Origin of the sequence: Sphingobium sp. B8D3B, assembly GCF_025961875.1 — a bacterium.
Lineage (GTDB): Bacteria > Pseudomonadota > Alphaproteobacteria > Sphingomonadales > Sphingomonadaceae > Sphingobium.
In genome coordinates, this window is sequence record NZ_JAOQON010000001.1 from 3,487,959 (window position 1) to 3,542,926 (window position 54,968).

At 65.3% G+C, this 54,968-nt stretch carries 56 protein-coding genes (2 of these 56 cut by a window edge); 25 read left to right on the forward strand and 31 right to left on the reverse strand.

The window, feature by feature from the left end:
• Both M2343_RS16335 and M2343_RS16340 read right to left on the reverse strand, forming a co-directional pair.
• Positions 1-849, reverse strand: the 5' portion of a protein-coding gene (locus tag M2343_RS16335; RefSeq protein ID WP_264577443.1) for an MFS transporter. It extends 480 nt beyond the left edge of the window; only the first 849 of its 1,329 coding nucleotides appear in the window; its start codon is at positions 847-849; the stop codon falls past the left edge of the window.
• A 191-nt stretch (positions 850-1,040) separates the two neighbouring features.
• On the reverse strand, positions 1,041-1,994 hold the full coding sequence (locus M2343_RS16340) for a hypothetical protein (RefSeq protein WP_264577444.1): 954 nt from the start codon (positions 1,992-1,994) through the stop codon (positions 1,041-1,043).
• A 143-nt stretch (positions 1,995-2,137) separates the two neighbouring features.
• On the opposite strand from M2343_RS16340, the gene M2343_RS16345 reads away from it, so the two are divergent.
• Positions 2,138-3,403, forward strand: a complete 1,266-nt coding sequence (locus M2343_RS16345; protein WP_264577445.1) for a glutamate-5-semialdehyde dehydrogenase — start codon at positions 2,138-2,140, stop codon at positions 3,401-3,403.
• A gap of 194 nt (positions 3,404-3,597) precedes the next feature.
• Positions 3,598-3,969 (forward strand): hypothetical protein, encoded by a 372-nt coding sequence (locus M2343_RS16350; protein WP_264577446.1) that lies wholly within the window; start codon positions 3,598-3,600, stop codon positions 3,967-3,969.
• Between the two features lie 432 nt (positions 3,970-4,401).
• On the opposite strand, the gene M2343_RS16355 is transcribed toward M2343_RS16350, so the two are convergent.
• Genes M2343_RS16355 through M2343_RS16365 form a run of 3 tightly spaced genes read right to left on the reverse strand, consistent with a single transcriptional unit; the run spans position 4,402 to position 6,733 of the window.
• Positions 4,402-4,971, reverse strand: coding sequence for a GNAT family N-acetyltransferase (locus M2343_RS16355; protein ID WP_264577447.1), 570 nt, complete (start codon positions 4,969-4,971; stop codon positions 4,402-4,404).
• A gap of 5 nt (positions 4,972-4,976) precedes the next feature.
• The gene (locus M2343_RS16360; RefSeq protein WP_181560524.1) at positions 4,977-5,522 is read right to left on the reverse strand and encodes a DUF2721 domain-containing protein; all 546 of its coding nucleotides are present in this window, start codon (positions 5,520-5,522) and stop codon (positions 4,977-4,979) included.
• On the reverse strand, positions 5,522-6,733 hold the full coding sequence (locus tag M2343_RS16365) for an LL-diaminopimelate aminotransferase (RefSeq protein WP_264577448.1): 1,212 nt from the start codon (positions 6,731-6,733) through the stop codon (positions 5,522-5,524). The genes M2343_RS16360 and M2343_RS16365 overlap by 1 nt, the downstream gene beginning before the upstream one ends.
• A 163-nt stretch (positions 6,734-6,896) precedes the next feature.
• Here M2343_RS16365 and M2343_RS16370 point away from each other — a divergent pair, with 163 nt between their 5' ends.
• The 4 genes from M2343_RS16370 to ppc all read left to right on the forward strand — a co-directional run bounded on the left by M2343_RS16370 (position 6,897) and on the right by ppc (position 12,892).
• Positions 6,897-8,648 (forward strand): PHA/PHB synthase family protein, encoded by a 1,752-nt coding sequence (locus tag M2343_RS16370; protein ID WP_264577449.1) that lies wholly within the window; start codon positions 6,897-6,899, stop codon positions 8,646-8,648.
• 85 nt (positions 8,649-8,733) lie between these two features.
• Complete coding sequence (locus tag M2343_RS16375; RefSeq protein ID WP_264577450.1) at positions 8,734-9,639, forward strand: phasin family protein; 906 nt, start codon at positions 8,734-8,736, stop codon at positions 9,637-9,639.
• Positions 9,640-9,775: 136 nt separating this feature from the next.
• Positions 9,776-10,120, forward strand: coding sequence for an ATP-dependent Clp protease adapter ClpS (gene clpS / locus M2343_RS16380; RefSeq protein WP_264571201.1), 345 nt, complete (start codon positions 9,776-9,778; stop codon positions 10,118-10,120).
• A gap of 84 nt (positions 10,121-10,204) precedes the next feature.
• Positions 10,205-12,892 (forward strand): phosphoenolpyruvate carboxylase, encoded by a 2,688-nt coding sequence (ppc, locus tag M2343_RS16385; protein WP_413716032.1) that lies wholly within the window; start codon positions 10,205-10,207, stop codon positions 12,890-12,892.
• Between the two features lie 171 nt (positions 12,893-13,063).
• Here the strand turns inward: ppc and M2343_RS16390 are convergent, their stop codons facing one another.
• On the reverse strand, positions 13,064-13,615 hold the full coding sequence (locus tag M2343_RS16390) for an outer membrane beta-barrel protein (protein WP_181560520.1): 552 nt from the start codon (positions 13,613-13,615) through the stop codon (positions 13,064-13,066).
• Positions 13,616-13,853: 238 nt separating this feature from the next.
• Positions 13,854-14,309: a peptidylprolyl isomerase gene (locus M2343_RS16395; protein ID WP_181560519.1), complete on the reverse strand. Its 456-nt coding sequence runs from the start codon at positions 14,307-14,309 to the stop codon at positions 13,854-13,856.
• A 202-nt stretch (positions 14,310-14,511) separates the two neighbouring features.
• Here M2343_RS16395 and mgtE point away from each other — a divergent pair, with 202 nt between their 5' ends.
• The 3 genes from mgtE to map all read left to right on the forward strand — a co-directional run bounded on the left by mgtE (position 14,512) and on the right by map (position 16,985).
• Positions 14,512-15,942 carry a magnesium transporter gene (mgtE, locus tag M2343_RS16400; protein WP_181560518.1) on the forward strand — a complete coding sequence of 477 codons (1,431 nt, stop codon included), beginning with the start codon at positions 14,512-14,514 and terminating at the stop codon, positions 15,940-15,942.
• A 70-nt stretch (positions 15,943-16,012) separates the two neighbouring features.
• The gene (locus tag M2343_RS16405; RefSeq protein ID WP_181560517.1) at positions 16,013-16,213 is read left to right on the forward strand and encodes a ParD-like family protein; all 201 of its coding nucleotides are present in this window, start codon (positions 16,013-16,015) and stop codon (positions 16,211-16,213) included.
• 1 nt (position 16,214) lies between these two features.
• Complete coding sequence (gene map, locus M2343_RS16410) at positions 16,215-16,985, forward strand: type I methionyl aminopeptidase (RefSeq protein WP_264575070.1); 771 nt, start codon at positions 16,215-16,217, stop codon at positions 16,983-16,985.
• Positions 16,986-17,375: 390 nt separating this feature from the next.
• On the opposite strand, the gene M2343_RS16415 is transcribed toward map, so the two are convergent.
• Positions 17,376-18,839: a succinylglutamate-semialdehyde dehydrogenase gene (locus M2343_RS16415; protein ID WP_264575071.1), complete on the reverse strand. Its 1,464-nt coding sequence runs from the start codon at positions 18,837-18,839 to the stop codon at positions 17,376-17,378.
• A 67-nt stretch (positions 18,840-18,906) separates the two neighbouring features.
• On the reverse strand, positions 18,907-20,334 hold the full coding sequence (locus M2343_RS16420; protein ID WP_264575072.1) for a protein adenylyltransferase SelO family protein: 1,428 nt from the start codon (positions 20,332-20,334) through the stop codon (positions 18,907-18,909).
• Between the two features lie 37 nt (positions 20,335-20,371).
• Between M2343_RS16420 and M2343_RS16425 the strand changes: the two genes are divergently transcribed.
• From M2343_RS16425 to M2343_RS16440, 4 genes are all read left to right on the forward strand, one after another.
• On the forward strand, positions 20,372-21,238 hold the full coding sequence (locus M2343_RS16425; protein ID WP_264575073.1) for an alpha/beta fold hydrolase: 867 nt from the start codon (positions 20,372-20,374) through the stop codon (positions 21,236-21,238).
• Complete coding sequence (locus M2343_RS16430) at positions 21,235-22,398, forward strand: glycosyltransferase family 4 protein (protein ID WP_264575074.1); 1,164 nt, start codon at positions 21,235-21,237, stop codon at positions 22,396-22,398. Before M2343_RS16425 ends, M2343_RS16430 begins: the two co-directional genes overlap by 4 nt.
• A gap of 98 nt (positions 22,399-22,496) precedes the next feature.
• Positions 22,497-23,900: an NAD(P)H-dependent flavin oxidoreductase gene (locus tag M2343_RS16435; protein ID WP_264575075.1), complete on the forward strand. Its 1,404-nt coding sequence runs from the start codon at positions 22,497-22,499 to the stop codon at positions 23,898-23,900.
• Complete coding sequence (locus M2343_RS16440; RefSeq protein ID WP_264571193.1) at positions 23,900-24,106, forward strand: DUF2093 domain-containing protein; 207 nt, start codon at positions 23,900-23,902, stop codon at positions 24,104-24,106. Before M2343_RS16435 ends, M2343_RS16440 begins: the two co-directional genes overlap by 1 nt.
• Positions 24,107-24,244: 138 nt before the next feature.
• On the opposite strand, the gene M2343_RS16445 is transcribed toward M2343_RS16440, so the two are convergent.
• On the reverse strand, positions 24,245-25,243 hold the full coding sequence (locus M2343_RS16445; protein WP_264575076.1) for a 2-hydroxyacid dehydrogenase: 999 nt from the start codon (positions 25,241-25,243) through the stop codon (positions 24,245-24,247).
• 132 nt (positions 25,244-25,375) lie between these two features.
• On the opposite strand from M2343_RS16445, the gene M2343_RS16450 reads away from it, so the two are divergent.
• The gene (locus M2343_RS16450) at positions 25,376-25,843 is read left to right on the forward strand and encodes an SH3 domain-containing protein (protein WP_413716033.1); all 468 of its coding nucleotides are present in this window, start codon (positions 25,376-25,378) and stop codon (positions 25,841-25,843) included.
• Between the two features lie 54 nt (positions 25,844-25,897).
• Here the strand turns inward: M2343_RS16450 and eda are convergent, their stop codons facing one another.
• From eda to zwf, 4 genes are read right to left on the reverse strand one after another with little or no spacing between them, the layout of a single operon-like run.
• Positions 25,898-26,515 (reverse strand): bifunctional 4-hydroxy-2-oxoglutarate aldolase/2-dehydro-3-deoxy-phosphogluconate aldolase, encoded by a 618-nt coding sequence (eda, locus tag M2343_RS16455; RefSeq protein ID WP_264575077.1) that lies wholly within the window; start codon positions 26,513-26,515, stop codon positions 25,898-25,900.
• Entirely contained in the window at positions 26,512-27,483 is a 972-nt protein-coding gene (locus M2343_RS16460) for a glucokinase (RefSeq protein WP_264575078.1), read from the reverse strand. The genes eda and M2343_RS16460 overlap by 4 nt, the downstream gene beginning before the upstream one ends.
• Complete coding sequence (gene edd, locus M2343_RS16465; protein WP_264575079.1) at positions 27,480-29,309, reverse strand: phosphogluconate dehydratase; 1,830 nt, start codon at positions 29,307-29,309, stop codon at positions 27,480-27,482. Before edd ends, M2343_RS16460 begins: the two co-directional genes overlap by 4 nt.
• Entirely contained in the window at positions 29,302-30,768 is a 1,467-nt protein-coding gene (gene zwf / locus M2343_RS16470) for a glucose-6-phosphate dehydrogenase (protein ID WP_264575080.1), read from the reverse strand. The genes edd and zwf overlap by 8 nt, the downstream gene beginning before the upstream one ends.
• A 342-nt stretch (positions 30,769-31,110) precedes the next feature.
• On the opposite strand from zwf, the gene M2343_RS16475 reads away from it, so the two are divergent.
• Positions 31,111-32,430 carry an MFS transporter gene (locus M2343_RS16475; RefSeq protein ID WP_264575081.1) on the forward strand — a complete coding sequence of 440 codons (1,320 nt, stop codon included), beginning with the start codon at positions 31,111-31,113 and terminating at the stop codon, positions 32,428-32,430.
• Positions 32,431-32,525: 95 nt separating this feature from the next.
• Here the strand turns inward: M2343_RS16475 and M2343_RS16480 are convergent, their stop codons facing one another.
• Complete coding sequence (locus M2343_RS16480; protein ID WP_181560501.1) at positions 32,526-32,909, reverse strand: winged helix-turn-helix transcriptional regulator; 384 nt, start codon at positions 32,907-32,909, stop codon at positions 32,526-32,528.
• Positions 32,910-33,028: 119 nt separating this feature from the next.
• On the opposite strand from M2343_RS16480, the gene M2343_RS16485 reads away from it, so the two are divergent.
• Positions 33,029-33,604 (forward strand): FMN-dependent NADH-azoreductase, encoded by a 576-nt coding sequence (locus tag M2343_RS16485; protein ID WP_264575082.1) that lies wholly within the window; start codon positions 33,029-33,031, stop codon positions 33,602-33,604.
• Positions 33,605-33,619: 15 nt separating this feature from the next.
• Here the strand turns inward: M2343_RS16485 and gpmA are convergent, their stop codons facing one another.
• Both gpmA and M2343_RS16495 read right to left on the reverse strand, forming a co-directional pair.
• A complete protein-coding gene (gene gpmA, locus M2343_RS16490) occupies positions 33,620-34,306 on the reverse strand; it encodes a 2,3-diphosphoglycerate-dependent phosphoglycerate mutase (protein ID WP_264573500.1) in 687 nt (228 codons plus the stop codon).
• 109 nt (positions 34,307-34,415) lie between these two features.
• Positions 34,416-34,595 (reverse strand): hypothetical protein, encoded by a 180-nt coding sequence (locus M2343_RS16495; RefSeq protein WP_264575083.1) that lies wholly within the window; start codon positions 34,593-34,595, stop codon positions 34,416-34,418.
• A 204-nt stretch (positions 34,596-34,799) separates the two neighbouring features.
• Here M2343_RS16495 and M2343_RS16500 point away from each other — a divergent pair, with 204 nt between their 5' ends.
• Complete coding sequence (locus M2343_RS16500) at positions 34,800-35,516, forward strand: dienelactone hydrolase family protein (RefSeq protein ID WP_264575084.1); 717 nt, start codon at positions 34,800-34,802, stop codon at positions 35,514-35,516.
• A gap of 178 nt (positions 35,517-35,694) precedes the next feature.
• Here M2343_RS16500 and M2343_RS16505 read toward each other — a convergent pair whose 3' ends face one another.
• Positions 35,695-36,852 carry a M14-type cytosolic carboxypeptidase gene (locus M2343_RS16505; protein WP_264575085.1) on the reverse strand — a complete coding sequence of 386 codons (1,158 nt, stop codon included), beginning with the start codon at positions 36,850-36,852 and terminating at the stop codon, positions 35,695-35,697.
• Complete coding sequence (locus M2343_RS16510) at positions 36,849-37,526, reverse strand: hypothetical protein (RefSeq protein ID WP_264575086.1); 678 nt, start codon at positions 37,524-37,526, stop codon at positions 36,849-36,851. The genes M2343_RS16505 and M2343_RS16510 overlap by 4 nt, the downstream gene beginning before the upstream one ends.
• A 225-nt stretch (positions 37,527-37,751) precedes the next feature.
• On the opposite strand from M2343_RS16510, the gene ykgO reads away from it, so the two are divergent.
• Complete coding sequence (gene ykgO, locus M2343_RS16515; protein ID WP_008069451.1) at positions 37,752-37,877, forward strand: type B 50S ribosomal protein L36; 126 nt, start codon at positions 37,752-37,754, stop codon at positions 37,875-37,877.
• Positions 37,878-37,959: 82 nt separating this feature from the next.
• On the opposite strand, the gene M2343_RS16520 is transcribed toward ykgO, so the two are convergent.
• The gene (locus M2343_RS16520) at positions 37,960-38,502 is read right to left on the reverse strand and encodes a TetR family transcriptional regulator (protein WP_264575087.1); all 543 of its coding nucleotides are present in this window, start codon (positions 38,500-38,502) and stop codon (positions 37,960-37,962) included.
• Between the two features lie 75 nt (positions 38,503-38,577).
• Between M2343_RS16520 and M2343_RS16525 the strand changes: the two genes are divergently transcribed.
• Positions 38,578-39,624, forward strand: a complete 1,047-nt coding sequence (locus M2343_RS16525) for an aromatic ring-hydroxylating dioxygenase subunit alpha (protein WP_264575088.1) — start codon at positions 38,578-38,580, stop codon at positions 39,622-39,624.
• 22 nt (positions 39,625-39,646) lie between these two features.
• On the opposite strand, the gene M2343_RS16530 is transcribed toward M2343_RS16525, so the two are convergent.
• Both M2343_RS16530 and M2343_RS16535 read right to left on the reverse strand, forming a co-directional pair.
• A complete protein-coding gene (locus tag M2343_RS16530; RefSeq protein WP_264575089.1) occupies positions 39,647-39,925 on the reverse strand; it encodes a GNAT family N-acetyltransferase in 279 nt (92 codons plus the stop codon).
• Between the two features lie 10 nt (positions 39,926-39,935).
• Positions 39,936-40,556: a GGDEF domain-containing protein gene (locus tag M2343_RS16535; RefSeq protein WP_264571176.1), complete on the reverse strand. Its 621-nt coding sequence runs from the start codon at positions 40,554-40,556 to the stop codon at positions 39,936-39,938.
• Positions 40,557-40,781: 225 nt separating this feature from the next.
• Here M2343_RS16535 and purE point away from each other — a divergent pair, with 225 nt between their 5' ends.
• From purE to M2343_RS16560, 5 genes are all read left to right on the forward strand, one after another.
• Complete coding sequence (gene purE, locus M2343_RS16540) at positions 40,782-41,258, forward strand: 5-(carboxyamino)imidazole ribonucleotide mutase (RefSeq protein ID WP_181560491.1); 477 nt, start codon at positions 40,782-40,784, stop codon at positions 41,256-41,258.
• A gap of 8 nt (positions 41,259-41,266) precedes the next feature.
• A complete protein-coding gene (locus M2343_RS16545; RefSeq protein ID WP_264575090.1) occupies positions 41,267-42,355 on the forward strand; it encodes a 5-(carboxyamino)imidazole ribonucleotide synthase in 1,089 nt (362 codons plus the stop codon).
• 2 nt (positions 42,356-42,357) lie between these two features.
• Positions 42,358-42,855, forward strand: a complete 498-nt coding sequence (locus M2343_RS16550; protein ID WP_264577453.1) for a dihydrofolate reductase — start codon at positions 42,358-42,360, stop codon at positions 42,853-42,855.
• 68 nt (positions 42,856-42,923) lie between these two features.
• A complete protein-coding gene (locus M2343_RS16555) occupies positions 42,924-43,850 on the forward strand; it encodes a bifunctional riboflavin kinase/FAD synthetase (RefSeq protein WP_264575091.1) in 927 nt (308 codons plus the stop codon).
• Between the two features lie 60 nt (positions 43,851-43,910).
• Positions 43,911-44,507, forward strand: a complete 597-nt coding sequence (locus tag M2343_RS16560; protein ID WP_264575092.1) for a GNAT family N-acetyltransferase — start codon at positions 43,911-43,913, stop codon at positions 44,505-44,507.
• Positions 44,508-44,522: 15 nt separating this feature from the next.
• On the opposite strand, the gene M2343_RS16565 is transcribed toward M2343_RS16560, so the two are convergent.
• The 6 genes from M2343_RS16565 to M2343_RS16590 all read right to left on the reverse strand — a co-directional run bounded on the left by M2343_RS16565 (position 44,523) and on the right by M2343_RS16590 (position 51,354).
• The gene (locus tag M2343_RS16565; protein ID WP_264575093.1) at positions 44,523-45,338 is read right to left on the reverse strand and encodes a MipA/OmpV family protein; all 816 of its coding nucleotides are present in this window, start codon (positions 45,336-45,338) and stop codon (positions 44,523-44,525) included.
• Positions 45,339-45,465: 127 nt separating this feature from the next.
• Positions 45,466-46,656, reverse strand: coding sequence for an MFS transporter (locus M2343_RS16570; protein ID WP_264575094.1), 1,191 nt, complete (start codon positions 46,654-46,656; stop codon positions 45,466-45,468).
• Positions 46,653-47,942 carry a spinster family MFS transporter gene (locus M2343_RS16575; RefSeq protein ID WP_264575095.1) on the reverse strand — a complete coding sequence of 430 codons (1,290 nt, stop codon included), beginning with the start codon at positions 47,940-47,942 and terminating at the stop codon, positions 46,653-46,655. Before M2343_RS16575 ends, M2343_RS16570 begins: the two co-directional genes overlap by 4 nt.
• A gap of 88 nt (positions 47,943-48,030) precedes the next feature.
• Entirely contained in the window at positions 48,031-49,086 is a 1,056-nt protein-coding gene (locus M2343_RS16580) for an amidohydrolase family protein (RefSeq protein WP_264575096.1), read from the reverse strand.
• Positions 49,083-50,375: a fumarylacetoacetate hydrolase family protein gene (locus M2343_RS16585; RefSeq protein WP_264575097.1), complete on the reverse strand. Its 1,293-nt coding sequence runs from the start codon at positions 50,373-50,375 to the stop codon at positions 49,083-49,085. Before M2343_RS16585 ends, M2343_RS16580 begins: the two co-directional genes overlap by 4 nt.
• Positions 50,365-51,354, reverse strand: a complete 990-nt coding sequence (locus M2343_RS16590) for an MBL fold metallo-hydrolase (protein WP_264575098.1) — start codon at positions 51,352-51,354, stop codon at positions 50,365-50,367. Before M2343_RS16590 ends, M2343_RS16585 begins: the two co-directional genes overlap by 11 nt.
• Positions 51,355-51,451: 97 nt before the next feature.
• Between M2343_RS16590 and M2343_RS16595 the strand changes: the two genes are divergently transcribed.
• Positions 51,452-52,087: a TetR/AcrR family transcriptional regulator gene (locus M2343_RS16595; protein ID WP_181560480.1), complete on the forward strand. Its 636-nt coding sequence runs from the start codon at positions 51,452-51,454 to the stop codon at positions 52,085-52,087.
• Here the strand turns inward: M2343_RS16595 and M2343_RS16600 are convergent.
• The 3 genes in view from M2343_RS16600 to M2343_RS16610 are tightly spaced (at most 16 nt apart) and all read right to left on the reverse strand, a layout consistent with a single transcriptional unit that may run on beyond the window.
• Positions 52,084-53,037, reverse strand: a complete 954-nt coding sequence (locus M2343_RS16600; protein WP_264575099.1) for a fumarylacetoacetate hydrolase family protein — start codon at positions 53,035-53,037, stop codon at positions 52,084-52,086. The genes M2343_RS16595 and M2343_RS16600 overlap by 4 nt on opposite strands.
• Positions 53,037-54,152, reverse strand: a complete 1,116-nt coding sequence (locus M2343_RS16605) for an FAD-dependent oxidoreductase (protein WP_264575100.1) — start codon at positions 54,150-54,152, stop codon at positions 53,037-53,039. Before M2343_RS16605 ends, M2343_RS16600 begins: the two co-directional genes overlap by 1 nt.
• Before the next feature lie 16 nt (positions 54,153-54,168).
• A protein-coding gene (locus tag M2343_RS16610; protein ID WP_181560477.1) for a VOC family protein crosses the window boundary here: on the reverse strand, positions 54,169-54,968 show its 3' portion. Its footprint extends 106 nt past the window's final position; 800 of the gene's 906 nt are visible here — the last part of the coding sequence; its start codon lies beyond the right edge, outside the window — the gene reads right to left on this strand; it ends in the stop codon at positions 54,169-54,171.

The window sequence follows — 54,968 nt, forward strand, 5'->3', positions numbered from 1 at the left end:
CCCGGTCTCGATGATCGAGAGGCCACGCTCCTGCACGAGATAGACCGGGAACCAGGTGATGAAGAAATAGGTGAGGGCGTTCACGCAGAACTGGTGGAGATAAAGCCCCCAGAGCGACGGGGCGAGAATGAGGGCCCGCACGTGCCGCGCCGTCTCGCCATCCGGCCGGCCTGCCGGTTCGGCCTTTTCGATCAAGGCGCCGCCATCGACGATCAGTGCCAGCTCTGCGGGCTGGATGCGCGGGTGACGATGCGGCTCGTGGACCGTGCGCGCCCAGGCCATGGCCGCGACCAGCCCGACCCCACCCATGAACAGGAAGACCTCCGGCCAGCCAATGACCCCGATGATCCAGGCCATGATCGGCGCGAACAGGATCGTTGCGCAATATTGCGCGGAGGTGAAAATGGCGGTGGCGCGGCCGCGTTCGCTGGCGGGAAACCAACTGGCGACGATCCGCGCATTGCCGGGGAAGGATGGGGCTTCGGCCAGACCAACGAGGAGCCGGAGCAGAAAGAGCGCGGTGATGGCGGCGCCGCCGGAGAGGAACACCACCAGGCCCTGCGCGGCCGTGAACAGCGACCAGCCGACAATGGCGACGAGATAGACCCGGCGAACGCCGAACCGGTCGAGCAACCATCCGCCGGGGAGCTGCGCCGCGACATAGGACCAGCCAAAGGCCGAGAAGACGATGCCGAGTTGCAGCGGATCGATATCGAGATCGCGCGTCATCAGGGGCGCCGCCAGCGAGAGGATCGCCCGGTCCGCATAATTGATGACGGTGACGCCAAACAGCACGGCGAGGACGCCCCAGCGAAGCCGGCCTGCCAACAGCCTCGTAGTTTGACTCATCGCGCCTCTCCCTGCCTGCGCTGCATGTCCGCCTCTTCGGAGGCGGATACTGTCTGACAAACAGAGCGGCGAGGGCGGGGTAAAGCGGATCGTAGACGCACGCAAGGCTATCAATCCGGACATTTCTCTGCCCGGCTATTCAAACGCTGGCCGCTAAATGTCCTGCTATTGCGCCAGCCTCGTGCGGGGCATTAGCTCGGGCAGCGCACGCGCTTGACGGACCCGATGGTCAACACGTCGCCCCCGCCGGAGAGAGTCAGCGCGGCCGTATCCGTCCAGCTTTCGCCCTCGCCCGAGTAAGTGGCGGTGACGCTCAGGCGATTGGGCGAGAGCGGGCGGGCTTGCGTCACCTTGCCGACGCTCTCGTAGAAGGTGAGGTCGTCCGCGCCCACCGCTAGCCGCATATTGTCGCCGGGCTTGCCGCACGCCGCCGCGCTGGACGACCAGTTGCCTCGGAAGGCTTGCGGAATGGCGCCGGCGCCTGTCTCGCCGCCCGGCGGGATGATCTTCACCGTGCCGCGCGGCGAGAGGTCCGATTCCGCGATCAGCCAGGCCATCTGGCCGCTCTCGCCTTTCTGTCCGCCGGGGTTGCGCACCAATGTCATTGTGCCGATCATGTTGAATGGGCGACCATCCTCGCGCATGCGACCGTACATCTGCACCGGCACCTTCACGCGCTGATTGCTGGTCGACTGGGGACGGCCGACCAGAACCTGCACATCGCTGTAGCGGTTATAGGCGCTCGAAAACTGGGCCTCCGTCATGCCGCTGCCCCGCCCGGACTCGGCGTAGAGCCGGTAGGCATCGCCAAAGCGGCCCTGCGCCAGCGCGAGGCCCCAAAGCTGAATGGTCGAGCCCGAGGCTTCGACGCTGGTCGGCACGCGGGCGGCTGCTTCATTCAGTGGCGTGCGGTCGTCAGGCAGCCCGCCCTGTTCGCCGGGCGCTGGAGGAACGAGCGTGCCGAGAAATTCCGGCTGCACGCTACCGGTGCCGCTATCATTGGCATTGAGCGCGTTATCGAGGGCTTCGTCCGCCTGCGCCGCGTTCATGCCATTGGCCTGATTGTCCGCATCGGGCGACACCTGGCATCCCGAAAGGATGAGGGTGAGCGCGGCAATCGAGGAAATCTGGCTCAGTCGGTTCATGCTCGTCTCCCTTTTGGGCATCGCTTGCGGTTCCCTTCGGCTGAAAGGGCAAACGCTCCGCCATGCGTCGGGTTGCCGCCATTTGCGCGACTCTCTCCCCATGCTATGGGGAGTGCCCTCCGCCGGACAGGACGACTCTTACCATGAATGATCTCACGCAGACGCCTGAAATGCTCATTGCCCAGATGGGTGCGCGTGCCCGCCGCGCCGCTGCGGACATGGCGCAGGCGCCGAGCGAGCTGAAGGCGCAGGCGCTGGTTGCCGCGGCGCGCTCGCTGCGGGAAGCGATGCCGAAGATCATCCGAGCCAATCGCACTGATATGGAGCGCGGCGCCGCCAATGGCCTCTCCTCTGCCATGCTGGATCGGCTGCGGCTGGACGAGGCGCGGATCAATGGCATTGCGGACGCTGTTGAGCAGGTCGCCAATCTTGCCGATCCGGTGGGGCAGGTCATCGATGAATCCGAGCGGCCCAATGGCCTGCGCCTCAGCCGTGTACGGGTGCCGCTCGGCGTCATCGGCATCATCTATGAGAGCCGCCCCAATGTCACCGCTGATGCGGCTGCGCTCGGCCTGCGCTCCGGCAATGCGGTGATCCTGCGGGGCGGATCGGAAGCGGTGGAGAGCAACCGGGCGATCCACGCTGCCATGGTGCGCGGCATTACCGAGGCCGGCCTGCCCGCCGATGCGGTGCAATATGTTCCCAGCACCGATCGTGCGCTGGTGGGCGCGATGCTGCGCGCGGTGGGCCTGATCGACATCATCGTGCCGCGCGGCGGCAAGAGCCTCGTCGCGCGCGTTCAGGATGAAGCGCGGGTACCCGTGCTCGCCCATCTCGATGGCATCTGCCACACCTATGTCCATGCCGCCGCCGACCCCAAAATGGCCCGCGAGATCGTGGTCAATGCCAAGATGCGGCGCACCGGCATCTGCGGCGCCACAGAGACGCTGCTGATCGACAAGGGCTATGCCGAGCCGCAAGCGCTGGTGGCGGCGCTGCTGGATGCGCAATGCGAGGTGCGCGGTGACAAGGCCGTCACCAAGCTCGACCCCCGCATCGAGCCCGCGCAGGATGGCGACTGGAACACCGAGTATCTCGATTCCATCATCGCGGCGCGCTTCGTGGATGGCGTCGATGAGGCGCTCGATCACATCGCCGTGCATGGCAGCCACCATACCGATGCGATCATCACGCAGGACGCTGCGATTGCCGAGCAGTTCCTTGCCCGCTGCGACAGCGCGATCTGCATGTGGAACGCCTCCACACAATTTGCCGATGGCGGCGAATTCGGCCTCGGCGCGGAGATCGGTATCTCGACGGGGCGGATGCACGCACGCGGGCCGGTGGCGCTGGAAGGGCTGACGACATACAAATGGGTCGTGCGCGGCACCGGTCAGGTCCGGCCCTGATCATGCGCATCGGTAGAAGCATCGCGCCGCATATTGCGGCTTCCCTCGTTATTATCGCGTTGGCTGGTTGCCAGGTCGTGCCGGAAACGGGCGGTCGGCAGCCTTCGCCAGCGCCCACGCCTGCGCCAACTGCTCCGGCCCCCGCGCCCGTCGCTGCCCCGTCGCAGTCGAGCGATGCCTGGGAAGTGGCGCCCGTGACGTCCGGTAACTGGCGTTACGAAAACCGCAGTAGCGAGAGTGTCGCGAATTTCGGCGCCTCGCCTGTCGCGCCGCTGGTGGTCCTGCGCTGTCAGAAGGCCAGCCGGCAGGTGTCGATGACGCTAGCCGGCAGCGCCAGTCCGCGCGTCACCCTGCGCACCAGCAAGGGCGTGCTCGACTGGAGCGGGGCGACCCAGCCGATGGGTGGCGCCAGCGCGCTGGTCATCACGCGCCCCGCCAGCGATCCCGGGCTGGACTGGATGGCGTTCTCGCGCGGTCGCGTGTCCATCGAGCCCGCAGGCGGGCAACGGATCATTCTGCCGGTAGTCTCGGAAATCGGGCGCGTCGTGGAAGATTGCCGGAGCTAGGCCGTTCCAGCGCCATTCGCCCAAATCGGCGAGCGCATAATTATGATTCGAAAAAAGATAATTACAAGTCTTGTTCGCAAGCGCGGAATGACTCACATCTAGGCCATCGCAGGGACGCACGGCTTCCAGCCAACCCGGCGAGAGAGTTTCAACGCAAGCGAAAGGAGGTGATCCGATGTCTCATGGTTCAGCAATGGGGTCGGTCAAGTCCGTTCGGGGAGCCTGCCGCTAAGGCATTGGTGGCGGGTCGCGCGGAGGTTCCTCCGGGGACCAAAACGCGGCGTAAATCCCCGGGTGGCGGCACTTCCGGCCGCTGACCATGCTGATGGGCCGCTCGGCGCCTCTGATGGGAGGTTCCGGCGGCCCCTCTCATTTGGGCTTATGTTTCTTGGTCGCGAGGGTGGCGAGCATGGCTGGCCGATCGTCGGGCGATTATCCCAGCATGATCCGATAGCGCGCCGCGCTGCCGCCACCGTCGCCGGCGTCCTTCTCGACATGGTCGACCAGAATCCCGCCACATCGCTCGATTGTCCGGCGCGCTGCGTCGTTGTCGATGTTCGTCGTCAGGTCGACATGGGGGAGGCCGCGTCCACGTGCCTCAGGGAGCAAGGCGCCCAGGGCCTGCGCCGCATAGCCGTGCCCGCGCTTCCAGGGCACGACGGAAAAGCCGATATGGCCGGGGCAGTAGTCCGGCATCGCGGCCGTGCCCTCCTGCCAGCGCAGGCTGATGCTGCCGCAGAACTCGCCATCCCACATCCAGCGGCGATAGCCCGGTAGACGTGGCCGGGGCGTCCCATCCTTCATCAGCACCGGCGGCCCCTTGGCCTTGGGATCATCCAGTGACAGCAGAAAGGCCATGGCGTCGCGGTCGATCCGGTCCAGCTCGCGCTGGGTCGCCAGATTGCCCAGCACGGTGTCCGGCGACCAGCCCGCTTCCAGCGCCGCACGATAGGCAGGCAGGTAGATGGGCGCCGGCATGACGAGGCGAAGCGGCTCGGGCATCGGGCTTAGTGCGACTGCCTGACCTCGGGCGCGGGAATAGCCGGCTTGCTTGGGCGTGGCCCTTCGCTCAGCTGCTCACTCTCCACCTTGTGATACAGCACCTCATTGCGGATGTGCGTCACGCGCGAGCCCAGCCGGGTCTCGTAGAGAAAGATCGCGAATGCGGCTGCGATGGAGGTCATCGACCCCACGAACAGCAGCGAAATGACCGTGCCCAGATTCACCTCGATGAGGTTGGAGGCGAACAGCAGGATGACCACCGCGCTGATCGTCAGCGCGGCGAGGACTGAGAGAAAGATTGCCGCATTGACCACCGTGATGCGCCGATCGAGAATGCGGATCTCGTCGATCAGCCGGTCATGTTCGGCGCCCGTCGTGCGCATCACCTGCGCTTCCACCGCCCGCGCCCGGTCGATGACGCGGGCGAGGCGGCTGGCGCAGACGTTGAGGAAGCCGCCGATGCCTGCGAGCAGGAACACCGGCGCCACCGCCAACTGGATCGTGTGCGCGACGAGGCTGACCTCGGGCGCTTCCAGCACCGGCACAGGCATCAGGCCGCGCCTTTGGTCACCGGTGTATTGACGCCCATGGACTGCAGATATTTCTTCACGTTCCGCGCTGCCTGGCGCAGGCGCTGCTCATTCTCGACCATGGCGATGCGCACATAGCCCTCGCCATCCTCGCCATAGCCGACGCCCGGTGCGACCGCGACCTTGGCATGGGTGAGGAGCTGCTTGGAGAATTCCAGGCTGCCCATCTCCTTGAGCGCCGGCGGCAGGGGCGCCCAGGCGAACATGGATGCGCGCGGGGACGGAATGTCCCAGCCCGCCCGCGCGAAGCTCTCCACCATCACGTCGCGGCGCTTCTGGTAGAGCTGGCGGTTCTTCTCGACGATATCCTGAGGGCCATTCAGCGCCGCGCAGGCCGCGGCCTGAATGGGCGTGAAGGCGCCGTAATCGAGATAGGACTTCACCCGCGTCATCGCCGCGATCAGCTTCTGGTTGCCAACCGCAAAGCCCATGCGCCAGCCGGCCATGGAATAGGTCTTGGACATGGACGTGAACTCGATCGCGATGTCCTTGGCGCCCGGCACCTGCAGGATCGAAGGGGTCGGGTTGCCGTCAAAATACAGCTCGGAATAGGCAAGGTCGGAGAGAATCCAGACCTGGTTTTCCTTCGCCCAGGCGACCAGTCGCTCATAGAAAGCGAGGTCCACCGTCTCCGCGGTCGGGTTGCCGGGATAGTTGACGACGAGGATGCTCGGGCGCGGCACGGTGAAGTGCATCGCCCGCTCCAGCGCGCGGAAATAATTTTCGTCCGGCGTCGTCGGCACCGAGCGGATGGTCGCGCCGGCAATGATGAAGCCGAAGGTGTGGATCGGGTAGCTCGGATTGGGCGCGAGCACGACGTCGCCGGGCGCGGTGATCGCCGTGGCGAGGCTGGCAAGCCCTTCCTTGGAGCCCATCGTCACCACGACTTCGGTCTCCGGGTCCACCTCCACGCCGAAGCGGCGGGCATAATAATTCGCCTGCGCGCGGCGCAGACCGGGAATGCCCTTGGACTGCGAATAGCCATGGGCATCCGGCTTTTGCGCCACTTCGACCAGCTTCGCGATCACATGATCGGGCGGCGGCAGATCGGGATTGCCCATGCCGAGATCGATAATGTCCTCGCCCGCCGCGCGCGCCGCTGCCCGCATCGCATTCACTTCGGCGATGACATAAGGCGGCAGTCGCTTGATGCGGTAGAATTCGTCGGACATTGGGATGTCGATCTCCATTTGGGTTGAAATGGCTGTGTCACACTGCAAGTGGTAAGGACCGGCCAATGCTGCATATAGCTTGAGCCAGCCAGTCGTGCCACCAAAACAACGGGCGGCGAGTCTGGAAAACAGATCGTCCGGACAATCGAGCGAGGCATCTCCCATGGATCAGGACCTGAAAGACGCGACCGGCCTTGCTCAGCTGCAGCACTGGACGCGAGTGGTGGGGCTTGCCCAGCAGGCGATACTGGAGCGCAGCGCCGAGCTGGCGGAGCAGGCGACGCGCTTTCCCGGGCATGAGGCGCGGCCCAATCTGGAGAAGATTGCGCGCATCCAGTCGCAGGCGGCGGAACGCAGCATGGCGGTGTGGCAGCAGGTGCTGGCGCGAGCGATGGACGGCATCGGCGCAGGACCTGATGGCGACGCGAAACCTGCGCCTGCCAGTCGCGATCGGCGCTTTGCCGATCCGAGCTGGCACGACAATCCGGTGTTTGACCTCATTCGCCAGATGTACCTGCTGGCCTCCGATTATTTCATGCAACTGGCCGACAGCGTCGATGGTCTCGATGTGCGGGATAAGGAGAAGCTGCGCTTCGTGACCGAGCGGTTTGTCGAGGCGGCCAGCCCTGCGAACTTCCTGTTCACCAACCCCGCCGCGCTCCAGCGGCTGATCGACACCAAGGGCGAGAGCCTGCTGACCGGGCTGGAGCATATGCTCGCCGACCTCGATCGCGGTCAGCTCACCCATACGGACGGGTCCGCTTTCCAGCTGGGGCGCAACATCGCCACCACGCCGGGCAAAGTGGTCTATGAGACACCGCTCTACCAGCTCATCCAATATGAGCCGACCACGCCGCAGGTGATGAAGACCCCGCTGCTGATCTTCCCGCCGTGGATCAACCGCTTCTACATTCTGGACCTCAATCCGGAGAAGAGCTTCGTCAAATGGGCGGTGGATCAGGGGCTGACCGTGTTCATGGTCAGCTGGAAATCTGCCGATGCCAGCATGGCCGATTTCGACTTGGGCGATTACATGCTCAAGGGGCAGGTGGACGCGATCGACGTGGTGCGCGATCTGCTCGATGTGCCGAGCGTCCATACCATCGGCTATTGCGTGGCCGGAACCTTCCTGGCCGCGACACTCGCATGGTTGGCCGCGCGAGGGGAGAGCGACAAGGTCGCCAGTGCGACCTTCTTCACCACCCAGGTCGATTTCTCCGAGGCCGGCGATCTCGCTCTTTTCGTCGACGACGAGCAACTGGCGCTGATCGATGGCTTCGTGAAGGACGGTTATCTGGATGGACGCTATCTCGCTGCGACGTTCAACCTGCTGCGCGGGCAAGATTTGATCTGGAATTATGTGGTTAACAACTATCTGCTGGGGAAGGATTATCCGCAGTTCGATCTGCTCTACTGGAACGGCGATACCGCCAATCTGCCGGCGAAATGGCACCGGGCCTATCTCACCCAATTATATCGCGATAACCGGCTGGTCGTGCCGGGCGGCCTTGAGGTCGAGGGCATCCATATCGACCTGCGCAAGGTCGAGACGCCCTCTTACATTCAGGCCGGCGTCGAGGATCATATCGCGCCGCCCTGCAGCGTATGGAAGCTGATGGATCAGTTCTCCGGGCCCCGGCGGTTCGTGCTGGCGGGCTCGGGGCACATCGCCGGTGTGGTCAATCCACCCGGAGCAGGCAAATATCAATATTGGACCAGCGCCGCGCCGCAGCCGGACTTTGCCGCGTTCCGCGCTGCCGCGCAGGAAACGAAGGGAAGCTGGTGGCCGGATTGGCGGGCGTGGCTGGCAGAGCTGTCGCCAGAGACGGTCAGTGCCAGCGGCGCGCGGATGCCGGGAGAAGGCAAACTTCCCGCGATCGAGGATGCGCCCGGACGCTACGTCACGCAGCGTTGACCGGCGCTTTTGCGTTGATTCACCGCCTGTAAGACAGTTTTGTTGCACTGCATCATTTTACTTGCGGATTCGATCCGATTCGCTTATGTTGCATCGCAGCAAAGTTCGAGGAGTGAGTCTGTTGGCAACCCCGCGCAAGTCCCGTTCGTCCAAAGCCGGTCCCCGGCCCGCGACGTCCGTTGCACGGGGCCCGGCCAAGAACGACGTTTCCAAGCCTGTGGCCAAGCCCACGGGTGAGAAGGTCGCGGCGGCCGCTCCGATGCCGGTCAAGGCGCCGGCGACGCCTAAGGTTCCGGTAGCGCGCAAGCCTGTCGCCGCGGCGGCTCCTGAAGCAGCACCTGCGACTGCGGCGATTGTGGAGAAACCGGCCGTGAAACCGCCGGTCGAATGGCCCGTCAGCGCTGCCCCCAAGGCTGAAGCCGTTGATGCCAGTCCGGCGCCCCTCTCACCTGTCTCGAACCCAGAATTGGCGGATGCATTCCCCCTTCCCGACACCGGGAAATCCGCCGCAGCGAAAGGCGAACCGACCATGACCGATATGATGGACACCGCGAAAACCTATGCCGAGGAGGCCAAGACCCGTATGCAGAGTGCCTTCACTGAAATGAACGAGAAGACCAAGGCGGCCATGGAGAAGTCTGGCAGGGCTTTCGAAGAGCTGGGCGAACTGACGCGCGGCAATCTCGAGGCGATGGTCGAATCCTCCAAGATCGCTGCCAAGGGCATGGAAACGCTGGGCCAGGACGCCGCCGAATTCGGCCGCAAGTCCTTCGAGAAGTCGAGCGCTACGATGAAGAGCTTTGCCTCCATCAAGTCGCCGGCCGAGTTCTTCCAGCTCCAGAGCGAACTGCTCAGCCAGACGATGGACAGCTTCGCGTCCGAGGCTGCCAAGAACAGCGAAAAGATGCTCAAGCTGGTGAGCGACATTTCCCAGCCGATCAGCAACCGCGTGTCGGTTGTGACGGAAAAGGTGAAGTCGATCGCAGCCTGATCGGGCCGATCCGATTCAGCAAAGGCGGCTCGCTCCGGCGGGCCGCCTTTGCTTTTTTGGGCAGTCCGTCTCTGTGCCCTTGCAACCAAGGGGGGCGATGCCCTATTTTTGGGCCATGCAAGACAGAAGCGCGATCATGAATCAGCCGCTCATGGCTGGGCGGCCCGATGAGGAAGGGCCGGGCGATCCCGGTCTTGGCGTTGCCACCCGTACCCGCGCACGCACCCGCAAGCCCACGCCTTACAAGGTGTTGATGCTCAACGACGACTATACGCCCATGGAATTCGTCGTCGATGTGCTGCAGCGCTTCTTCCGCATGGACATCGAGCAGGCGACCCGCGTGATGCTCCACGTCCACCAGCGCGGTGTCGGCGTGTGCGGTGTGTTCAGCTATGAAGTGGCCGAAACCAAGGTCAATCAGGTGATGGATTACGCCCGCCAGAACCAGCATCCGCTCCAGTGCACGCTGGAGCATGCCTGACCGGCTGATGGGGCGGGTGAACTCGCGGCGCGCCAGCTCAATCCGTTCTTGACCCGTTGATCGCTGCAATGCAGCATGGTGTGCATGTCACCCATGCGCCCCGCCATCACCCAAAATCCTGACATTCGCTATCTCGGGCGCCTGCTCGGGGATGTCATTCGCGTCTACGGCGGCGAGCGCCTGTTCAAACAGACTGAATATATCCGGTCTGCCTCCGTCGACCGGGCGCGCGGCGTCGCCCCGGCCGAGGGCGTGGACAGTGGTCTGGATGCGCTAACGCTGGACGATACGCTCGCCTTCGTGCGCGGCTTCATGCTGTTCTCCATGCTCGCCAATCTCGCCGAGGACCGCCAAGGCGTCGCCGCCGAACCGGGCGCGGACGTTGCCAGTGCCACCGCCAAGCTGAGCGAGCATGGCGTCAGCCCCTCCGATATCGTCAAGCTGCTGGAGACGGCGCTGGTGGTGCCGGTGCTGACCGCGCACCCGACGGAAGTGCGCCGCAAGTCGATGATCGACCATCGCAACGTGATCTCCGATCTCATGGCCCTGCGCGATACCGGCGCGAGCGAGACCGATCATGGCGAGCCGATTGACGAGGCGATCAGCCGCCAGATCGCGCTGCTTTGGCAAACGCGCCCGCTGCGCCGCGAGCGGCTGTTCGTGCGCGACGAGATCGACAATGCGCTCTCCTATTTTCGCGACATCTTCATGCCGGTGCTGCCGAGCCTTTACGCCCGCTGGGACCGGGTGCTGGGTCAGCGCGTTCCCAATTTCCTGCGGCTCGGCACTTGGATCGGTGGGGACCGGGACGGCAATCCCTTCGTGCAGGCCGAGCAGTTGCGCACGGCCCTGGGCCGGGCGAGCGGATCGACCCTGCGCTTCTACATGGATGCGTTGCACGAGCTGGGCGCGCAGCTCTCCATCTCCAGCGAACTTGCGGCTATTCCAGCCGGCGTGCGCGATCTTGCGGCCGCCAGTGGTGACGAGGCTGCCAGCCGGCGCGACGAGCCCTATCGCCGGGCGGTGGCGGGTATCTACGCGCGCGTCGCCGCGACCTATGAACAGCTCATCGGCACCCCGCCGCCGCGCCCCTCTCGCCTCGCGGGCGAGCCCTATGCCGATGCGGGCGAACTGCGCGCCGATCTCGCGACGCTTGGGCGCGGCCTCGCCGTCGAAGGCAATGGCGCGCTCGGCAGCGGCGGCGGCCTCGCCCGGCTGATCCGGGCGGTCGAGCTGTTCGGCTTCCACCTCGCCACGCTGGATATGCGCCAGAACAGCGCGGTGCATGAGCGCGTCGTCGCGGAATTGCTCAAGGTCGCCGGCGTGGAGCCGGATTATCTCGCGCTCGATGAAGAGGCGCGCGTCGCCCTGCTGCGCCGCGAGTTGGCCACCAACCGCCCGCTGGGCTCCCGCTTTGCCGACTGGAGCGAGGAAACCGCGACCGAACTCCGCATCGTCGAGGCCGCCGCAGAGGCGCATCGCCGCTATGGTGCGGCCTGCATTCGCCATTACCTCATCTCCAAGGCGGAGAGCGTCTCGGACATGCTGGAGGTGAACATCCTCCTCAAGGAAGCCGGCCTGTGGCGCGCGGCGCAGGGCGAGGGCGCGCCGCATGCCCCGATCATGGCCGTGCCCTTGTTCGAGACGATCGCGGACCTCGAAAAGGCGCCAGGCATCATGCGCGATTATTTCGCCCTGCCGGAGATCGGCGCGCTGGTCCGGGCGCGGGGCCATCAGGAAGTGATGATCGGCTATTCCGATTCCAACAAGGATGGTGGCTATCTCACCTCGACCTGGGGCCTGTACGAAGCCAGCCTTGCGCTGACACCGGTGTTCGAGGAAGCCGGGGTTGCGATGCAGCTCTTCCATGGGCGCGGCGGCGCGGTCGGGCGCGGCGGCGGCTCGTCCTTCGCGGCCATTCAGGCGCAGCCGCCCGGCACCGTGCAGGGTCGCATCCGCATCACCGAACAGGGCGAGGTCATCGCCGCCAAATATGGCACGCTGGAGAGCGCGCGCACCAATCTTGAGGCCGTCACCAGCGCGGCCCTGCTGGCCAGTCTGGAGCCCGAGCGGCTCTCCCCTGCTGACAACGAGCGCTTCACTAAGGCGATGACGCGCATTTCCGGTCTCGCCTTTGAAGCCTATCGCGGGCTGGTGTACGAGACCAAGGGCTTCCGTGAGTTCTTCCGCGAGCTGACCCCCATTCAGGAGATCAGCGGCCTCAAGATCGGCTCGCGTCCGGCCAGCCGCACCAAGAGCAATCGCATTGAGGATTTGCGCGCGATCCCATGGGTCTTCTCCTGGGCCCAGGCCCGCGTGATGCTGCCGGGCTGGTATGGCGTCGGGCAAGCGCTGCGGGATTTCGGGGACGACGCGCTACTCAAGGACATGGCGCAGGCCTGGCCCTTCTTCCGCGCGAGCATGGCGAATATGGAAATGGTGCTCGCCAAGTCGGATCTGGAGATCGCCGCCAAATATCTGCCGCTGGTCTCGGACCGCGCGGTGGGCGATCCGATCTTCGAGCGCATCCGCGAGGGCTGGCATCTGGCGCATGACCAACTGCTCGCTGCCACCGGGCAGACCCATCTGCTGGCGGACAGCCCGGCGCTGGACGCCTCCATCCGCTTGCGGCTGCCCTATATCGAGCCGCTCAATCTGCTGCAGGTGGAACTGCTCAAGCGCCACCGCGCCGGGGAGACCGATCCGCGCATTCGCGAAGGCATTGAACTCTCGATCAACGCCATTGCGACGGCGTTACGCAACAGCGGCTAAGGAACGGCTGGGGGCAGGCGTTGCCGCCCCCTCTTACTCATCCGTTCGCCCTTCGACAAGCTCAGGGAGAACGGGAGGGTAAGCCATTAAAAAAAACGGCCGGGAGGAAACTCCCGGCCGCTTCTTTTTCATGCGACCCGCTCCTAGCCAGCGGGGCGCATCGATCCGTCATCAGAACTTGGCAACAACACCGACCATCGGGCGGAAGCTGTTGAAGTTACCGCGCGTGTCGACCTGCGCACGCAGGCGGATGTTGCTGGTCTCGGCCGTGCTGCCCATGTCGGCCAGCGAAAGCTCGACGCCACCGCCATAAGTCACGCCGTGATAGTGGCGATCGGTGTCAGCCAGCGGCACGGTCTTGTCATTGAACTGGGTCCACTGATAACCGACCTTGGCGAAGAACATGCTGTCCTTACCGGCCTTGAGGCCCAGACGGCCTGCGGCGCCATATTCCCAGTCGATGTCCTTGTCGAAGCCCTTGGCGACGCTACCTTCGGCACCGACCACGACGGGGCCGAGGTCGTAGTTCAGACCGGCCACGCCTTCAGCGACCCAGCCGCGATAGCCGCTCGGCGGTCCACCTGCGGGCTGCTGGTTGTCGAAGTCATGCAGGCCGCCCATCACGCCGACATAGGGCTGCAGGCCCTGCGCGTCCTGTGCCAGAGCCGGGGCCGAGAGACCCGCTGCCAGAGCAACGGCGAGGGTGAGGGGAAAAGCTTTCATAACACTGAACCTTCTATTAACAGAACAGGACTGTTTAGGTCCTCGTTTCGCGACCGACCTGCGTCGATCACTGTCCGTAAAATGGCTCAGCCAGATGAACCGTTCCCGAATGAATTGTGGAGCAATTGTGGAAAGGCCCCGCTGTTGCACATGTGCTACACAACAGGGCCATTCACTTGGCGTTCAGTTTTACTTGAAGACTTCGCAATAGTATTACAATCGCGCAGGCAATCTTGCCTTAGGCTTCACTCACCGTAGCCTTCACGATCTTGCCCGGTTTTGCCGGCGGCTCGCCCTTGGGCAGCGCGTCGACATGCTCCATGCCTTCGGTCACAACGCCCCAGACGGTATATTGACGATCGAGGAACGTCGCATCGTCGAAGCAGATGAAGAACTGGCTGTTGGCGCTGTTCGGGTTGGAGCTGCGTGCCATAGAGCACACGCCGCGCACATGCGGCTCGCTGTTGAACTCGGCGGGCAGATCGGGAAGCTTCGAGCCGCCCATGCCGGTGCCGGTCGGGTCGCCGCCCTGCGCCATGAAGCCGGGGATCACGCGGTGGAACACGACGCCGTCATAGAAGCCGTCCTTGGCAAGCGCGCTGATGCGCTCGACATGCTTGGGGGCCAGATCGGGGCGCAACTGGATCACGACGTCGCCGGTGTCGAGCGTCAGGGTAAGGGTCTGGTCGGCCATGGGGGCAGTCTCCTTGTCTCTACCGGCCTCGGGTCGCAATGCGGAGCGGAAGCGGGCGGGGGAATGGAGCCGCCTCTATAGTGACTGCTTTCGTCAAGGGAAGGCTGCATGACGTTGCATTTGCCCCGGGCATGGGCAAAAGGAGCGATTATCGAGAGCAGGCGTGGCCAGTGGCGGCCGCAGCCGGAAAGGGAGGCGCCGCATGAGCGAGACCGAGGCCGCATCGCAGCCCGGCGCGATCCCTCCCGAGGAGGAAGACGCGCTCGTCGATACCAATCTGGACGAGGACGATCGTCTTCGGCCGGAGTTCGTCTCTGCCGTTCTGTCCGCCGTCGAGGAGGGCAAGGACGATGCAGCGCAGGCGTTGGTCGAGACGCTGCACCCCGCCGACATCGCCGATCTTCTCGAGCTGACGCCCGAGGATCGCCGGGCCGGGCTGGTTCATGCGCTGGGCTCGCTGGTCGGCGCGGAAGTGCTGTCCGAGCTGAACGATTATGTGCGCGATACCGTCGTCGAGGCGCTCGAGCTTGAGCAACTCGCGGAACTGGCCGGCGAACTGGATACCGACGATGCCGTCGCGATCATCGAGGATCTCAACGAGGAGGACCAGCAGACCGTCCTCGATGCGATGGAGCCGGAAGACCGCGCCGCCATCGAGAGCGCGTTGGGCTATCCCGAGGAATCCGCAGGCCGACTCATGCAGCGCGATCTGGTCGCGGTGCCTGAGCATTGGACCGTCGGCCAGACCATCGACTTTTTGCGCGATACCCGCGACCTGACATCGGATTTCTGGGAAATCTTCGTCGTCGACGCGGCCCATCGGCCCATCGGCTCCTGCCAGCTCTCCTGGGTGCTGCGCTGCCCGCGCGAAATCGCCATGAGCGATGTGATGAAGCGCGAGCAGACGCTGATCCCAGTCGACATGGATCAGGAAGAGGTCGCGCTGCGCTTCCAGAAATATGCGCTGATCTCGGCAGCGGTGGTCGATCCGGGCGGGCGGCTGGTCGGCATGATTACCGTGGATGACGTGGTCCACATCATCCAGGAAGAAGCCGGCGAAGACATTCTCCGCCTGTCGGGCGCCGGTGAAGGCGACATCAACGAGCCGGTGCGGGAGAGCTACAAGGCGCGCGTGCGCTGGCTGCTCGCCAATCTCATCACCGCGTTGTTCGCCACCGCCATCATCGCTGCCTTTGAGGATGCAATCGCGAAGATGGTTGTGCTGGCGGTGCTGATGCCCATCGTCGCCAGCGTGGGTGGCAATGCCGGCAGCCAGACCATGGCGGTCACCGTCCGCGCCCTTGCCACCAACCAGATCACCGCCTCCAACACCTGGCGCATGATCATGCGCGAATTGCGCGTGGCCGTGCTGAACGGGGCGACGGTCGCGGTGGTGCTCGGCATCGGGGTCGGGCTGTTCTTCCAGGACCCCTTGCTGGGCGGAGTCATCGGCTCCGCGATGGTGCTGAATATCGTTACGGCCGGCTTTGCGGGAGTCGCCGTGCCCATCCTGTTCGAGCGGTTCAACGTCGATCCTGCGGTCGCCTCCTCGATTTTCGTGACGACGGTCACCGATTCGATGGGCTTCCTCTCTTTCCTGGGCCTGGCCACGCTGGCGGGACTCACCAGCTGAACCGTATCGTTTGACGTATGACGATATGAACCATATATGGTCCGCATATTGTCTATATGCGGAGCGGTTCATGGGTTTGGTCAAGATCGAGGATGGGTTGCATGAGGAAGCGCGCCGCACCAGCGCCGTCATGTGCCGCTCCATCAATGCTCAGGCCGAGTTCTGGATGAAGATCGGGATGCTCGCCGAGGCCCATCCCACATTGTCGTTCAACGAGATCGTGAAGATGGAAAAGGACCGGCAGGACCTCGCCACCGCGCAGGCCGCCTGAGATGGTCAAGACGCCGGACGAACTCGCCCTCATGCGCATCTCCGGCCGCTTGCTCGCATCGGTCTTCGAGATGCTGGACGGCGAGGATCTTGTCGGCCGCTCCACCATGGCGGTCAACGATCTGGTCGAGCGCTTCATCGTCGATGATCTGGCGGCACGTCCAGCGAGCAAGGGGCAATATGGCTTTGCCTATGTGCTCAATTGTTCGATCAACGAGGTCGTCTGCCATGGCGTGCCGGATGCCGACCGGATCATTGCGGATGGCGACATCATCAATCTCGATATCACGCTGGAGAAGAACGGCTTCATTGCCGACAGCAGCAAGACCTATCTCGTCGGCACGGTCTCGCCCGCCGCGCGCCGGCTTGTGCGTGTTGCCCAGCAAGCGATGTGGCAGGGCATCCGCCAGGTGCGCCCCGGCGCGCGCCTCGGCGACATCGGCTTTGCCATCGAGCGCCACGCCAAGAAGCAAGGCTACTCGGTCGTGCGGGAATATTGCGGCCATGGCATCGGGCGCGAGATGCACGAGGACCCGCAGGTGATGAACTTCGGCCGTCCGGGCACTGGCCTCACACTGCGCGAGGGCATGGTGTTCACCATCGAACCGATGGTCAACCAGGGCACGCGCGGCGTGATGACCAAGGGCGACGGCTGGACGGTGGTGACGAAGGACCGCAAGCTTTCCGCGCAGTTCGAGCATACGGTTGCCGTAACGGCGACCGGCGTAGAGGTGCTGACGCTGCGGCGGGACGAGCAGCCGCTGGCGGCGTGAGGGTGTGGCTCTGTCCTTTGGGATAGTTGAAGCTGGTCGTCCGGACAGCACGCCATCGCGGATCGCGCCACGTTCGTCCTGAGTAGCTGCTGAGCTTGTCGAAGCGGCGTATCGAAGGACTTGCCCTCGGGCTGCAGTGCTTCGATACGGCTCTTCGTTACGCGCCTGCGGCGCTACTCAGATCCTACTCAGCACGAACGGTGAAGGTTGGCGCGGAGGGTTCGCCGTATCATGCTTGCCATTCACACGCTGTATCTGAACGGTTGGAAGCTGCCCGCCAGCAGGATGTCCGGGCGTTCTGATTTGGCGGAGACGTCTCCCGTCCTCTTCAAAGGGAGGCAAAGGCTGCTTTCCGCAACTATGCAGGCCAATTATCAGAGAGCCTTCACTTCACCGATCCGCCACAATCGCGCGCAGACCTACGCCGATTGTCGCGCGGGGCTGGGGCATTTCGGATGAAGCGACGGGGTAAGCGCAATGGTCGGCCATATAATGGCCGCCGGGGCGGTGATTGCCTGACAGGCCTATACCGCCGACCGGTGCATTGGGCGCGAGCGCATAGGTGGGTCGGTTCCAGTTGACGATGCCGGCGCGGCTGTTGGCCCAGAAGCGATCATAATGTTCGGGGCCACCGCCGATCAGCGTCGCGGACAGGCCGTGGCGGGTGCTGTTGGCTTCGATGATCGCCGCGTCGAAGCTGGTGACGCATATGACCTGCAGAATGGGGCCGAACAGTTCCACGTCGCTGCGCGGTGCCATGGCCGTCACGTCGATGATGCCGGGCGTGACGAAGGGCAGGCCTTCGACCGGGCGCTGCATGTGCCGGATCGGCTTGCCGCCATGGCTCATCAGATAGAGGAAGCTCTCGGTGAGGCCGTCGGCGGCGTCCATGTCGATCACCGGCCCCATGAAGGGGAGCCGATCGGCGGTCGGCGGGCCGACGATCAGGCGGTCCGTCAGCGCTTTCACCGCAACGAGCAGCGGCTCGGCGAGGGTATCGCGCACGATGAGGCGGCGGGCGGACAGGCAATGCTGCCCGCTCATGTCGAAGGCGGACTGGACGATGAGCGCGGCGGCGCTGGCGATGTCCGGCGTGTCCCAAGCGATGATCGGATTGTTGCCGCTCATTTCCAGGGCCAGCAGCTTGCCGGGCTGGTCGGCGCAGGCGCGGTTGATGGCGCGGCCGGTGCGGGTTGATCCGGTGAAGAGCACGCCGTGAACGTCCGGCGCGGCGGCCAGCGCTTCGCCGATCGCCGGGCCACCAATCACGCATTGCACCTGATCGTACGGCACACCGGCCTCATGCAGCAGGCGCACCAGCATTTCGCCGGTGGCGGGCACTTTCTCGGAGGGCTTGAAGAGCACGCCATTACCGGCCAGCAGCGCCGGCACGATATGATCGACCGGGATGCGTGCGGGCAGGCAATGCGGCGTAATGATGGCGAGCACGCCATGCGGCTTGTGGCGCAGCGCGGTGCGGGCGCCCATCGCGCCTTCGCTCTGCCGCTGGCCCGTGCGTTCGGAATAGGCCTGTACGGCCTTCTCGACGCGCTCGAACAGGCTGATCACTTCTTGCCGTGTACACCAGAGCGGCCGCCCGGTTTCGCGCGAGATCAGGGTCGCGAAGGCCTCCTCACTGGCGCGCACGCCGTTGGCGAAGCGGCGCATGGTCTCGATGCGGACAGCGGAGGAGAGGCCTGCCCATGCGGTCCAGTGGTGCGCCACCAGCGCGATCTGCGCGGCGGGGTCGGTCTCCTTTCCTTGCCAGACGGCCGCGCCCGTCGCCGGATCGAGCGATTCGAGGACGGAAGGCTCGTGCGGAGCCTCGGTGGCATGAAGCGGGGCGTGCAACATGCAGCGGCTATGCGGCGCAATTAGTTTCCAGCGGATTTACGACGCGCGCTGCGGGGCGCGCACCGGCTTATGCGCTGCGCGAGGCGAGCGGCTGGCCCGGCACCGGGCCGTGCGCCGCCCCCATGGCGCGGATCGCCTCGATCTTGGCGTAAAGCGGGCTCCAGTCATCGCTCTCGGCGATTGGCGTCCAGAGCGCCTCGACTTCCTCGATATGCATCGAGCAGGGCGCATCGCCGTGCCAATAGGGATGGTCACCAGCGCCGGGCCGTAGGGTGAGGGGCTCGCGCGCGGTCCGGACCTCGTCCCACGCTGCGCCCGAATAACGCGATTCGGCATGGTCGCCACGTCGCCAATCGAAGAAGAAGCGGTCGATGAGCACATCGCTGCCGCGCAGCGCCTCGACAGCGGAGACTACGAAGGCGCGTGCCGTTTCCGCTTCCGGCGCGGTCAGGCCCAGCCGCCAGAGGAACCGCTCGATCAGGCGACTTTCATAAATGGCCGGGAAGCGCCGAAGCACCTCGATCAGCGCCTCTGTCTCGGCATGCTCCACCAGCGACTGCGCTAGTTGCGCGACATCCCAGTGGATCGCCTCGGCCTGGCGGGCGAAGGCATAAAGGCCGGTCTGGTCGAAATAGGCGGCGGTAAAGCCCGGCTCCCAGCGCGGGGTGAAGCGCCACGGCCCGTAATCGAAGCTCTCGCCGGTGATTGCGATGTTGTCGCTGTTCAACACGCCATGGACGAAGCCGGCGACCATATAGCTCGCGGCGAGATCGGCCGTCCGCGCGACGACCGCCTTCAGCAGCGTGAGCGCGGGCACCGCGCCGGGCTCCAGCGCCAGCAGATGGCGCAGGCAATAGTCGATCAGCCGTGCGCTCTCCTCGCGCTGGCCGAGATAGGCGAGCCGCTGGAAGCTACCGATGCGAATGTGGCCGTGGCTGAGCCGCACCATCACCGCCGAGCGGGTGGGCGAGGGCTCGTCCCCGCGCACCAGCGGTTCACCGGTCTCGATGATCGAGAAGGTGCGCGACGTGGTGACGCCCAGCGCCTCCAGCATTTCGGTCGCGAGGATTTCGCGCACGCCGCCCTTGAGGGTTAGGCGGCCGTCCGCGGTGCGGCTCCACGGGGTGCGGCCTGAGCCTTTGGTGCCCAGATCCAGCAGCCGGCCGCCGGGGGGCGCAGCCTCGCGCATTTGGGCGAACAGAAATCCGCGTCCATCGCCAAGATCGGGATTGTAGGTGCGGAATTGGTGGCCGTGATAGCGCAGCGCCAGTGGCTCCGGCTGCGCGCCGGGCAGAGGCGTGAAGCGGCCGAAATGGCTGATCCATTGCGCATCGTCGAGCGCCGCCAGCCCCACCGTGCTGGCCGCGCGATCATTGCGGAAGCGCAGGATCGTCTGCGGGAAATCCGCCGGCTGCACGGGGTCGGCCAGAAAATCCGCAATTGAAGCTATTGCGCGTTCCGGATGAAATATGTCTGTCTTAAGCGCTGCGTCCATGCTCTGATATGGGGGGCGCCCCGGGAAAGGATCAAGCTTGTCGGGCTATGAAGACAAATATTGGTGGTCGCAGGATAATTTACGGCTGCATTACCGGGACTATCCGGGCCGGGAGGATCGGCCGCCGATCCTGTGCCTGCCAGGCCTGACGCGCAACGTCCGTGACTTCGAGCCGGTGGCGGAGCGGCTGGCCGGCGAGTGGCGCGTTATCGTGGTGGAACTGCGCGGACGCGGCGAGAGCGCTTACGCCAAGGACCCGATGAGCTATGTGCCGCTGATCTATCTGCAGGATCTGCTCAAGCTGATCGATGAGCTGGCCCTGCCGCGCTTCGTGGGAGTCGGTACGTCGCTCGGCGGGATCATGCTGATGCTGATCGCGGCGACCCGGCGCGGGAGCCTTGCGGGCGCGCTGCTCAACGATATCGGGCCGGAGATTGCCGAGGAAGGGCTGGAGCGCATCCGGCAAGGGGTGGGTACCGGTAGCGCGCAGCCGACCTGGGTTCACGCGGCGCGGGCGGTGGCGGATGTGCAGGGGGTGATCTACCCCGATTACAAGCTGACCGACTGGCTGCGCATCGCCAAGCGGCTATATCGACTGACGAGCCAGGGGCGCATCGTGCTGGATTATGACCAGCGCCTCGCCGAGCCGTTCCGGGCGCCTGGCGGTGCGGCGGGCGTCGACCTGTGGCCGGCGTTCGAGGCGATCGGCGACATCCCGCTCACCTTGGTGCGCGGCGCGCTCAGCGATCTGCTGACCGTCCAGACGGCGCAGGCGATGCAAGCGCGCCTGCCGCAGCTCGATCTGGTGACGGTGGCGCGCGTGGGCCATGCACCCACGCTGGAAGAGCCAGAAGCTGTGGCGGCGCTCGACAGGCTGCTCGACCGGATCAGTGGGAAGCCATGACGCGGCGGGCGGCCCGACGCGATCTCTCCCGCGAGCCGCTGCGCGTGCTGCAAATTCACCGCACCTTCGATCTGGGCGGAAAGGAAGCGCGCCTTGCCCGGCTGATGAATCATTGGGGCGGGCGGATGCAGCACGACATCCTACTGGGCGAGCCGGGCGCCACTGCGGCGCAAGCCTTGCTCGACCCCGCGCTGAAGGTGCGCTTTCTCGATTCGCCCGCGCTGGAGGGGCCCGCGACCTTCGCCCGGTTCAACGCGCTGGCCAAGGCGATGCGCGGCTATGATCTCATCCTGAGCTTTAATTGGGGCGCGATCGACGGCGTCATGGCGCACCGTCTCTTCCGCCGGCTGCGCTGCCTGCCGACTTTGATCCACCACGAAGAGGGCTTCGATGTGGACGAGGCGTTCGTCCGCCAGGCCGCTCGCAACCGCTACCGCCAGATCGCCTTGCAGGGCGCGCGGGCGCTCGTCGTCCCGTCGGCGCAGCTGGCGCATATCGCTCAGGCGGAGTGGCGGCAGCCCGCCGAGAAAGTCCACCAGATCCCCAACGGGCTGGATGTCGCCGCCTATGAAGGCATCCGGCCGGTCGCTGCGATTCCCGGGCTGGTACCGGACGGACGGCTGATCGTGGGCACCGTCGCCAATCTGCGTGCGGTCAAGAACCTGCCCCGGCTCGTCCGGGCGGTGGCGCCGCTGCGCGACCGGCTGCGTCTGGTCATCGTCGGTGACGGGGAGGAGCGGGAGGCGATTCTGGCGGAGGCGCAGCGGCAAGGGATGCACGATCTGCTGATGCCGGGTGCCCTGCCGCGCCCCCAGGATTATGTAGGCGCCTTCGATATTTTCGCATTGTCCTCCGATAGTGAGCAGTTCCCCACGGCCCTGATGGAGGCGATGGCGGCCGGCCTGCCGGTGGTCGCGACCGACGTCGGCGATACGCTCGGCATGGTCGCGCCGGACAACCGGCCCTTCATCGTGGCCCCCGATGCGACCGATGATTTTCAGGCTGCCCTTGCAGAACTGGCCGGGGATGCCGATCTGCGTCGGACTATCGGGGCAGCCAATCGCGACAGAGCGAGGCGCTGTTTCGATGAAGCCGTGATGATCCAGCTCTACGCCCGGCTCTATGGTGAGGCGGTCGGTAACGAACTGGCGTTATTTTGAGTTTTGTGGCATTTTAGCACTTGGTTTGAGGAAAATGCTGGTAAAGGCGCTCGTGGCTGGCTTGCGAAGCTGGCCGATGGGGCACTGAGGAGTTTCATTTGTTCAAGGGCTTGAAGCCGATCGTCTATGGCGGTCGCGAGGTGTGGCCGGTTATCGAAGGCGGCAAGGGCGTTGCGGTCTCCAATCACATGAGCTCCGGGGCATGGGCTGCCGCTGGCGGCATCGGCACCGTGTCGGCCGTGAATGCGGACAGCTATGATGCCGACGGCAATGTCATTCCACAAATCTACCATGGCCGCACGCGCCAGCAGCGCCATGAAGAGCTGATCGCCTACGCCATCGAAGGTGGTGTGGAGCAGGTGAAGCGCGCTTATGAGATGGCCGGTGGCAAGGGCGCCATCAACATCAACGTGCTCTGGGAAATGGGCGGCGCGCAGGCCGTGCTGCAAGGCGTGCTGGAGCGCACCAAGGGCATGGTCGCAGGCGTGACCTGCGGGGCCGGCATGCCCTACAAGCTCAGCGAAATTGCTGCGCAGCATCAGGTCAGCTACCTGCCGATCGTCAGCTCCGGTCGCGCTTTCCGCGCGCTGTGGAAGCGGGCCTATCACAAGGCTGCGGAATGGCTGGGCGCGGTTGTCTATGAAGATCCGTGGCTGGCCGGTGGCCATAATGGCCTTTCCAATGCGGAAGACCCGACCAAGCCGGAAGATCCCTATCCCCGCGTGAAGGCGCTGCGCGACACGATGCGCGAGGGCGGCATCAGCGACGAAGTGCCGATCGTGATGGCCGGTGGCGTCTGGTATCTGCGGGACTGGAGCGACTGGATCGACAATCCGGAGCTGGGAGCGATTGCCTTCCAGTTCGGTACCCGTCCGCTGCTCACGCAGGAAAGCCCCATTCCGCAGGCGTGGAAGGAGAAGCTGATGACGCTGGAGGAAGGCGACATCCTCCTCCATCGCTTCTCGCCGACCGGCTTCTATTCCTCCGCGATCCGCAATCCCTTCCTGCGCGATCTCGAGGCGCGCTCGGAGCGGCAGATTGCCTTCTCGATGGAGGAAGCGGGCGACCACAACCATCAGCTCGATGTCGGCATCAAAGGCCGCAATTACTGGGTGACCCGCAACGATCTGCTGCGCGCCCGCGAGTGGGTGCTGCAGGGCTACGAGACTGCGCTCAAGACGCCCGACAACACGCTGGTCTTCGTGACCGACGAGGACCGCGCCGTGATCCGCAAGGATCAGGCCGATTGCATGGGCTGCCTCTCGCATTGCGGTTTCTCGTCGTGGAAGGACCATGACGATAATTCGACTGGCCGCCTTGCCGATCCGCGCAGCTTCTGCATCCAGAAGACCCTGCAGGACGCAGTGCATGGCGGCGATGTCGACAAGAACCTGCTGTTCGCCGGCCATGGCGCCTATCGCTTCAAGCAGGACCCCTTCTACTCCAACGGGTTCGTGCCGACCGTGAAGCAACTGGTCGACCGCATCCTCACCGGGGACTGATGAGCATGATGCGCACGCCGGACATGCCGGGCCTCGCCATCCTCAAATATCGCGCGGCGGATTATCAGGTGGTCCGCTCGGGCCGGTTCGTAATCTGCGCCGTGAGCGGGGTGGAAATCCCGCTCGGCGAACTCGCTTACTGGAGCGAAGCGCGGCAGGAAGCCTATCGCAGCGCGATCGAGGCGACGAAGGCTCTGGCGGGTTAATCCGGTTCAAATGCCGCTCGAGGTCTCGTCACCCCGGACTTGATCCCGGGGTCTTGCTGCCTTTGTAATCGTGAGCGAAGAAGAAGCGGGATCCCGGATCAAGTCCGGGATGACGAGCGTGTGAGGCCTATGCGGTCCTCAAACCCAACCTTCCAGTATCTGATCCGGCGGCCGGTCGCCGCCGACCCACATGCGGATGTTGGCGATCACCCGTTCGCCTGAGGCGATGCGGCCCTCGAAGGTCGCCGAGCCCATATGCGGGGTCATCACCACATTGGGCAGAGCGAGCAGGCGCGGGTCGATCTGAGGCTCGAACTCCCACACATCGAGGCCGGCGCCGGCAAGCTGCCCGGCTTCCAGCGCTTCGATCAGCGCCTCTTCATCCACGATGCCGCCGCGCGAGGCGTTGATGAGATAGACATGGGGACGCAATAGCCCGATGCGGCGCCGGTTGATGAGGTTCTCGCTCTGCGCATTGCGCGGCGTGTGGATCGTCAGGATGTCGATGCTGTGCAGCATCTCGTCGAGGTCGGGGTGCCAGATCGCATCCACTTCCTGCTCCGCCACCTCGGGCAGGCGGTGGCGATTATGATAATGGATGGAGAGCCCAAAGGCGCGGGCGCGGCGGGCGACGGCGCGGCCGATGCGGCCCATGCCGACGATGCCGAGCGCCTTGCCGCCGATGCGATGGCCGAGCATGTTGCTGGGGCTCCAGCCGGTCCACTCGCCCGAGCGCACCAGCTTCTCGCCCTCGGCCAGACGGCGCGGCACCGAGACGATGAGCGCCATGGTCATGTCCGCCGTATCCTCGGTCAGCACGCCGGGCGTGTTGGTGACGATAATGTTCTTCGCGCGGGCGGCGGGCAGGGCGATGTGGTTCACGCCGGCGCCATAATTGGCGATCAGCTGCAGCGCATCGCCTGCGCCGGCGATCAGATCGGCATCGAGATCGTCCGTCACGGTGGGCACCAGCACGTCGCACTGCTGCATGGCTTCATGCAGTTCGGCGCGGGTCATGGGATGATCGTCGACATTGAAGCGGGCGTCGAACAGTTCGCCCAGCCGGGCTTCCACCGCTTGCGGCAGACGCCGCGTCACGATCACGCGGGGCGAAGCGGGCCGGGGACGCCTGGACATGTGGCGGGAATGCTCAGGCGAGCGCGGAAAGGCAAGCGGCAATTCGCGCAAGGCTGCTTCCGGTTGATGCCATGCGGTGGCCGTGGCAGAAGCGGACCTTATGGTGTGGGCATTTTCCGGGAGATCGATGGCATGAACGCGCGCGGGCTGTTGATGGCTTTTGCGGCGCTGGCCTTGGGCGCTGCTGGCGCGCAGGCGCAAACCGGTCGCCCGACACCCTATTGGGCCTCGCTATCCAAGGGGGAGGCCAAGATGCGCGTGGGGCCGAGCGCCGACTATCCGGCGAGCTGGATCTACCGCCAGCGCGACCTGCCGGTGAAGGTGGTCGAGGTCTATACCAATTGGCGCAAGATCGAGGACCCGGACGGCACGCAGGGCTGGATGCATGTGCGGTTGCTCAAGGATGAAGCGACCGCGATCGTGAAGGATGGCATTGCCCAGATGCGCGACGGCCCCTCCGAGAGCGCCCGCCTTCTGTTCCGGCTGGCGCCGGGCGTCGTGGGGCGTCTCTCTGGCTGTTCCGATGGCTGGTGCGCGATGGAGGTGAACGGCCGGCGCGGCTATGTGCAGGCCGCGAGCCTGTGGGGCGCGCTGGACTGACGGTAACCTAAGTGTGGGCGTGCCCATCAAGGCACGCCAGCGGCGCCTCTCCGATTATCGCGGAAGCGTCGCAGCTTCCCTCGCCAGCGCTTCTATGGCTGCGGGATCGAGCGGCCCCTTGGGCACAACCCAGCTTCCGCCCACGCAGCCGACGAAGGATTGAGCCAGCCATTCCGGCGCATTGGCCGCGGTGATGCCGCCGGTCGGGCAGAAGCGCACGCCGCCGAACGGCGCCGCCAAGGCTTTGAGCGCGGGCAGGCCGCCGCTGGTCGAGGCCGGGAAGAATTTGAAGCGCTCAAGCCCGAGATCCAGTCCGCGCATGATGTCCGCCGCCGTAGCGACGCCGGGGAGCAGGGTGGCCCCATTGGCGATCGCGGCCTTGCCGAGCGGCTCGGTGAGGCCGGGCGACACGATGAACTGCGCGCCCGCCTCCAGCGCCTGATCGAGCTGCCGGGGGTTGAGCACGGTGCCGGCCCCGACCACGGCGCCGGGCACTTGCGCCATTTCGCGCATCACCTCGAGCGCGACTGGGGTGCGCATGGTGACCTCGAGGGCCGGCAGACCTCCGGCGACCAGCGCCTGCGCCAGCGGGACGGCATCCGCCACGGACTCCACGATCAGTACCGGGATCACCGGCGCCAGCGCCATTACATCATCGACAGTCATGCTCATGCTTTCTTCTCCCGCCATGCAGCGGCGGCGCCATAAAGGCCAATTTCAGGATGGGTTGCCAAGCGAACCGGAACGGTTCTCATCAGGCCTTCAAAGCGACCCTTTGCGGTGAAACGATCATGGAAAGCGCTGTTGTTCACGAGGAAGTCGCGCATCCGCTGCGTCAGTCCGCCGGCCAGCACCACATGATGCGGACCATGCGCCAGAGCGAGGTCGCCGGCAATTGCGCCATAGCTCATGCACAGCCGTTCCAGCGCCGTGCGGGCGAGGGGATTGCTGCCATCCAGCGCGGCGGCCCACAGGTCCGCGTCGTTCATCAGCGTGACCGGCGCCTGGCTGATCGTCGCCAGCGCCCGGTAGAGGGTGTTGAGCCCCGGTCCGGAGACGATCCGCTCCGTCGAGACCCGCACGAGATCGGTGCGCAACTGCGCGAGAATGCGGCCCTCCAGCGCGTCGAGCGGCGCAAAATCGACATGACCGCCCTCGGTCGCGACGATATGCGGCACGCCCTCGTCAAACGCGATCATCGCCACGCCAAGACCGGTGCCGGGGCCGAGAATCGTGACCGAGCCATTATCAGGAAAGGCCTCGTCCGGCCCGAAGAGCAGCGGCAGATCGCTGAGCGGCAGCCGCGCAATGGCGTGGGCCACCGCCTCGAAGTCATTGACCAGCCGCACCGCCGCAACGCCGAGATCATTGGCCAACTGGGCAGGGCGGATGATCCAGCTTGAGTTGGTGAGCTTGATGACCTCCCGCCCGATGGCCGTGGCGAAGGCGATGGAGACCCTCTCCGGTGCTGGCGCATCGTCATCGGCCAGAAAGGCCTGCCAGCAGCTTTGCAGGCTGGCATGATCCGCAACCTTGTATTTGCGCACGGTGCCCAGCGTGGGCACGCCGCGCGCATCGAGCGTGGCACGGGCGAAGCGGGCATTGGTGCCACCAATATCGGCGGCGACGAGATCGGTCATAGTTCCGCATCCATGGCTGCCAGCAGCGGCGATGCGCCGGCTTCCGCCAGATCGCTATTGTGGCGAAACAGGGCGAACAGCTCGCGGCCGGTGTCATAGGGCGGCGGTGGCGCATCGGCCTGATCGCGCGCATCCCATTCCGCGGCATCCACCTTCGCTTCCAGCGTGCCGCTCTCGGCGCAGACGCACACAATGTCGCCATCGCGCAGCTTGCCGATGGGGCCGCCACCCAGCGCCTCGGGCGAGAGGTGAATGGCGGCAGGCACCTTGCCGCTCGCGCCGGACATGCGGCCATCGGTCACCAGCGCGACCTTGAAGCCCTTGTCCTGCAGCACGCCGAGCGGCGGGGTGAGCTTGTGCAGTTCCGGCATCCCGTTAGCGCGCGGCCCCTGGAAGCGCACGACAACCACGACGTCCCGATCCAGCTCGCCCGCCTTGAACGCGGCCATGACCTGATCCTGATCGGAGAACACGCGGCACGGTGCCTCGATGGTCCAGCGTTCGCGGTCCACGGCGCTGGTCTTCATGATGCAGCGGCCGAGATTGCCGGCGAGCAGCCGCATCCCGCCGTCCGTGCTGAACGGATTGGAGAGCGGGCGCAGGATGGCCTCGTTACCCGGCGCAGTCGGCGGTTCGTCCCAGACGAGCGCGTCATTCTCCAGCGTCGGCATCCGCCCGTAATCCGTGAGATCAGCGCGGGCGACGGTCATCACGTCCCGGTGCAGCAGGCCGCCGCGCAGCAATTCGGTGATGATCCAGGCCATGCCGCCTGCGGCATGGAAGTTGTTCACGTCATCCGCGCCATTGGGGTAGACGCGCGCCAGCAAGGGCACCGCGGCGGAGAGATCGGCGAGATCCGTCCAGTCGATGACGATCCCCGCCGCGCGCGCGATGGCGGGCAGGTGGATGGCATGATTGGTCGATCCGCCGGTCGCCAGCAGGCCCACGGCGGCATTCACGATGGCCTTCTCGTCGATGCACTTACCGAGCGGGCGATAATCGTCGCCATCCCAGCCGATGCTGGCGACACGATGCACAGCAGCGCGGGTCAGTTCGCTGCGCAGCTTGGTGCCCGGATTGACGAAGGCAGCGCCGGGCATGTGCAGGCCCATCACTTCCATCATCATCTGGTTGGTGTTGGCCGTGCCGTAGAAGGTGCAGGTGCCCGCGCCATGATAGCTGGCGCTCTCGCTCTCCAGCAGCTCCTCGCGCCCCACCTTGCCCTCGGCATAGAGCTGGCGGATGCGCTGCTTCTCCTTGTTGGCGAGGCCCGAAGGCATCGGCCCGGCGGGGACGAAGATCGTCGGCAGATGGCCAAAGCGCAGCGCGCCCATCAGCAGGCCGGGCACGATCTTGTCGCAGATGCCGAGCATCAGCGCGCCCTCGAACATCGCATGGCTGAGCGCCACGGCGGTCGCGAGCGCGATGGTGTCGCGCGAAAACAGCGAGAGCTCCATGCCGGCCAGGCCCTGCGTCACGCCGTCGCACATCGCCGGCACGCCGCCCGCAACCTGCGCCGTGGCGCCGACTTCCCGCGCCGCGATCTTGATCGCCTCCGGGTAGCGGCCATAGGGCTGATGCGCCGAGAGCATGTCGTTGTACGCCGTGACGATGCCGATGTTCATGGCATTGCCGGCGCGGATCGCCGGCTTGTCCTCACCGCTCGCGGCAAAGCCATGGGCGAGGTTGCCGCATGAGAGCCGATCCCGGTTGGTGCCGGCATCGCGCCCACGCTCGATGAGGTCGAGATATTTACGGCGGCTGACCGCGCTGCGCTGGACGATGCGCTGCGTGACGGCGGCGACGGTGGAATTGAGATCAGTCATACCAGCTTGCTCCATCGCGCTCGATCAAGGCAATGCCGGCGGATGGCCCCCATGTGCCGGCAGCATAATGCACGACCTGCTGGCCGGATTCCTGCCAGCTTTGGGTGATGGAATCGATCCAGGTCCACTGCGCTTCCACCTCGTCGCGGCGCACGAACAATGTGGTGTCGCCCTCCAGCAGATCCAACAGTAGCCGCTCATAGGCGATCCGGCGACGCTCACCGGCAAAGGCATGAGTGAGCGAAACGTCGAGGCCGACCTCCTGCAGCTTCACGCCATCCCGGTCGAGCCCCGGCCGCTTGGCCATGATGCACAGGCGGATGTTCTCGTCCGGTTGCAGGCGGATGATCAGCGAATTGGGCTCGAGCGCGCGATCATAGCCGTTGCGGCGAAAAATGCTGTGCGTCACCGGTTTGAACTGGATGAGAATTTCCGACTGACGATTGGGCATGCACTTGCCGGTGCGCAGGTAGAACGGCACGCCCGTCCACCGCCAATTGTCGATATGAGCCTTCAGCGCCACGAAGGTCTCGGTATCGCTCTCCTTGCCGAGCTCCTCGGCATAGCCGGCGATGATCTTGCCCTTCACCGCGCCGCCGCGATACTGGCCGCGCACGCTGTGGGTGCGGACCGTTTCGGGCGTCATCGGCCGCAGCGAGCGCAGCGCCTTCACCTTCTCGTCGCGCACCGAGGTGGAATCCATCCGCGCGGGCGGTTCCATGGCGATGATCGAGAGGATCTGGAGCATGTGGTTCTGCACCATGTCCTTGAGCGCGCCGACGCCGTCATAATAAGAGACGCGGCCCTCCAGCCCGACCGTCTCGGCGACGGTGATCTGGACATGATCGATCGCCCCGCCATTCCACAGCGGCTCGAACAGGCGGTTGCCAAAGCGCAGAGCCATCAGGTTCTGCACCGTCTCCTTGCCCAGATAATGGTCGACGCGGAAAATCTGCTCCTCATCGAACAGATCGCCAATGGCGTCGTTCACCACCTTGGACGAGGCAAGATCCTTGCCGATGGGTTTTTCCATGGCGATGCGGGTGTGCGCATCGACCAGACCCGCGGCGGCGAGACCCTGGGCGGTGGGCGCAAAGAGCGAGGGCGGGGTGGACAGATAGACCGCGATGGGGCCATCGCCGAGCGCCTTCGCCCGTTTCGCCAGCGCATCGAAATGCGCCTGTTCGCCGGCCGACACGGCGCAATAGCTGATCTTTTCGAGAAAAGCGGTAACGCGCGCCTCATCATGATGCTCGTCGGCGAGATAGGTCGCCAGCGCCTTGCGGATGGTGTCACGAAAGGCCGCGTCATCCATCTCGGACCGACCGGAGGCGAGGATGTTGAACGGCTCGGGCAGCAGCCCGTCGCACAGCAGATGGTAGAGCGAGGGAAACAGCATCCGGTGCGCCAGATCGCCGGTGGCGCCGAACAGGATGAGTGTCGCGGACTTTTCGAACAAGACTGGGGACCCTTCGTGGCCTGATGAATTGCGCACCTGAGCTGGACATTACAGGCGCACGACTTTGGTGCAACCGCACAATCGGACCCGTTTTCGATGAAAGCGCAGGCGCGCGCGCTATCGTTACGTGCTCGCGCAGGGCCAGAATTCCTTCGACCGGCTCTATGGGAGGCAGCCGCAAGGCATTGTTCGCCGGCGCAAAATCTTGCCTCGGGCGGCTGGTCACGGTGAATTCCGGCTTGCCAGACGGGCAGCGGTTCCGCAGGAGCGCACATGCGGCGGGGGCGGTTCTCACCATTCGACCCTCGAAGACAGACCGACCAGCCTTCGGGGGAGAGATACATGGCGCAGTCCCATACAGACGGGCAGCGGATCGACATCGAGACCATTCTGGACCGGCCTTACGGGGCCTGGCGGTGGTACATCTTTGCGCTCTGCGGCATCGCCATGGCAATGGAGGGCTTCGACATGTACATGCTCGGGGCCATCGTGCCGGCTCTTGCTGCGGGTCTTGCTGTCGAGCCAGCGGCGATTTCCGCCGTGTTCGTGGCGCAGGGCATCGGCCTAGCCCTGGGCTATGCCTTCATCGCGCCGCTGGCAGATCGGGTTGGACGCAAGCCGATCGTCATTCTGTGCGTGCTCGGCTTCGGCCTCGTCACGCTTGTCACGGCCCTGGCATCGACCCTGACGGCGGTCTCGCTTCTGCGGCTGGTCGCCTTTGCGTTTTTCGGCGGCATCACGCCCAACATCATCGCAATGGTGGCGGAGATTTCGCCGCGCCACATCCGTCCCCGCCAGATCATTCTGGTCACCGCCTGCTTTGCATTCGGTTCGGCGATGGGCAGCGCGCTTGCGCCTCTCATTGTTCATCGGCTCGATTGGTGGGGCGCGTTTCTGGCGGGTGGCGCCGCACCGCTGCTGCTCCTGCCAGTGCTGATCTTCACCCTGCCTGAATCTCCCCGCTTTCTCGTCACCGCCGGGCGCAGCACTGCACAGGTCAACCGCGTCCTGCGGCACATCACGCGCGACGTCAGCGACACGGCCCATTATTTTCTCGATGAACCGCCAGCCGGGCGGGCGTCACTCAAGTCCGTTTTTGCCGAGGGGCGGCTGGCCATGACCCTCTTGTTCATGCTGGCGGGAGGCATGATGATGTTCGTCGGCAATGCCGTTGCCTCCTGGGCGCCGACCTTCTGGCACATGCAGGCCGGCTTCCCGATGGCGGATGCGGCAGCGCTGTTTGCCCTCTCCTCCGTCGGCGCGATCGTTTGGCCGTTCATCATGATCGCGCTGGTGGGCTGGATCGGCGTCAAGCGCACCCTGCTCTTCTGCTATTTCGCGGGCGGCACCTCGATGCTCGTCTACATGGTACAGCCGTTCACGCCGGCACTGGCCGCGTTCATGGCGATTGCGTTCGGCGCCTTCGTGGTCGGCTCGATCAGCGGGCTCTATGCTTTCATCTCCGCGGCCTATCCCACGCAGATCCGCTCCACGGCGCTTGGCTGGACGGCCGGGGCGGGGCGACTGCTGGCGATCATCGGGCCGGCGACCGGGGGCTGGCTGCTGGCGCAGGGTGTTGGACCGTTCGGCGTGGCGCTGGCCTTCGGGCTGCCGCTGTTCGTCGCGGGGATCGCCGTGGCGTTCGTCCGCAGCAAGGCGTGAGTGCTCCTGCGAAGGCAGGAGCCCAGGGCGCAAAAGCCGGGCCTTGCTGCCCTAGGCTCCTGCTTTCGCAGGAGCACTATGCTGATTAAACCGCCTCAGCCTTCCTGCAGGCGATCGAACCGCTCCCGATGGGCGTCGATCTCTTCGCGATGCATCTGCGCCCATTTGCCGAGGCGGATCGCCTCGCGGGCCAGCGAATGGCCGAGCGGGGTGAGGGCGTAATCCACCTGCGGCGGGGTGGTCGGATGGACGGTGCGATTGACCATGCCATCCCGCTCCAGCGCGCGCAGCGTGCGGGTGAGCATCTGCTGCGAGATACTGCTCACCTCCCGCCGGATCTGGTTGAAGCGCATCGTGCCGTCACCAAGAGCCGCAACCACCGGCAGCGTCCATCTGTCACCGAATCGCGCGAGGGTCTGCGTGATCCGCATGCACTCCTTGTGCGACGTCACGGTGAGGCGGGTGGTGGTCATATCCATGTGACTAGGTCTCGAAAAAATGCGTTCTTGTTGGTTCTAGAGGTCCACCCTAGCTGGTTGCAAACAGAAACTGATCTTCCCGATCCGTCTCTCAAGAGCAATTTACGAAAGGGCCGACCATGACCGTGTTGCATATCGATTCCAGCATTCAGGGCGAAAACTCCATCACCCGCCAGATTTCGGCAGCCATTATCGAGCGCCTCAAGGCGGAGCAGCCCGGCGCGGACGTGCGCTATCGCGATCTCGCCGCCCAGCCGCTGCCCCACCTGACGCTGCCCGGCTTCGGCACGGACGAGGCGGCGGCGGTGCTGGCTGAATTCCTGGACGCGGACACCGTCGTGATCGGCGCGCCGATGTACAATTTCACCATTTCCACCCAGCTCAAGGCGTGGATCGATCATATCGCGGTGGCCGGCAAGACCTTCCGCTATGATGAAAGCGGCAATGCCATCGGCTTGGCAGGCGACAAGCGCGTGATCGTCGCGCTCTCGCGCGGCGGCTTTTACGGCGCGGGCACGCCTGCCGCCGCTGTCGAACATGCGGAGAGCTATCTGCGCGCCGTCTTCGGCTTCATCGGCATCGTGCCCGAGTTCGTCGTGGCAGAAGGCGCTGCCGTCGGTCCCGAGCATCGCGCTGCCGGCATCGAGGCGGCGCTCGCCGCCGTCGATCAGCTTGAGGTGAAGGTGGCGGCCTGACCGGCCGCCTAACCCTTACCGCTCCGACAGATAATAACGGTCCTTTGCGGAAAGATCGTCGGCCAGCTCATAGACAATGGGCTGGCCGGTCGGGATTTCGAGGCCCGTAATCTCGTCGTCGGGGATGTTCGAGAGGTGCTTGACCAGCGCGCGCAGCGAATTGCCATGCGCTGAAATGAGCACGCGCTTGCCGGCCTTCAGCTCGGGAGCGATCCGGCCCTCCCAATAGGGCAGCACGCGCGCGATGGTATCCTTCAGGCTCTCCGTCGCCGGGATGGCGATGCCGGCATAGCGCCGGTCCTTGCTCAGGTCGAATTCGCTGCCGGCCTCCAGTGGCGGCGGCGGCACGTCGAAGCTGCGGCGCCAGATCTTCACCTGCTCATCGCCATGCTTGGCTGCCGTCTCGGCCTTGTCGAGGCCGGTCAGGCCACCATAATGCCGCTCGTTGAGGCGCCAGTCCTTTTCCACCGGCAGCCAGAGCCGCTGCATTTCCTCAAGCGCCAGATTGAGCGTCTTGATCGCGCGGGTCTGCAGCGAGGTGAAGCACTGGTCGAAATCGAGGCCCTTGTCCCGCATCAGCGCGCCGGCAGCCTTGGCTTCGGCAGCGCCTTTCTCGGTCACGTCGACATCCCACCAGCCGGTGAAGCGGTTCTCCAGGTTCCAGGCCGACTGGCCATGGCGGATGAGGACGAGGGTGGGCATGAGGTCTTATCTCCCGATCTTCGGCGGTTTTACCGTTATCGGGCCTGATAGCGGGATTTGGTGTGAGCGCAATCCGTTCGGGCGGGTCTTGAAGACGCGCAGAGACGCTTCAGGCGTGCTCGAGGGTCGCGGCGTGGCCACGCGCTTGAAGCGCTTTCAGCATCGTCTGATAATGCTGCACATAGCTCTGATAGGCGGCTTTCTCATCCGGGTGCATCGCCGTTGTGGCCTGCGCTTCGAATTGCTGGATCTGGCTCTGGAGAAAGCCCGGATCCCACAACGTCTTCATCTCGTAAACTCCCATATTGCTGGCAGAAAACTGCGCCGGGGCCGGTTGGTTCCGGCAAAAGCGACCGGCTGCGTTAAATGTTGAGAAACCACCCGAGCGGGCTGTCTTTTCGGCCGGGATTGCTGCCGCAAGCGCCCTTGTCCGCCCGAGCACAATTCGCCATGGATGAGCGCATCATCCCATTGCAGCAAAGGAGCAGGAACCATGGCGATCACCCGCACTGTCCACCTTCATGAAGGCCCCGGCGGTCCCTTTGAATCAATGTTCGTCGGCGATGCGGATGCAGGCGATCAGCCGGGCGTGCTTCTGTTCCCCAACTTCATGGGCACCAAGGAGTGGGATTTCGCCAAGGCGGAGACGCTGGCGGCGCAGGGCTACAAGGTGCTGGTCGTCGACTATTACGGCCAGGGCAAGCGCGGTACGGACATGGAGAGTGCTGGCAAGCTGCTCCATGATTTCATGGCGGATCGGCAGGCGGTGAAGACCCGGCTGCTCGATGCCCTTGCGGAGCTTCGTGCGTTGCCGGGCGTGGATACCAGCCGGATCGGCGCCATCGGCTTTTGCGCGGGCGGCAAATGCGTGCTCGATCTTGCGCGCGCCGGGGCGGACATCAAGGCCGGTGTCTCGTTCCACGGCGTCTACGACGCGCCGCCATTCCCCAACGCGCCGATCACCGCCAAACTGATGATCTGCGACGGTTGGAACGACAATCTCTGCCCGCCCGATGCCAAGCTGGCCCTGTGCAAGGAGCTGGCGGCGGCGGACGTGGACTTCCAGTTCACCACCTATAGTCGCACCGGCCACGCCTTCACGGCGGACGATGTGCCGCTGAATGCGGACCGCAGCTTCGGCTTCGAGCCAGAGACCAACCGCCGCAGCTGGCGCGCTACGATGGCGTTTTTGGGCGATGAGCTGGGGTGAGGTGAGAGCGCTGATCGCTCCCAATTTTCCGTCACCCCGGGCTTGACCCGGGGGCCAGCTTCCTTTCACGCCTCATCCCGTCAGGCGAACGTCCTAGGAAGAGTGAGCTGGACCCCGGGTCAAGCCCGGGGCGACGGTGGAGGAAGGCACAGTCCGGGCGCCCTTGTCCCGACCGCTTTCAAATATCCCCGACCATCTCCGCCAGCGTGGCGAGGCAGTCGCGCGCGAGTTGCATGGAGCGCTCCGGGCTCCAGCCCTGGGCGGTGTCCGGCAGGTCGTCATTGTCCTTGAACGGCATTTCCAGCGTCATCGCCACCGCGCCGTAGCGCTCGGCAATCTGGGCGGTTGCCATGGAGAGATTGGCCTTGCCCGGCCGCGCCTCGGGATAGCCAAGGCGCGTCTGGAAGTCGGGCGTGCGGATCGCCAGCGTGTCGCGATAGCGACGGAACAGTGCGAGCTGCGCGTCCTTGATCGAGGGAATGCCCTCGAACCCGGCGAGAAAGACGGCGGGGATCGCCTCGTCGCCATGCACGTCCATGGCGAAGGCGACGCCGGTCTCGTCCATGCGATTGCGCACGCAGAGCACTTCCGGCGCGCGGTCGGCCTGCGGCTCGTGCCATTCGCGATTGAGATTGATACCCCGGGCATTGGTGCGCAGATGGCCGCGAAAGGCGCCATCCGGGTTCATATTCGGCACGATGTAGAAGCGGCAGGCGGCACGCAGGGCGCGCGCGTGGGCGTTGGTGGGGTCGGTCAGCATGTCGAGCGCGCCTTCCATCCACCATTCCGCCATCGTTTCGCCGGGATGTTGGCGCGCGATCAGCCAGACGGGCTTGTCGCCGCTCCCCAATTCCAGGCAATCGATCGGGCGCCCGTCCAGACTCTCGCCCAACTGGCGCACCGTTACGCCCTCGCAGGCTGCCGCCTGCGCCACGAGATCGTGATGCCGCTCCTGTGAGTAAGGCGCGAAATAAGCGAACCATGCGGCATCGCCGACGAGTGTGTAGTCGATGGTGAGGGTGCCGCCATCGACGCCGGGATCGTAGCGGCTGGCGGCACGGCCCCAGCGCTCGCGATCTTCCGATACGCAGGCGGCATAGCCGGGCCAGCCATCGGGATAGGCGGATTGTGCAAGGCCGGTGATGCGCAAGGTCAGGCGCGTGCCCGCCGGCGCGGCAGCGCGAAAGTGGAACCACTGGAAGAAATCGCTCTCATGATCCTTGTGGATGGAGAGAGTCGCGGTGGTGCCGTCGATGGCTTCGACACGGATGTTGCCGCCATCGAAGCTGCTGTTGATGCGAAGGGGCGAGGTGCTGCCTGTCTGCTGTGCGGTCATGGCACCGTGATAGTCTCGCCGGACGTACCGGGAAAGCCCTTGAACAGCGCATCGGCGAGGCGACCGACCACGAGGCCGGGCTGGGCGGCCGGCGTGCCTTCCTTGGCCTGCGTCTCAGCGCGACCTTCCCACATGACAACCTTGTCGCCGGCGCGGCGCAATTGCACGCGCATCCGGTTCACGACCACTGGCTTGGGTTTGCCGGAGAGATTGATGCCGATGCCAAGGCCGACGCCGCTGCCATAAGAGCCGGTCGATCCGCCCACGCCGACGCTCACCGGGGAGCGTGCGGGCAGGGGCGCGATCGTTTCCCGCCCCATGTCCACAACCGCCTCATATTGCGCTGCCCCTGCACCGGATGCGCCGGGCTGGAGGGGAGAGAAGCCCGTCCGCGCCAGCGCTGCGCTCACGGCATTGGCGGCGGTGCGGAATTCGAGGCTGGCGCTATCGTCCGGATTGCCGGGCACGATGAGCACGCTTCCCTGCCGGGCGACGTCCGGCTGATGAAATCGGGTGACGTCGACAGGCCCGGTGGATGTCGCGCAGCCACCCAGGGCGAGCGCGCCGAGCACAATGGCCGCGACGCCGGCCTTGCGTGCGCCGAATCGCCGACGACCCTCGATGCGGGGAGTCGCGCGCCCATGGAGTGGCGGCATGGGAAAACTGCTCATCATGGCCTTGCATCCCTTATCATCTGGCCATCTCTTTGAAATGGCGTGTCATCGGTCGAGTTTGCACCGGAAATGCTGCATGATGGCTTAACGGTTGTTCAGGAAAGCGGTTGCGGCATGGGGGCGGGGCTGCGCAAAACTTGCACCGCCGCCTTGACTTTCCGGGGACTGACCCATAGAGGCGCGGCTTCGAATTTTCCGTCACGCAAGAATCATTTGGACCCGATCATGAAGATCCGCAACTCGCTCAAGTCGCTCAAGGACCGTCACCGGGACAACCGCGTGATCCGCCGTCGTGGGCGCACCTACGTTATCAACAAGACGCAGCGTCGCTTCAAGGCCCGCCAGGGCTGAAGACGCGCGGCGGGGCGCTTTCGCCCTGCCTCTGCCGATCAGGCGCCCGGTCAGTTGCTGGCCGGGCGTTTTGGCGTGTCCGTCACGGCTGATCCGCACCTGCGCGTGTTCGCCAGCCGTCGATGAGAACATCCAGCGCCAGGATGAAGCTGTCCCGGTCCGCCTCGACCTGAACCGCTCGCAGCGTCGTCCAGCCCGTGACGAGCGCCTGGACGGACCGCTGTGCGACGGCGGCCATCTCCGCGCTCAGGCCGAGCGCGGTCAACTCCTTCACGATCTGCCCGATAAAATGGTTGCCAGTTCCCCGCTGCGCGCGGGTGACGGCAATGAGCTGGCGCGCATCGCGTATGGATGTCTGCGCGTCCCACAAGGCGATGCCAAAATCATGCAGCCATGCCCACCAGCTTTCTGCCGGCGGCACCGAGTCGAGGCAGGCCTTGAAAATAGAGATGGACATGAGTGCGTGGAGGGCCTGCTTGTCCTCCACATGCCAGTAAAGCGATGAGACGCTGACGCTGAGCCGGGTGGCGATTTTTCGCAGGCTCACCGCCGCCAGCCCTTCTTCCTTCAGCAGCGCAATGGCTTCCTCGACGATCCCGTCCTGATCCAGCTTCGCGAATGACATGCTGCTCCCTTGACAGTTTGCTGGTCAAAAAGCATCAATCGCTAAACGAACGATGTTCGATTAGGAGCGGACCCTATGTATCCTTTCACCCCTGGCAGCTACGCGCCGCGCAATGGCTGGTATGTCGCCGCATTTTTGCGGGAAATCGGCGAGGATTTACTCAGTCGCTGGATCCTCAACGAGCCGGTTGTTCTGTACCGCAAGGAAGATGGCACGGCCGTGGCGGTGGAGGGCCGCTGTCCGCACCGGCATTATCCCCTGGGCGCGAGTAAGCGCGTCGGCGATGCGATCCAGTGCGGCTATCACGGCATCACCTTCGATTCTTCGGGGGCCTGCACGATGGTGCCGAGCCAGAGCACCATTCCCGGTGTCTACCGGATCAAGAGCTATCCCCTGGTCGAGCGCGGGCTATGGGCGTGGATCTGGCCGGGCGATCCCGACAAGGCGGATGAGTCGCTCATCCCGACGCTGGACGAGATCGGTTTCAACATTCCCGGCATGATCCCGGATGCCTTTTATTCCATGCATGTCGATGGGCGCTATCAGTTGCTCAACGATAATCTGCTGGACCTGAGCCATCTCGGCTATCTCCACGCCACGTCGATCGGCACGCCCGATGATGCCGCGACGCCCGAAGTGCGCGACCTCAATGACCGTCGCCTGTCGAGCCGCCGGATCATGCGCGATACCCCGATGCCGCCTTATCATGATCGCAGCGTGCACGACGGGCTGGTCGATCGCATTTCCGGCATGGATTTCTTCTTCCCCGGCTTTCACGCGGGGATTGGGGAATCCCGCTATCCGCAGGGTCACGAGAAGGCCGGCGAGGTGCTCCACACCAGCCGGGTCTGGCATGCCGTCACGCCGGCGAAGAAGACCAGCTGCAACTACTTCTTTGCGATGAGCGCGCCGTCACAGGCGCGGGTGGACGACGCCCGCCGGCGTCTCGAGCCGGTGCTGGATGAGGACAAGTTCGCGACCGAGGAAATCGAGAAGATCATTTCCACGCTGGACGTCCTCCCGCCCGAGCTGATGCTCAAAAGCGACGGAACGGCGGTGCAGGGGCGGCGTATCCTCCAGGCGATGATGGACCGCGAGAAGGCCGAGCTAGAGGGGGCCTGACCGTGAGCGGACGGCCCGCGCGTCAGGCGGCCAGCAGGTCGCGCTGATCGGGGTGGCGCTCGAAATAGGTGACGACGTAGCTGCACACCGGCCGGATCTTGAGGCCCCGTGCGCGCGCATCGTCGAGCAGCCCGGCGACCAGATCGGCCGCCACGCCCTTGCCGCGTAGCGCCGACGGCGTGAAGGTGTGCGTGATCGCCAGCGTGTCGCCATCGCGCTCATAGGTGGCGAAAGCGATCTCGCCGTCCACTATGATCTCGTATCGGTTGCGCTCGGCATTGTCCTGAACCGCGTGGGCCATGACCTGCTCCTTATTCTGCTGCCTCGGCAAAGGTGCTGCCGGGTCTTTTGGCAGCATACATCGCCATATCCGCGCGAGTAAGGGCGGAAAACTCCGTGTCACCTTGTTCGAGGGCCGTCCAGCCGACGGAAATAGACAGCGGCAGCAGCACGCCTTCGTGCAAGCAGGCCGATTCCGCGATCATGCGCTGGAGCCGCCGGGTGGTTTCCTCCACGGCCTCAGGGTCAAGATCGTCCAGCAACAACGCGAACTCATCACCGCCCATGCGGGCCGCGACGTCTGTGGACCGCAATCCATTCGCGAGGAGGCGCGCCATATGCACCAGAGCGGCATCGCCGGCGCCATGGCCAAAGCGATCGTTGATCCGCTTCATCGAGTTCACGTCGATGAACACCAGTGCGCATTTGCCTTCATGTCGTTCGAGCCGGTCCAACCGATCCCGAAGGCAGTTCATGAAATGCCGCCGATTGTAGAGCGGGGTGAGCGTATCGCGAATGACGAGTCGTTCAAGTTCCTTGTTGGCGGTTTTAAGAAGGGACAGCTCCCGGCGGAGTATATCCAACTCCTGCTCAAGCGCTGAAATGTCAGGTGCGGGAAGATCGAGTGCGACCGTCCGCGCAGTGGCTTCCATCAAAGCTCTATCTCCTGTGCGCGACCGCAGCATGTAACCCTGTGAGCTGGGTATAGTTCCAAGCTTTGCCTTTGTGCACTGCGGAACCCGCGTTCCGCCGTATGATCAGAGCGTTTTGACCGGTTGTGCGCCATGGCGCTGGTGTCTATGGGCTGAGACTTAAAGAGAAGTTTCCGGCCGGCGTTCCCGTTGACGCCAGGCAGCATGAGGACGGGGCGGCAAAGAATGGCGAAAATCGGTGTGATCATGGGCTCGCAGTCCGACTGGGACACGATGCGCCATGCCGTCGATGTTTTGCAAGACCTTGAAATTGAATGTGAAACGCGGATCGTTTCGGCTCACCGCACACCGGATCGACTCGTCGATTATGCCAAGACGGCAGCAGGTCGAGGTCTGCACGTCATCATCGCCGGAGCCGGCGGAGCGGCCCATTTGCCGGGGATGGTCGCGGCCATGACTCGCGTGCCGGTGCTTGGTGTTCCGGTGCAGTCGGCGACCCTCTCGGGGCTCGATAGCCTGCTTTCGATCGTGCAGATGCCGGGCGGCATTCCGGTCGGGACGCTGGCCATCGGCAAGGCCGGCGCCAAGAACGCCGGCCTGCTCGCAGCTGCAATATTGGCGAACAGCGACGCGGCGCTTGCGGATCGACTGGATGCATGGCGCGCGGCGCAAACGGATTCGGTGGCGAGCAGCCCGCAATGACCTCCCCCATGACGATTGCGCCCGGGTCGACCATCGGCATCGTCGGCGGCGGCCAGCTTGGCCGGATGATCGGCATGGCCGCGATCCAGCTTGGCTATCGGGTCCATATTTTCGCGCCGGAAGAGAGCGGCCCCGCGTCTGACATTGCGAGCGCGTGGACGCAGGCGCCCTATGAGGATGACGCCGCGCTCACCGCCTTCGCCGACGCGGTCGATATCATTACCTATGAATTCGAGAATGTGCCGAGCAACGCCGTTGCCTTGCTCGCCAAGCTCGGGCACGTCCGGCCCAATGCCCGCGCACTGGCGGTCGCGCAGGACAGGCTGCTCGAGAAGAGCTTCGTCGCCGGCCTCGGCGGACGGACGGCGCCCTATGCGCCCGTCTCCAGCGGCGCGGTGCTGCAGGATGCAATCGCGCGGATCGGCGCGCCCGCCATCCTCAAGACGACGCGCTTTGGCTATGACGGAAAGGGCCAGGTCCGCCTGATGGATGCGGCGCCCGAGACACTGGACAGCGCCTGGAACGCAATCGGCTGCAATCCGGCGGTGCTGGAAGGGTTCGTCACCTTCGACCACGAGTTTTCGGTGGTGCTCGTGCGCGGACAGGATGGCACCGTGCGCTTCTGGGATTCGCCGCATAATGTGCATGTCGACGGCATTCTCGCGACATCCACGCTGCCGGCTCCGGCGGTCGTGCTCGCGCAGGTGCCCGAAGCGCGGGCCATTGCCGCGCGGGTCGCCCAGGCTCTGGAATATGTTGGCGTGCTTACGCTGGAGTTCTTTGCCGGGGCCGCCGGGCCGATCTTCAATGAGATGGCGCCGCGCGTCCACAATAGCGGGCACTGGACCATTGAGGGCGCTGTCACGAGCCAGTTCGAGAACCATGTCCGCGCCGTCTGCGGCCTGCCGCTCGGATCGACGGCGCTCGCCGCGCCGGCCGTCTCCATGCAGAACCTGATCGGGGACGAGGCCAACGAGTGGCAGGCGATTCTCGCTGACGAGACCGCGCATCTCCATCTCTACGGCAAGAACGAAGCACGCCCCGGCCGCAAGATGGGCCATGTAACGCGCGTGCACCCAAGCGATAGCGCGGCATGACGATGGACGCGCATCCAGAAATCGTGCTGCTGCTCGCCCGCGCCGACAATGGCGTGATTGGCAGCGAGGGCGACATTCCCTGGCGGATTCCCGGCGATCTCAAGCGCTTCAAAGCGATGACCATGGGCACGCCCATGCTGATGGGGCGCAAGACCTTCGACAGCCTCCCCGGGCTGCTGCCGGGCCGTCGCCACATCGTGCTGACCCGCGACCGCGCGTGGCAGGCGGACGGCGCAGAGGTGGTCCACTGCGTCGATGAAGCCCTTGCCGCCGCGCAGGCGCCGGTGCTGTCGGTGATTGGCGGTGCGGAAGTCTATCGGCTGTTCGAGCCGCTGGCCGACCGGCTGGAGATCACGCAGGTACATCTCTCGCCGCCCGGCGATGCGCGCATCGATGCGCCCGATCCTGCCCGGTGGGAAGAGACGATGCGCGAGGATCACCCGGCGGAGGGCGCAGTCGCTGCCTTCAGCTACCGCACATTCCTGCGGCGCGGAGCCTGATCGCGGTGCGCATGCGAGCCGCCATCGGGGCTGGCGCCCGCGCGTCGCTCCCCCTATAGGCGCCCGCCATGGAACGGATCAGCAGCGATCAGCCGATACCGGCACATTTGCGCGGTGCCATCATTGCCCTCGGCAATTTCGACGGTTTTCACCGGGGCCATCAGGCCGTGGTCGGCCGCGCCGTGGAGCTGGCCCGTGCGCAGGGCCGCCCGGCCATTGTCGCGACCTTCGATCCGCACCCCATGCGCCTGTTCCGGCCGGATGCGCCCTTCTTCCGCCTGACCACGCTCGATCAGCGCGAGCGCCTGTTCGGCGAGGCGGGCGCGGATGCCATGCTGGTCTTCCACTTCACGGCTGAGCTGGCCTCGCACAGCGCGGAGGACTTCGTGGCAATGCTGGCGACGGAACTTGGCGCGGCGGGGGTGGTGACCGGCGAGGACTTCACCTTCGGGCGAGGGCGCTCGGGCAACGTCGCCGCCTTGCGCACGCTTGGCGCGGTGCACGGCCTGGCCGCCGAGGCCGTGGCGCCGGTGCGCGACGAGCAGGGCGAGATCATCTCCTCGAGCCGTGTGCGCGAGGCCTTGCTGGCCGGCGACTGCGCCACGGCGACGGGCCTCCTCACCCGGCCTTTCGAGATTGCCGGCGAAGTCATCGATGGGGACAAGCGTGGCCGCACCATCGGCTTCCCGACCGCCAATATGGAGATGGGCCATTATCTGCGCCCGGCTTACGGCATCTATGCCGTGCGCGCGCGGTTGCCCGATGGGCGAATCGTCTGCGGCGCGGCCAATCTCGGCATCCGCCCGACCTTCGTGCCGCCACGCGAGCTGCTGGAGACCTATTTGTTCGATTTCTCCGGCAGCCTCTACGGCCAGACGCTGGAGATCGCCCTCATCGAACGGCTGCGCGGCGAGCGCAAGTTCGACAGTCTGGATGCGCTGGTCGAGCAGATGAGTGCCGATGTCGTGCGGGCGCGGATCATCCTCGGGGCATAATCTGGCCTTGTCACCGCGCAGGTCTGCGGCAAGACTTGCGCTCACAAGGAGAGGCCCCCGATGACCCAACAGAACAGCACTGCCCCGACCATCGACCGCGCACCGACTATCGAAACGCCCAGGCTGATCCTGCGGGCGTTTCGTGCTGCCGATGCCGAGCCCTTGTGCGCGGCCATGGCGGATGATGACTTCGCGCGGTTCATCACCAAGGAAGGGCGCGGCCTCACTTATGGCGAAAGCTGGCAACGCTTCTGCAGTCTCGCCGGCCATTGGGTGGCGCGCGGTTATGGCAATTTCGCGGTGGAAGAGAAAGCGAGCGGGGCGTTCGTCGGTCATGTCGGGCCGATGAACCCGCCCGGCTGGCCGGCGTTCGAGATCGGCTGGTGTATCTTCCCGTCCGCACAGGGCAAGGGCTATGCAGCGGAGGCCGCCGCCGCCGCGTTCCGCTGGTCGCACGAGGCCCTTGGCCAGAGCGAGACGCTGCACATGATCGCCGATGACAATGTGCCGAGCCAGAAGGTCGCCCAGGCCCTGGGCGCCGAGCCGGGCGAGATCTGGACGCCCTTCTGGCCCGAGGCCAAGCCGGTGCGCCAATGGTGCACGCGCTGGGAGGCTTTTACCCACTCGCCGGCCTACGCGCGGCTGGAGGGGCGATAGGGCGCCCCGCGCGGCTTAGCGTTTGCCCCACCAGAAGGTGTAGCCCAGCGCCAGTCCTCCGGAAAACTGGTCGCGCGCACCATAGGCCCGGACGACCGGCGAATCGGCGGCATCGCCGACAAGCCGGTCGTACCGCGCATAGCCATGGAGGCTCCAGCGCGCATCGAGCTGGCGGATCAGACCGGCAGCGGCACCGACGGACTGAACGCCGCCATTCGCCTCGAACACCGGCAAGCCCGAGGCGGCGGCTTGCGCGGGTGACACGCCGAACCATGTACGCTGGTGCTTGCCGCTGCCGAGCGTCACGCGCGGGCCGACCGACACCAGCCAACGGTCCCCATCGCGCATGATCCAGTCGGCACTGACCGATCCGACCAGCGCCTCATGGCCGGTTACGCCCTGGCGCAGATCGGCGCGCAGGCGGAAGGAAGGGGCGAGAAACATCTGCACGAACCCGCCGAGCTCCAGCGAGCGGTTGACCTTGACGAAGCCGGGAACCTCGTCCGCCTTTCGCTTGCCTTCCACGGCCATGGATGGGCCGACCTCAAAACCGCCGACACTCACGACCGGGATGCCGAAGCTCTCGTCCGGCGCTTCGAACTCGAAAGGTTCATCGCCGCGTGCGATGTCGCCTTCCAGAAAAGGCCGGACGGACAGGCTGTCCGCACCGGGAAAGCTGGGCTGGATTTCCGGCCCGATGGCGATGCGCACGCGGCGCGGTTCCTTCTCCTTTGCGGAGGCGGTCGACGCGAAGGCACCGAGCGTGAGGCCGAGCGTCAGCGCCAGTACGACAGGACGGGCGAAGGGAGCAGATGGCGGGCAGAAAGGCATCAGGCGCAGGCCTCCGGTTTTGGGGTGACGGTCAGTCTGGCCCGGCCATGCGCCGGATCAAAGCCGTTTCGACCTCGGGTGAATGGTCGCGGCGGTCGTTTGGTTGCGGCCTGCCTTGCCGCTGGCTCTAGCGGCTTGGCTGCGGGTTGGGCAAGCGCAGGAACAGCAAGATGGAAACGCCGAGGCCGGCAGCGGCCACCCAGAGCGGGGCATTATATCCGCCGGTCGCGTCGGCCAGCGCGCCGACCCAGAGTGGGCCCAGCCCGGCCAGCAGCATGAAGCTGGCATATTGCACGGCGTACAGCGCGCCATAATGGGTGATGCCAAAGTAGCGGGCGGTCAGATAGCCGATGAGGTCGGCTTCCGCGCCCATGGCCGTGCCAAGCGCGATGGCGCCGATCCAGGCGAGCGTTGCGCCGCCGGTCACCAGCGCGATGCACCCCAGCGCGCACAAGGCGCAGCAGGCCGCCGCAATGCGTGGCGCCGGCACCCGATCTGCCAGCCAGCCGACAACGATCCGGCTGACGATCACGGAGCCGCCGATGAGCCCCGCCAGCGATCCGGCGGTGCGGGCATCCAGGCCGGATTCCCGCAGCATCGGGACGAAATGGGGCAGCAAGCCTGCAAAGGAGAGCGCCATCATGCCGAAGGATGCCAGCACCAGCAGGTAGAGGGGCGAGCGCATCTGGGCGCGGGCCATGCCGCCTGCGCGATCGGGCGTCCGGGGGCTGCGGAGGTTGGGCAGGCTGAGCGCCGGGATGACGCCCATCGCGGCAATGGCGGCGAGCGCCAGATAGCCGGCCTGCCAACCCCGTTCTGCCACAATGATGGCCAGAACAGGCGGCACGACGGCGGCGGAAATGCCGATGCCCACCTGCGTGAGGCCGAGCGCCAGTCCGCGGGCCCGATCGAAGACGGCATTGACCGCGCGCGTGTAGGCAACGGGTGACGAACAGGCGGCCAGCAGGCCTATACCTGCCATCACGCTCATATAGCCGGCGACCGAATGGACGACGGTCCCGAGGAGCGCAAATCCGCCGCTCAGCGCCAGTGAGCCGGCGACGGCAGGCCAGCGTGGGCCGACCCGGTCGATCAGCCAGCCGGCGATGGGCAGGGCGATGGCCAGCGCCACCGTCGCCAGGAAGAAGGCGGCGCCCAGCGTCGTGCGGCTGAGGCCGATCGCGATTTCGAGGTCTTTTGCGAAGATCCCCGCCGAGTAGGTCAGCAGTCCGGCAATCCCCAGTCCCGAGCCGCAGGCGGCGGCGAGGACCACCGGCCAGCCGCGCCGGAACTCGGAAGGGGACGCCGGCGTGCTCACGCCGCGGTGGCCGCGGGCATGGTCGCGGCGCGGGCGCGGCGATAGGCGAGCCAGAGGAAGGTGCAGCCCAGCAGCGGCGCCACCGTCACGGCAGACATAGCATAACGCAGCGATTCGGTGCCGAACTGCGGCGTCAGCGCATCACTGGCCGCGCCGACCACGAGCGGCGCCAGCGCCGAGCCGATGATGCCCGACGAAGCGAGCAGCAGCATCGATGCCACCGCGCGGGTCTGCGGTGTGGCCAGTCCCATGGCTGCGGAGAAGCAGGGGGTGATGCCGCTGGAGAGCAGGAAGTTCATGACCGCCGCGGCGCCCAGCGTGAGGGCCAGCGACGGCGCGAAGCAGAAGGCGATGAAGAAGGGGATGGACAAGGGCAGCGCAATCAGGGGCACCATGAGGCTGTCGATCTCCCGCCCGTGCTTCTTGGTGAAGTAGCTGGCCATGAACCCGGACGCAATGGCGCCGGCGATGCCGCCAAGGCCGACCGAGGGCGCGATCAGGGCGCCCACTTCGGCAAGGCTGACGCCATGGCTCCGCAGCAGGAACGCCGGCGCCCAGACCGGCAGCACGCCCGCGCCCATCGCCGAGATCCCCATGCCGACCGCGAGCATGCGGAAGCCCGGCAGGTCGAGCAGGAAGCGGATGGATTGGGGGAGGTTGCGCATGCCCATATCCGCCGCATCCGGCTCGTCATGCATGCCGCGCTGTGGCTCTTTCATGGTGAGCGCGAGCAGCAGCACGAAGGCGAGGCCCGCGCCGCCGCAGATGAAGAACATCGTCCGCCAGCCGAATATCGCGGCGAGAATCCCGGCTGCGATCGACCCGCCGACGATGCCCACAAAGGCGCTCGACTGGTAGATGCCCAGCGCGCGCGGCCGCCGATCCTTGGGATACAGGTCGGCAATGACGGAGATGGCGACCGGAAAGGCCGTCGCCTCGCCGACACCGACCAGAACCCGGGTGAGCGCCAGCGACACGAATCCTTCCGCAAGGCCGGTCAGCGCCGTGGCGCCGGACCAGATGGCGACGCCGAGCAGCAGGATTTTCTTGCGATTGCCATGGTCCACCCAGCGGGCGATGAAGATCCCGACGATCAGGTTGAACAGTACGAAGGCCGTGCCGGACACAAGGCTCATGGCCGTGTCGCTCAACTGCAGATCGGCCTTCACCGGATCGACGACGATGCCGAGCAAGGCCCGGTCGGCGTAATTGAACACATTGCTCACGAAGAGCAGGAACAGAGTATAGCCGGGCACCCAGGCCCCGCCGTGCTGCGTCTTCGTCACCGTCTTCTCTCCTGATCGGCCCTGCCTCTTACGGGAGGTCTGCTTCGTGCGGCGGCCTTGGTGGTGGTGGTGGTCGTGTGTAGCTGGGTCAGCTCTTGTCGGCAGTCTCCAGTCCAAGCAGTTCAGCGGCGTTGAGGCCGAGGATCTTGCGCTGCTCCTCGTCGCTCAGGCGGGCGTGGAAGCCCAGCGGATCGGGCTCGGACATGTCGAAGGGATAGTCGGTCCCCAGGCACAGCTTGTCCGCGCCATGAGTGCGCACGAGGCTGTCGAGCTGGTCCTGATCGAACACCAGCGTATCCAGCCACAGCTTGCGCAGATAGCTGGAGGGCTCGTGCTGGCAATGCTCGCTGCAATCGCCACGCGCGCGCCAGCCATGGTCCATCCGGCCCCAATAGCCGGGCATATAGCCGCCGCCATGGGCCACGCAGATGCGCAGGCCGGGGTAGCGATCCAACACGCCACCGAAGATCAGATGACCCACGGCCAGCGTCGATTCGAGCGGATTGCCGATGAGGTTGTTGAAATAATATTCGCTCATCCGGTTGGCATGAGTGAAGCCCAGCGGGTGGATGAAGAGCAGGATGCCCAGTTCCTCGGCCGCCGCGAAAAAAGGGCGGAACTCCTCGGCGTGAAAGTCGCGGCCATTGACGTTGGAGCTGATCTCGATGCCGCGCAGATCGAGGTCGCGTACGCAGCGGCGCATTTCCTCGACGGCAAGGCCAACGTCCTGCAGCGGCACCGTGCCCATGCCGACCAGCCGGTCGGGGTGCTGCGCGACCGCGGCAGCCATGCCGTCATTGACGGCGCGCGCCGCTTCCCGCGCAACATCGGCATCGGCATAATAGAAATATTGGCCGGGGCTGGGGCTGATCGCCTGCACATCGATGCCGAGCCGATCCATATCGGCCAGCCGCTGGTCGAGCGTGTTGAGGGTCCGCCCCATCGTGGCAAACTGGGCGCGGTTGACCTCGCTTGTTTTCGCACTGGTGAAATCGTTGATGCCGGGCGGCGGGCCGGGGTGGCGCGCCTGCACGATGGCGTCGGCAGCGGGAATGCCGAGGTGGCAATGGATGTCCACCACCAGATGCTTGCCGCGCGCGGCGACCTTGATCGGCTGGCGGTCGCCACAGGTGGTGATGGTCATGCGCTTGCTCCTGCGGGATGAATGGTGCCGCTGCACGGGCCGAAGCCGATGGGCACATAGCCCTCCGCCATTGCGCGGCCTTTGAGGGTGAGGGTGTCGCCATCCTCCAGCCAGCGGCGGGTCGTGCCGTCGGGCAGGTCGATGGTCTCGCCATCGCGCAGCACGATCTCGGCGAGGCAGCCGCGCGCTTCCTGCGCGGCGCCCGAGACGGTGCCGGTCGCGATCAGGTCGCCCGCTTCCAGCGGTGCTCCGTTGGAGGCCTGATGCGCGACCATCTGTGCCAGCGTCCAATAGAGTTCGGCGAGATTGCTGCGCACGATGCGCGCGCTCGATCCCGCCGCATTGGCGAAGTCGGCGGTGAGTTCGATGTTGATGCCGCCTGCCGCGCGATCCTGCGCATCGAGCAGATGAGCGGCGACCGCCGGCTCGTCGCCCGGCCGACCGCGCGCGGCCACGCGGAAGGGCGCGAGCGCTTCCATCGTCACGATCCACGGGCTGATCGTGGTGAGGAAGCTCTTGCCCAGATGCGGCCCCAGAATAGACTCGAAGAACTGGATGCCGCGCGCGGACCAGTCATTGACGAGACAGCAGCCGAACATGAGATCTTCCGCCTGCGCCATACTGATGCGCTGCCCGAGCGGATTGCCGCCGCGCAGCCACACGCCGAATTCCAGCTCGAAATCGAGCATCGGCTCCGGCGCGAACTGGACGTTGCCGCTTCCGGGCGGCGTTTCGAACTGGCCCTGCGGTCGGACGACCGGCGTGCCATCTTCCCGCACGGAACTGGCGCGTCCGTTATAGGCAACCGGCAGGGAGAGCGCGGCCAGCGGTGGCGCCTTCTGCGCCATCCGCGCGATATGATCGTAGGATGTGCAGAAATCCGTGAACGCCGTGGGCTTGAGCGGCATCAGCAGCTCAGCTTCGGCCTGCGGGACCAGCATGGCTTCGAGCTGCTGCCGGTCGCCTGGTCCATCAACCCGGAACAGGTCGGAGAGGCGGGCGCGCAGGGCGCTGACTGATTCCGGGCTGGCGGCCAACAGGGGCGCGAGCGATGGGCCGGCCATGGCCGCCGCAGCCTCGGCCGCGTCGCCATCCAGCAGGGCGGCGGCGTGGAGCTGGGGTACATCGATAACGTACGCACCCAGCGCCACACCGCCGCGCGCCACCCCCCGGTGACGGAACAGGCCAAAGGGCAAATTCTGGATCGGGAAATCGCTGTCAGCCGCGTTTGCGCTTTCGACCCAGCTCTTGCGCTGCGGGTCGTGCGTCGCGTTGATCTCAATGGGCATGGTCGCACCCTTCTGCATGGCTTTGCATTTCGTGATGGTAGCGGCCCATCGCGCCGAACAGATCGCGCTGCTGCTCCGGCGTGAACTGCGCGCCCCATTGCTTGTAGAGCGAGAAGACATTGGCGACGATCCGCTCGGGGTCGCTCCAGCCGCGGAACTCCTGCATGTTGATGTCGCGCGCGGCATCCTCATAGGAAAGGCCAGCTTCGAACCGCTTGCGCGATTCATCGCGGACATATTCGAAATAAGCCTGCATGTTGCGGACGGCCGTCGTGTCCGTGATCGGGCCGTGGCCGGGCACCACCACCTGCGGATCGAGATCGACGATATATTGGCAGGCGGCGATCCAGTTCTCGACCGGACCGGCCCACATGATTGGATGCCCCTCGTTGAACAGCAGGTCGCCTGTGAACACCACACGATCCTGCGGCACCCACACGATCGTGTCGGAATCCGTGTGTGCCGGGCCCAGGTCGATCAGCGAGACCGCCTTCGAGCCGACATTGAGATCGAGGCGCCCGTCGAAGGTGCGGTTCGGCAGCGTCAGCTCATCCACGCCCGAGAAATCGAACTTGCGACCCATGGTCTCATAGAGAAACGCGCCGGTATCGCCCATCTCGGTGTAGACGTTCTTCAGGTTGGCGAGCATCTTCGGGTTGAAGCCGGCCATTTCCTTCTTGGCTTCGTTGGTGCCGATGATCTCCGCATCCGCCACCAGGCCATTGCCGAAGAAATGGTCGGGGTTGGCATGGGTGTTGACCAGCCGGTCGATCTTCGCGGCTTCCGGCACCTTGGCCTTAAACCGTTCCAGCATCTCGCGCGTCAGCGGCACGCTCATCAGCGTATCGACCAGCAGTGTCTCGCCGTCGCTGGCGATCAGGCCCGCATTAGACCAGCCCCATGTGCCGTCCGGCTGAACATAGCCATAGAGGCCATTGCCGATGTCATGAATGCCTTGGGTGAAAGGCCAGTTGGCCATCCGTCTCTCCTGTCGATATCCGTCAAAGCTTAGCGATTGCGCGCGGTCCAGCAATTCCTATTTGCAGGAATATATTTTTCGCGCCAAGCGTAGCATCATGGGTGAAGCGAAAAAACCGCGCAAACGGGGGCAGGGCCGGCCGGCCGAAAATGGGGTTGGGCGCGAGGTCGTACTGCAAACGGCGGAACGGCTTGTGAAGGAGCATCCGCCCGAGCGCATCTCGATTGCGATGATCGCGCGGGAAGCGGGCGTGGACCCGGCGCTGGTGCGCTATTACTTCAAAGACCGCAGCAACCTGCTTCTGGCGGTTGCGACCTCGATGATGGATCGGGTGCCCTATAGCGCCCGCGATCCGCGCCCGGCGCATGAAGTGGTGGAAGACAATATTCGCCGCACGGCGCGGTTTACCCGCTCCAACCGCCATATCCACCGGCTGATGGTCGACGAGCTGGCCGACGCGAAATCGTCCGACGTGGGCGAGCGCCTCGGCGACATGAACCGCGAGGCTGTTGCCTGGCTGGGCGAGGTGCTCGCGCGGGACTCCAGTTCGATCAGGGACGTCGATCCTGCCCTGCTTCACGTCGCGGTCCTCGGCTTGTTCGACTTCTTCGCGACGGCCGAGCCCGTGGTCAGGCAGCTCTTCCCGGCAGATATCGCTGCCGAGGAGCTGACCAGCCGATATGAGGAATTCGTCGTCGACCTGCTGATGAACGGCCTGCGGCCCCGCACCTAGCTGGCGCCTTCCGCCACGCAGCGGTTGCGCTGGGTGCCGAGGCCGGTGATCGTGCCTTCCATCTCGTCGCCCGGCTGCAGGAACACGCCGAAGGCGGAGCCATTGCCATAAGGTGAGCCGGTGCAGATCACGTCGCCCGGCATCAACTCCACGCGGTCGGAGAGATAGGCAATCTGCCGCTCGATGCTGACCATCATGTCGCGCGTCGACTCATTCTGGTAGACCTTGCCGTTGACCGACAGGGTGATCGTCAGATCATAGGGATCGGCGACATACTGCCGGGGCACGATCATCGGGCCGAAGGGCAGGAAGGTCGGGAAGCATTTGCCCGATAGCCAGTCCGCGCCCAACCCGCCGGCATCGCGCCGGAAAATCTGCTCGCGCGCGGTGACGTCGTTGACCACCACGAAGCCCGCGACATGGTCCACGGCCTGCGCGGCGGAGACATGGCGGGCCGGCTTGCCGATCACCACGCCCAGCTCCAACTCCCAGTCCGGCTTGATCACGTTGCGCGGCAGCACAACGGCATCGCGCGGGCCGACCACGCAGGAGGGCAGCTTGATAAAGCAATAGGGTTCCGCCTGCGCGCGGGCGTCCATCATCTCCTCGACCCTGCGGCGGCGCTCATCGTCGCTCATCGCCTCGGCATCGGCCGTGCGCATCGAGGGGTCGCCCATGACCAGGCCGACGACATGCTTCTTGTAATTGGCGCCGGTGCAGAACACTTGGCCGGGGCGATAGGGCGCTCGCACATCCGCCTCGGCAAAGCTCTGCGCACTGGCAAACGCCGCCTCGTCAGCGGCCCAGCGCTCGATCTGCGGCAGGATCTCGTCCCACGCCGCCAGAAGGCCGGGCAGGTCGCGCTGCTCGCCCCAATGGGCCAGCGGGACGAAGCGATCGTCGCGGACGAGCACGGCAGCCGTGCCCACTGTCGCCAAACCAACCGTCATCAATAGGGCTCCTTGAGTTTCTGCATCGTTCCGCCGAGCATCTTGTTGGCATCCACCTGATTGCCGCCGGCCATCTCGATCTCGCCGATCCGCACCGAGTTTTCTACCACCATCCGCGCGCGCTCGAACCGGCGCACGCCAAAGGCGGTCAGTGCGGCTTCGACATCGTCGGTCTTCGCCAGCTCATCGGCGAGCACGAGGCCATCTTCGGCAGCGAGGCCGGCGCCCGAGGCCATATGCGGCGTGGTGGCATGGGCGGCATCGCCGATCACCACCACGCGCCCCTTGTGCCAGGGCAAGGGCAGGAGCTGCCATTCGAGCGGGCGGTAATTCACCAGCGAGTCCTCGCCGAGGCTTTCCCGGATTTTGACGATGTCGCCTCCATAGGGCGCGAGCAACTCGGCGACGCGCGGCAGCATGTCCTCATCGGCATACCAGGGATTGTCGGGCACATGCTCGAGGATGAATGCGTAGAGCTTATCCTGCGAGATCGGGTTGAGGCCGAGCTTGACCGGGCCGCCGATATACATTTCGGCGCCGTCCAGACCCTCGGGGCGGTCGGCGACGATGCGCCAGCAGCCCTGTCCGGTGAACTGCGGAGCCGGCGCATCGGGGAACAGGGTCTTGCGCGTCTTGGACTGGATGCCATCGGCCGCGACGACCAGATCGACCGTGCGCTCCGTGCCGTCGGACAGGGCGATGGTCACCCCGTCGCCGCTTTCCCTGAAGCCGCGCGGCTCGACGCCCAGCGTCACGGTGACGTCGGCCTTGCGAACATGTTTCTGCAAGATGGCGTGGAGGACCGGGCGCATGATGCCGCCGCTCGAATCGATGGGAGCGAGCCCGGCATGGCGCGGCGTTTCCATCACCACCGCGCCGTCCGGTGTGCGCAGGCGGAAGCCGGTGCCGACAAAACCCCGCTCGCGGATTTCATCCAGAATGCCGAGGTCATCGAACGCCCGTAAGGACAGGCCAGTGACGCTGATGCCAGCGCCATAAGCGCGCCATTGCGGGTCGATATCGATCAGTTCCACGGCGACGCCGCGTTTGGCGAGCGACAGGCTCGCGCTCATGCCACCGACGCCGCCGCCGACGACCAATGCTGTACGGATCATGCTGTAAGCGCCTTTCTTAGGCCGGAACCTGCCACAGGCCCTTGTCGGGCTGCATTTCGGCATGAGGCACATTACCGGTGATGATGCGACCGGTGCCCCATTGATCGATGGTGTTTGGCCCTGGCTCGTAGTGGGTGACCTGCCAGCTGTCCTCGTCCACTTCCTCAAGATCGGAGGTGTACTCGACGGCATTGCCGTTGGGCGTGACGAAATAGCTGAAGGTGTTGTTGCCCGCGGTGTGCCGGCCCGGCCCCCAGCTCAGCTTGATGCCGCTCTCATGCATCCGTGCGAGGCCGCGCATCAGCTCGTCCACCGAACTCACGTCGAACGCGATGTGGTTGAGTGCCGGCGGTCCGGGGAGGATCGCGAGGCGGTGGTGCGCCGAGTTGCAGCGCAGGAAGACCATGAACTTGCCGATCCAGTCGGACAGGCGGAAGCCCAGCGCCTTCTGGTAGAAGTCTGCGAGCGCGACATGGTCAGGCGAGTGGAACACCACATGGCTGATGCCGATGGGGATGGCCTCGCCCTTGTCGAGCTTGCGGAACTCACGCGGGGTGCTGTCGCAGATCACCTCCATCGCCCGCCCGTCAGGATCGAAGAAGCGGAAGGCGAAGCCCCCGGCCGGGCCGCTGGCCGGGGCGGGTTCGCTGATGATCTTCGCGCCGGCTGCCTTCACCTGTTCGAAGATCGCCAGCACGTCCTCCTTGGAGGCGGCGGAGAAGCCGACAAGATCGGTCTTCTTCTCCGCGTCTTCCCGCAGCACGATCACATAGGGGTGGGGCATGCCTTCGGCGGCGAAGTAGACGCGGCCGTCCT

What these genes read in the sequence shown, in the direction of transcription:
- M2343_RS16340 (WP_264577444.1), bottom strand. Translation starts at nt 1,994, where the DNA reads ATGAACCGACTGAGCCAGATTTCCTCGATTGCCGCGCTCACCCTCATC.
- M2343_RS16345 (WP_264577445.1), top strand. Translation starts at nt 2,138, where the DNA reads ATGAATGATCTCACGCAGACGCCTGAAATGCTCATTGCCCAGATGGGT.
- M2343_RS16355 (WP_264577447.1), bottom strand. Translation starts at nt 4,971, where the DNA reads ATGCCCGAGCCGCTTCGCCTCGTCATGCCGGCGCCCATCTACCTGCCT.
- M2343_RS16360 (WP_181560524.1), bottom strand. Translation starts at nt 5,522, where the DNA reads ATGCCTGTGCCGGTGCTGGAAGCGCCCGAGGTCAGCCTCGTCGCGCAC.
- M2343_RS16365 (WP_264577448.1), bottom strand. Translation starts at nt 6,733, where the DNA reads ATGTCCGACGAATTCTACCGCATCAAGCGACTGCCGCCTTATGTCATC.
- M2343_RS16370 (WP_264577449.1), top strand. Translation starts at nt 6,897, where the DNA reads ATGGATCAGGACCTGAAAGACGCGACCGGCCTTGCTCAGCTGCAGCAC.
- M2343_RS16375 (WP_264577450.1), top strand. Translation starts at nt 8,734, where the DNA reads ATGTTGCATCGCAGCAAAGTTCGAGGAGTGAGTCTGTTGGCAACCCCG.
- clpS (WP_264571201.1), top strand. Translation starts at nt 9,776, where the DNA reads ATGAATCAGCCGCTCATGGCTGGGCGGCCCGATGAGGAAGGGCCGGGC.
- ppc (WP_413716032.1), top strand. Translation starts at nt 10,205, where the DNA reads ATGTCACCCATGCGCCCCGCCATCACCCAAAATCCTGACATTCGCTAT.
- M2343_RS16390 (WP_181560520.1), bottom strand. Translation starts at nt 13,615, where the DNA reads ATGAAAGCTTTTCCCCTCACCCTCGCCGTTGCTCTGGCAGCGGGTCTC.
- M2343_RS16395 (WP_181560519.1), bottom strand. Translation starts at nt 14,309, where the DNA reads ATGGCCGACCAGACCCTTACCCTGACGCTCGACACCGGCGACGTCGTG.
- mgtE (WP_181560518.1), top strand. Translation starts at nt 14,512, where the DNA reads ATGAGCGAGACCGAGGCCGCATCGCAGCCCGGCGCGATCCCTCCCGAG.
- M2343_RS16405 (WP_181560517.1), top strand. Translation starts at nt 16,013, where the DNA reads ATGGGTTTGGTCAAGATCGAGGATGGGTTGCATGAGGAAGCGCGCCGC.
- map (WP_264575070.1), top strand. Translation starts at nt 16,215, where the DNA reads ATGGTCAAGACGCCGGACGAACTCGCCCTCATGCGCATCTCCGGCCGC.
- M2343_RS16415 (WP_264575071.1), bottom strand. Translation starts at nt 18,839, where the DNA reads ATGTTGCACGCCCCGCTTCATGCCACCGAGGCTCCGCACGAGCCTTCC.
- M2343_RS16420 (WP_264575072.1), bottom strand. Translation starts at nt 20,334, where the DNA reads ATGGACGCAGCGCTTAAGACAGACATATTTCATCCGGAACGCGCAATA.
- M2343_RS16430 (WP_264575074.1), top strand. Translation starts at nt 21,235, where the DNA reads ATGACGCGGCGGGCGGCCCGACGCGATCTCTCCCGCGAGCCGCTGCGC.
- M2343_RS16440 (WP_264571193.1), top strand. Translation starts at nt 23,900, where the DNA reads ATGAGCATGATGCGCACGCCGGACATGCCGGGCCTCGCCATCCTCAAA.
- M2343_RS16445 (WP_264575076.1), bottom strand. Translation starts at nt 25,243, where the DNA reads ATGTCCAGGCGTCCCCGGCCCGCTTCGCCCCGCGTGATCGTGACGCGG.
- M2343_RS16450 (WP_413716033.1), top strand. Translation starts at nt 25,376, where the DNA reads ATGAACGCGCGCGGGCTGTTGATGGCTTTTGCGGCGCTGGCCTTGGGC.
- eda (WP_264575077.1), bottom strand. Translation starts at nt 26,515, where the DNA reads ATGAGCATGACTGTCGATGATGTAATGGCGCTGGCGCCGGTGATCCCG.
- M2343_RS16460 (WP_264575078.1), bottom strand. Translation starts at nt 27,483, where the DNA reads ATGACCGATCTCGTCGCCGCCGATATTGGTGGCACCAATGCCCGCTTC.
- edd (WP_264575079.1), bottom strand. Translation starts at nt 29,309, where the DNA reads ATGACTGATCTCAATTCCACCGTCGCCGCCGTCACGCAGCGCATCGTC.
- M2343_RS16475 (WP_264575081.1), top strand. Translation starts at nt 31,111, where the DNA reads ATGGCGCAGTCCCATACAGACGGGCAGCGGATCGACATCGAGACCATT.
- M2343_RS16480 (WP_181560501.1), bottom strand. Translation starts at nt 32,909, where the DNA reads ATGGATATGACCACCACCCGCCTCACCGTGACGTCGCACAAGGAGTGC.
- M2343_RS16485 (WP_264575082.1), top strand. Translation starts at nt 33,029, where the DNA reads ATGACCGTGTTGCATATCGATTCCAGCATTCAGGGCGAAAACTCCATC.
- gpmA (WP_264573500.1), bottom strand. Translation starts at nt 34,306, where the DNA reads ATGCCCACCCTCGTCCTCATCCGCCATGGCCAGTCGGCCTGGAACCTG.
- M2343_RS16495 (WP_264575083.1), bottom strand. Translation starts at nt 34,595, where the DNA reads ATGAAGACGTTGTGGGATCCGGGCTTTCTCCAGAGCCAGATCCAGCAA.
- M2343_RS16500 (WP_264575084.1), top strand. Translation starts at nt 34,800, where the DNA reads ATGGCGATCACCCGCACTGTCCACCTTCATGAAGGCCCCGGCGGTCCC.
- M2343_RS16505 (WP_264575085.1), bottom strand. Translation starts at nt 36,852, where the DNA reads ATGACCGCACAGCAGACAGGCAGCACCTCGCCCCTTCGCATCAACAGC.
- M2343_RS16510 (WP_264575086.1), bottom strand. Translation starts at nt 37,526, where the DNA reads ATGATGAGCAGTTTTCCCATGCCGCCACTCCATGGGCGCGCGACTCCC.
- ykgO (WP_008069451.1), top strand. Translation starts at nt 37,752, where the DNA reads ATGAAGATCCGCAACTCGCTCAAGTCGCTCAAGGACCGTCACCGGGAC.
- M2343_RS16520 (WP_264575087.1), bottom strand. Translation starts at nt 38,502, where the DNA reads ATGTCATTCGCGAAGCTGGATCAGGACGGGATCGTCGAGGAAGCCATT.
- M2343_RS16525 (WP_264575088.1), top strand. Translation starts at nt 38,578, where the DNA reads ATGTATCCTTTCACCCCTGGCAGCTACGCGCCGCGCAATGGCTGGTAT.
- M2343_RS16530 (WP_264575089.1), bottom strand. Translation starts at nt 39,925, where the DNA reads ATGGCCCACGCGGTTCAGGACAATGCCGAGCGCAACCGATACGAGATC.
- M2343_RS16535 (WP_264571176.1), bottom strand. Translation starts at nt 40,556, where the DNA reads ATGGAAGCCACTGCGCGGACGGTCGCACTCGATCTTCCCGCACCTGAC.
- purE (WP_181560491.1), top strand. Translation starts at nt 40,782, where the DNA reads ATGGCGAAAATCGGTGTGATCATGGGCTCGCAGTCCGACTGGGACACG.
- M2343_RS16545 (WP_264575090.1), top strand. Translation starts at nt 41,267, where the DNA reads ATGACGATTGCGCCCGGGTCGACCATCGGCATCGTCGGCGGCGGCCAG.
- M2343_RS16550 (WP_264577453.1), top strand. Translation starts at nt 42,358, where the DNA reads ATGGACGCGCATCCAGAAATCGTGCTGCTGCTCGCCCGCGCCGACAAT.
- M2343_RS16555 (WP_264575091.1), top strand. Translation starts at nt 42,924, where the DNA reads ATGGAACGGATCAGCAGCGATCAGCCGATACCGGCACATTTGCGCGGT.
- M2343_RS16560 (WP_264575092.1), top strand. Translation starts at nt 43,911, where the DNA reads ATGACCCAACAGAACAGCACTGCCCCGACCATCGACCGCGCACCGACT.
- M2343_RS16565 (WP_264575093.1), bottom strand. Translation starts at nt 45,338, where the DNA reads ATGCCTTTCTGCCCGCCATCTGCTCCCTTCGCCCGTCCTGTCGTACTG.
- M2343_RS16580 (WP_264575096.1), bottom strand. Translation starts at nt 49,086, where the DNA reads ATGACCATCACCACCTGTGGCGACCGCCAGCCGATCAAGGTCGCCGCG.
- M2343_RS16585 (WP_264575097.1), bottom strand. Translation starts at nt 50,375, where the DNA reads ATGCCCATTGAGATCAACGCGACGCACGACCCGCAGCGCAAGAGCTGG.
- M2343_RS16590 (WP_264575098.1), bottom strand. Translation starts at nt 51,354, where the DNA reads ATGGCCAACTGGCCTTTCACCCAAGGCATTCATGACATCGGCAATGGC.
- M2343_RS16595 (WP_181560480.1), top strand. Translation starts at nt 51,452, where the DNA reads ATGGGTGAAGCGAAAAAACCGCGCAAACGGGGGCAGGGCCGGCCGGCC.
- M2343_RS16600 (WP_264575099.1), bottom strand. Translation starts at nt 53,037, where the DNA reads ATGACGGTTGGTTTGGCGACAGTGGGCACGGCTGCCGTGCTCGTCCGC.
- M2343_RS16605 (WP_264575100.1), bottom strand. Translation starts at nt 54,152, where the DNA reads ATGATCCGTACAGCATTGGTCGTCGGCGGCGGCGTCGGTGGCATGAGC.